The organism is Phenylobacterium sp. (assembly GCF_030679875.1).
Taxonomy (GTDB): domain Bacteria; phylum Pseudomonadota; class Alphaproteobacteria; order Caulobacterales; family Caulobacteraceae; genus Phenylobacterium.
In genome coordinates this window covers 1-53,386 of the sequence record NZ_JAUXSP010000011.1, presented here as the reverse complement: position 1 = coordinate 53,386, position 53,386 = coordinate 1, and the positions used below count along the sequence as shown (strand labels likewise).

The window sequence follows — 53,386 nt, the reverse complement described above, 5'->3', positions numbered from 1 at the left end:
TGTTCATCGCCACCCCGTAGGCGCCGAGCATGCCGATCTCGACATAGTCGCCCTCGCGCACATCCTCGGGCAGCCAGAAGGGGCCCGGCATGTGGTCCAGGGAATCGCAGGTCGGGCCATAGAAGCGATAGGGCTTCAGCGGCCCCTCGACCTCACGGGCCACCCCGTCCTCGCACCGGATCAGCTTCACCGGGAAGGGCCACTTGGTGTGGGTGGCGTCGAACAGGCTGCCATAGGAGCCGTCGTTCAGATAAAGGGCGTCGCCCTTGCGCAGCTCGACGGCGGTCAGCACCGAGGAGGCTTCCGCCACCAGGGCCCGGCCCGGCTCACACCACAGCTCGGTGGTTTCGTGGACCATCATCTCGGCGAAGCCGCGGTCGATGGAGTCCATGTAGTCGGCGAGCGCCGGAGGAACCATGCCGGGATAGACCGACGGGAAACCGCCGCCGACATCCACCACATCAGCGAAGACACCGGCCCGGACCAGCGCCCGGGAGGCCTGGCTCATGGCCGCCTGATAGGCGGTCGGCCGCATGCACTGGCTGCCCACATGGAAGGAGACGCCCATCAGCTCCTGGGTCGCCCGGCGGGCGGCCAGCAGAAGTTCGGGGGCCTCGTACATGTCGACGCCGAACTTGCCCGACAGGGAATAGGCCGCGCCCTCGGCGGCGACGCCCAGGCGAACCATCAGGTTCAGGTCCTTCGCGCCGCCCGTGGCGTCGAGAATCTTGGCCAGTTCCTCGTGCGTATCCAGCGCGAAGGTCCGCACCCCATGGTCGAAATAGGCCGTCGAAATGGAGCGTCGGCTCTTGACCGGGTGCATGAAGGCCATGCGCGCGCCAGGGGCGTGCTTGGCCACCAGCTCGATTTCCGGAACCGACGCCACGTCGAACGCCCGCACGCCATTCGCCGCAAGGGTTTCAAGCACCCACGGCGAAGGGTTGGCCTTCACAGCGTAGAAGACGTCGCCTTTAAAATTGTCCTGGAACCAGCGCGCCGCTAGGGCCACGGCGTCCGGTCGCGCAAAGGCGACAGGACGTTCCGGTGACCGCTCACGGACCAGGTCCAGGGGCGTATGGTACTTATGCACCTCACGCAACCCCCAACAGATTGTTGAACCCAATCCGGCGTTAGCAACGCTATAGGACAACGGGGTCCGCCGGAGCGGTGGGAAATAGGGGCATATGGCGCCGATGTAAAGGGCAGGGTCCAAGAACCTTGCCGGGCCTGGCCTTTCGCCCCGCCTGCGACCCCGCTTCGCAGGCGGGTTTGCTGGACCGGGTCCGGCGCCCATGTCATGACACCGTCGTGGGGCTCGGCGATCACACGCCGGTTATGAGTCCGGCCGCCAAACGCCCAAGGGATATTCGCCATTCATGTCTGACGCAGCCGTTCTATCGGTGCGCCAAGTGTCGAAGAGCTTCGGGTCCCGCCGTGCGCTGGACACCGTCTCCCTCGACGTGGCCCGGGGCGAGATGATCGCCCTGATCGGCCCCTCGGGGTCGGGCAAGTCCACCCTTCTGCGAGCCATCAACGGCCTGGCCCCCATCGACAAGGGACAGGGCCGCATCGACGCCTTTGGCGGCAGCGTCCAGGCCCAGGGGCGCGTGGACCGGGACGTGCGCCGGACCCGCATCCGCATCGGCATGATCTTTCAGCAGTTCAACCTGGTCGGCCGGCTGACCCTGTTCACCAATGTGGCCATGGGCTCCCTGGGGCGGATCGGCTTCCTGCGGGGGCTGCTGGGCTTCTGGCCCGAAGAAACCAAGGGCGCGGCCATGGCGGCCCTGGCCCGGGTGGGCGTGGCCGAATATGCCGGCCAGCGGGCGGGCACCCTGTCCGGCGGCCAGCAGCAGCGCGCCGCCATCGCCCGGGCCCTGGTTCAGAAGGCCAAGATCATCCTGGCCGATGAGCCGGTGGCCTCCCTCGACCCGGTGGCGGCCCGCAAGGTCATGGAGATCCTGCGCGAGCTGAACCGGACTGACGGACTGACCCTGATCGTCACCCTGCATCAGGTCGACTACGCCATGCGCTATTGCGACCGCGTCATCGCCCTCAAGGCCGGCAAGGTGGTCTATGATGGGCCTCCAAACGGCCTGACCCGCAAACAGCTTATCGACATCTACGGTCCGGAATTCGAAGACGTCTTCTGGGAAGGAGCTCCCCAATGATCCGCCGCAGCCTGATCGCCGCCGGCCTGATGGTCGCCCTCGCCCTGGGCGTCTCGGCCTGCTCCGAACGCAAGACCCAGGCTGGCGACCAGCCGGAGGTGTTGAACTTTTCCATCCTGGCGACCGAGAACTCCACCAGCCTCGACGCCTTCTGGCGGCCGATCCTGGCCGACATGGAGGCTGAGATCGGCATTCCGGTGAAACCCTTCTACGGCTCCAACTACACCGCCCTGATCGAGGCCCTGCGGTTTGGCCAGACCGATGTGGGCTGGTTCTCCAACCTGTCGGGTCTGGAAGCGGTCCGCCGCGCTGACGCCGAGATCTTCGCCCGCACCTTCGACCCTTCCGGCGAGGACGGCTATCGCTCTGTGCTGATCGCCAACGCCGCCAGCGGCGTGACCCTCGAGGACGTGCTGAAGTGCGACCGCACCCTGGATTTCGGCATCGGCGACGCCAAGTCCACCTCCGGCACCCTGGCGCCCATGACCTATCTGTTCGCCCCGGAGAACATCGAGCCGGAACGCTGCTTCAAGCAGGTGCGGGCGGCCAACCATCAGGCCAATCTGTTCGCCGTCTCCAATGGCGTGCTCGACGTGGCCACCAACAACTCCACCGCCATTCGCCTGCAAGCCGCGCGGGATGTGGAAAACCGCGCCAACGGCCAGCCCACGGTCACCGACAAGGTCAATGTGATCTGGGAGTCGCCCAAGCTGCCGGAGGACCCCATCGTCTGGCGCAAGAACCTCGACCCGGCGGTCAAGGAAAAGGTCCGGCAATTCTTCCTGACCTATGGCAAGGGCGAGGGTCCCGAGGCCGAACGCCAGCGCACGCTGCTGGCGGCCATCTCCATCGGCGGCTTCCTGCCGGCCGATTCCAGCCACCTGCTGCCGGTGCGCGAGATGGAGGCCACCGAGGCCCTGATCACCGCCCAGAACAGCCGCGACCCGGCGCGCATCACCACGGCCCAGGGTGCTCTCGACGCCATCCGCACCGAGCGGGAAGCCCTGGACGCCCGGGCCGGCGAGGCGCCCGCCACCGCGCCCGCGACCGCCGCCGCACCGGCGGCCGAGTAGTCTTGAGCGCGCCCCGAGTCTCTAGTCAGTGAGCCAGACGCCCGTGACCGCCACCGCGCCCAGCGCCGCCGCCCTGAAGCCGCCGGGGCGCCCGCTCGGCCAGTGGGTCTTTGACGTCCTCCTGTGGGGCGGGATCCTCGTCGTCCTGGCCATCAGCTTCGGCCCGGCCGAGATCGAGAAGGTCCCCCGGCTGTTCACCGGCTCGGACAATATGCGCGAGTTCGGCCGCGCCTTTATCAACCCGGACTTCGAACTCCTGCCCTTCTTCATCGCCCAGATGTGGCTGACCATTCAGATGGCCATGTGGGGCACCGCGCTGGCCGTCTTCCTGGCCGTGCCGCTCGGCCTGCTGGGGGCCCGCAACATCGCCCCGCCCGCCATCCAGTGGCCGGTGCGCCGGATCATGGACATCTTGCGCTCAGTGCCCGACCTGGTGATCGGCATGGTGTTCGTGGTCGCCGTCGGCCTGGGCCCCTTCGCCGGCGTCATGGCGCTGGCGCTCAACACCGGCGGGGTGCTGGGCAAGCTGTTCTCTGAGGCGGTGGAGTCCATCGACAAGGGCCCGGTCGAGGGCGTGCGCGCCACCGGCGCCCACAAGCTGCAGGAGATCGCCTGGGGCGTGGTCCCGCAGGTCGCCCCGCTCTGGACGTCATATGCCCTCTACCGGTTTGAATCCAACAGCCGCGCGGCCACCATCCTGGGCCTCATCGGCGCCGGCGGCATTGGCCAGATCCTGTTCGATAGCCTCAACAGCTTCAACTATTCCCGCGTCGCCGCCATCGCCCTGGTGATCGTCGTCGCCGTGACCCTCATCGACATCCTGTCCCAGGCGATCCGGTCCCGGTTGATCTAGAACAGCTTGGCCGGTTTGAGTCGGAAGCCAAACCTGCCAAGCTGGCCCGATGTTAAGCGCGCCCTTTGTTTCGAGCATCACCGTCCTGGCGTTGGCGGCCATGTCCCTGGCCCTGGCCCGGCGTGTCCCGGCCGGCGCGAAGCTGCCCATGCAGTGGGGCTTCAAAGGGCTGCCGAACTGGTCGGCCCCGCGCGAGATCGCCCTGTCCTTCACCCCCCTGCTGGCGGCCTTCACCCTCACACCCTTCACCCTGGCGAGCCTCTGGGTGGAGCCCGATGAGCGCCTGACCTTCAGGATCGTGCTGGCCCTGGTCTGCCTGGGCTTCATCGTCGCCCACGCCCTGCACCTGTATCTTCTGGCGCGGTGGCTAAGGGCGCAGGACGGACGCTAGGGACGGGCCCCCGCCTCACCCCACGGGCAGATCGAACATCAGCTGGCGCGAGACCCGGACGGGCGGCGAGCCGTAGCCCAGAAGAGTGTCGTGATAGGCCTTCATGTCGAACGCGGCGCCGGCCTTCGCCTCGGCTTCCCGGCGCAGGGACCAGTGTTCGCGCCAGCCGACGAAATAGGTGGGCAGCTGGGCTGAGGAGACCCGGGCCCGCGTCCACTTGCCGGCCGCCTCGCGCTCCTGCTGGAAGGCGTCGTGGGTCATCAGATGCATGGCCTTGGCCTCGTCCCAACCCTCCACATGGACGCCGATGTCGAGGATGGCGTTGGTGATCACCCGCAGCAGGAATTTGAGGTTGGCCAGCCGGTAGAGGGGATGGCCGTCCCGGTGGCCGGCCTCGACCATCACGTCCTGGGCGTAGCAGGCCCAGCCCTCGACAAAGCTCCCCGACCAGAGGACCGAGCGCAGCACCGAGGGATGGCGGTTGGAGATGGCCAGCTGGAGGTAATGACCCGGTGTGCCCTCATGGACGGTCAGGCCCTCGAGGGTCCAGTTGTTGTATTCCCGCAGGAAGGACTCGGCCTGTTCCGGGGTCCAGTCCTCGGGGATCGGCGAGAGCTTGTAGAAGGTGGGCAGCTCCCGATCGAGCGGGCCAGGGGGATCGCAATAGGCCACGGCCACGCCGCGCTGGAACTCAGGCGTCAGGACCAGCTCCACCGGCTCGGTCGGCGGGGTGACGATGGGGTTGGCCGCGACGAAGGCGATGGCGGCGTCCAGCTTGGCCTGGGCGACCGCGATCAGGGTCTCCGGCGTCGCCCGGTCGGCATAGACCAGCTCCAGGGCCGCGGCGATGGCCGCCTGCTCCTGGTCCGCGGTCGGTTTGGGCGGGGTCGGCGGGACGGCGGCGCCGGCCAGGACCTGACGGGCGATGTCGTACATCTCGGCCCGCACCTGGGCCAGGGCCTGCTCGGCGGCGGCCTTGATCTCGGTCCGGCTCAGGGGGCTGTCGAGGGCGAAGGCGAGCTTGGCGTCATAGAGGTCGGCGCCCAGGCGCCATTCACCGGCGGCCTGGGAGACCAGGACGGTGTCGATCCAGGCCTGATGCTCGGCGATGGCGGCCTTGGCGACGGCGGCGGCGGCGCGGAGGTCGGCCTGCGCCTCAGGGGCCAGCGCGCCGGCCTCGGCCAGCAGCAGATCCACCAGGCTCACCAGGCCGGCGTTCTGGCCCGCGACCGTCTCGGCGTGGATCTTTGGCGTGCGGGCCGGGTCGAGGCTGGCGCGGACCTGTCCCAGCAGGGCGGGAAAGCCGCTCATCCGCGCGGTGGCCGAGGCCAGTCGCGTGGGCAGGGGGGCGAAGTCCCGGGCGACGAGGCCATAGAGGGCCGAGCCCACCGACGACTGGTAGATCAGCGGATCCCACAGGTGCGCCTGCAGGGTGTCGTGGCTCCAGACCTCCCCGGCCAGGCTGTTGCGCAGGATGGCGGCGTCCACCTGCCGCTCGCGGCTCAGGTCGGCGGTGTTGAAAGCGCTCAACTGGGCGAGAAAGGCTGACGCGCTATCGCGCCGGGCCGCCCAACCCTGGGGGCTCAGATCATCCAGGCGGTCGTCATAGCGGTGATCCCCCCAGAGGGTGGCGGTGATCGGGCTGAGCCGCAGATTGGCCTCCAGCCAGGCCGCCGCCAGGGCGTCGAAGGCTGCGTCGGCCGGGCTCAGCGCCGGCGTCTGGGCGCGGGCGGCCGACAAGGGAGCCAGGAGCGGCAAGGCCGCAGCGGCCCCAAAGGCCATCAGCATGCGGCGGTCGAGCAGGAGAGGCATGACAGTCATCCCAGGTCGCGCCGAACCCTTGGGCGCAGGCCACTGTCGGCCAGGGTCGCATCACGGGCAAGCGCGAGCCTTTGTCTGGCTCGTCACACTCAGGTTTGACCCGACCATGACGGGAAAGTGGGGGAGGTTCAGACCGTCTTGGGTCGCCGCCGCACCCGGGCCAGGCGGCGGAGCCGGCGCCAGAATCTCGTCTTTTCCGGCTCAGGATAGGGCTGCAGGTTGCGCACGAAGTCCTCGGCGCAGGCCGTCCAGGAGAAGGTCTCCGCAAAGGCCCGCACGGCCTTCCGGTCCAGGCTCAGGGCCTCCATGCAGGCCTCCTTCAGGCCCTCGGTGGCCGAGGTCGCCAGCGCGCCGGCGCCGGAGTCCGGGATGATGTCGATGGGCCCAGGGGCCGGATAGGCCGCCACCGGGGTGCCTGAGGCCATGGCCTCCAGGATCACCAGGCCGAAGGTGTCGGTGAGCGAGGGGAAGACGAAGACGTCGGCGCAGGCGAAGTGGGCCGACAGCTCCTCGCCGAACTTGGATCCGGTGAACACCGCCGTCCGATAGCGTTCGGTCAGCTCGTCCTTCTGCGGGCCATCGCCGACCACCACCTTGGTGCCGGGCAGGTCGAGGCCGAGGAAGGCTTCAATGTTCTTCTCCACCGCCACCCGGCCCACATAAAGAAAGATCGGCTTGGGCAGGTGGGCGAAGATATCGGGCTCGTCCTCAGCGCGGGGACGGAACATCTCGGTGTCCACACCGCGCGACCAGGAGGAGATGTTGCGGAAACCATGCCTGGTCAGCTCGTCGCGCATGGTCGGCGTCGCCACCATCAGCCGCCCCGAAGGCCGGTGGAACCAGCGCATATAGGTGTAGCCCACCGACAGGGGCAGGGGCAGGCGGGCCGAGACATATTCCGGGAAGCGGGTGTGATAGCTGGTGGTGAAGGGCAGCTTCCATTCCACGCAGATGCGCCGGGCCGCGAGCCCGATCGGGCCTTCGGTGGCGATGTGGATGGCCTCGGGCTCGAAGGCCTTGAACCGCTCCTGCACCGGCTCATAGGCCCCGATGGCCACCTTGATCTCCGGATAGGTGGGCAGGGGCAGGGTCTTGAACTGGTCGGGGCTGATCACCTCGACCTCATGGCCCAGCTCGCGCAGCTCGCGCACCACTCGGGTCAGGGTGCGGACCACGCCGTTGACCTGCGGTTCCCAGGCGTCGGTGGCCAGCAGGATGCGCATGGGGCGCTGCACATCCTCCGCCGGGGCGGGGGGCTGCCACATGCGCTGGGCCGGTGAGCGGGCCGGGGGCGGCGGGGCCGCAGGCTCAGGGCGCGCCGGGCTCTCAGCCTGGGGCGGGGCCAGCGGCAGGGTGGCCTGGGCCTGGACCCAGGCGAAATAGGCGCCCAGCAGGGCTTCCCGGGTGGGGAAGTGGCGATAGACGGTGCGCTCGCCGACGCCGGCGTCCCTGGCGATGTCGGCGAAGGACAGTTCGTCGAGGGGGCCGGTCTCCAGCCTTGCGCCCACCACGCGCAGGATCTGGTCGCGGGTGGCGGCCTTCTGGCGGTCGCGGGCGTCGCCGGCGGTCTGGGAATCGTCACTCATGACAGCCTCACTGTCACGAGCCCAACCAGGTGTCAACGCAAGGGCCGCTGAGGCTCAGGCGGCGGCGGTGGCGGCTACGGGGGTGGCGACCGGGGCCGGCCGCGGTTCGGGCTGGCGGCCGGCGGCGGGCTCGAGCGGTTCGGGCAGGGCGTAGGCCTCGCGCACGGCCGACCAGCTGCGCAGCTTGGCCCACTCCAGGATCTCCATGCGTCCGTCCATATGCTCGACCAGGGCGGTGCAGCTCTCCACCCAATCGCCGTCGTTGATGTAGAGGATGTCCTCGATCTGACGCATCTCGGCCTTGTGAATGTGGCCGCAGATCACCCCGTCGACGCCGCGTCGCCGGGCCTCCTCGGCCACCGCGCCCTCAAAATCCTCGATGAAGTGCAGGGCGTTCTTCACCTTGGTCTTCAGATAGGCCGACAGGCTCCAATAGCCGAAACCCATGCGCCGCCGCACCCGGTTGAACAGGGTGTTGGCCGACAGCAGCGCCCGATAGGAATAGTCCCCCAGGAAGGCCAGCCACTTGGCGTGCTGCACCACCCCGTCGAACTCATCCCCATGGGTGACCAGGAACCGGCGGCCATCGGCGCCCTCGTGGATGGCGTCCCGGGCCACGACGACGCCGCCGAAATGAATGCCGCAGAAGTCGCGGATACGGTCGTCGTGGTTGCCGGGAATATAGACGACGTTCACGCCCTTTCGGGCCAGGCGCAGGATCTTCTGCACCACGTCGTTGTGGGACTGGGGCCAGTACCAGCCGCTCTTCATCTTCCAGCCGTCGACGATGTCTCCGACCAGATACAGGGTGTCGCACTCCATGTGCCGGATGAAGTCCAGCAGCATCTCGGCCTGGCAGCCGCGGGTGCCCAGATGGACATCGGAAACGAAGACGGTCCGATAACGTCGGATTCCCAGATCGGTCACGAACGCCTCCGAAGCGCCTCTATCTGACCGTCGGGTAGGCTGATTGCGTGTCGCTTTGATGAAACCGCACTGCAACACTGGCGCCGCAGCATAGCTCGCCATATGTCGGCCGCACTCTGATTGAAGCCTAGCCCGTGCAGATGGACGCTCGAACCTATCCCGCCAAGGAGACTCCCAAGTCTCGCCGGACCCGCGCCCGCATCCTGGACGCGGCCATGCGCCTGTTCGCCGAGATCGGCTATCACGCGGCCACCAACGCCCTGATCGCTGAGGCGGCCAACCTGACCCGTGGGGCCATGCTCTACCACTTCTCCAGCCGCGAAGAGCTGGTGGAGGCCGCCGTGGCCCATATCGAGGTCGAGCGGGCCCGCCTGTTCGAGCAGGCCGCCTCCAGCCCCGCCAGCCCCGGGGTGGACGCCGCCGAGCACGCCATCGACGCCTACTGGTCCCTGCTGCACGAGACGCCCTTCGTGGCCTTCGCCGAGCTTGAGGCCGCCGCCCGCACCGACCCCATGCTGCGCGCTCGCCTGGCCAACGCCCAGAGCGCCTTTGACCGCAACCAGGTCGGCGAACGCTTCCTGGCCCTGACCCAGGCCGGCAGCGATCCCCGCTTCCAGACCAGCCGCGACCTCGGCCGCTTCCTGCTGGAAGGCCTGGCGCGGGGCTCGCTCACCTATGACGAGATCGCCCGGCGCGAACGCCTGCTCGCCGTGGTCAAACGCGCCGTCCGCGCCCTCAACCGCAAGGGCGAGGCCCAGGACCTCTGGGTCGACTAGGGGTTAGTCCGCGAGTTCGGCGCCGGTCGCGATGCGGTCGGCCAGGCGGATCAGGTATTGACCGTATTCGCCCTTGGCCTGGGCGCGGCCGAGATCGGCCAGCTGGTGGCGGTCGATGAAGCCCTTGGAATAGGCCACTTCCTCGATACAGCCGATGCGCAGGCCCTGGCGCAGCTCCAGGGTGCGAATCAGTTCGCCGGCCTGGATCAGGCTGTCATGGGTGCCGGTGTCCAGCCAGGCGAAGCCCCGGCCGAGCAGCTCCACATTCAGTTCTCCGGCGTCCAGATAGACCTGGTTCAGCGCGGTGATCTCCAGCTCGCCCCGGTGGGAGGGTTTCAGCGTCTTGGCGTACTCGCTCGCCCTACCATCGTAGAAATAGAGGCCGGTGACCGCATAGTTGGACTTGGGCGCGGTGGGCTTTTCCTCGATGCCCAGCACCTTGCCGCCCTCGCCCAGCTCGACCACGCCGTAGCGTTCGGGGTCGTTGACCGGATAGCCGAAGACCGTGGCGCCTGTCATCCGCTCGTCGGCGGCCCGGAGCATCTGGCCGAAGTTCTGGCCAAAGAAGATGTTGTCGCCGAGCACCATGATGCTGGGCTCGCCGCCGACGAACTCTTCACCCAGCAGATAGGCCTGGGCCAGGCCCTCAGGCTTGGGCTGGACGATGAATTCGAACCGCACGCCGAGCTGAGAGCCGTCGCCGAGCAGGCGCTGAAAGCCGGCCTGGTCCTCCGGCGTGGTGATGATCAGGATCTCGCGGACCCCCGCCAGCAGCAGGACCGACAGGGGATAATAGATCATCGGCTTGTCGTAGATCGGCAGGAGCTGCTTGGAGACCGCCAGGGTCAGGGGATGCAGCCGGGTGCCGGAGCCCCCTGCCAGGATGATTCCGCGTCTCACGCCGTCTCCTTCTGGGCCATCAGCTCGCCCACCACGTCCTCCAGCGCCTCCTGCCAGGGCCGCAGCTGCAGGGAGAAGACCTCCTGCATGCGGCCCGTGTCCAGCACGGCGTTCAGGGCCCGGCGGGCCGGCGTCGGAAAGGCGCTGGTGGGGACGGCCTCCATGGCCGGCGGGTCATCGGGGCGCGTCTGGGCGAAGATCGCCCGGGCCATGTCATAGCGGCTGGCGGCGCCGGCGTTGACCACATGCAGCAGGCCCCATTCCCGGGCCCCGGCCGGCGCCTTGGCCAGGCGGTCCCCCTGGCTGAGGATGAAGGCGGCCAGATCGCCGCTGGCTGTGGGGCAGGCCCGCTGGTCGGCCACCACCTTGAGCACCGGCTGGGTCTGCGCCAGCCGCAGCATCATCTGCAGGAAGTTCTGGCCATAGGCCGAGAACAGCCAGGAGACCCGCATCACCAGGGCCCGGTCGCAGGCGTTCAGCACCGCCTGCTCGCCGGCCAGCTTGGAGGCGCCATAGACGTGCAGCGGGGCCGGCGCGTCGGTCTCGACATAGGCGCCGGCCTTGTCGCCGGAAAACACCATATCGGTGGAGATGTGCAGCAGGGGCAGGCCCCGCGCCTGGCAGGCCCGGGCCATGGCGGCCGGGGCCCAGGCGTTGACGCCGTAGGCCAGGTCCGGCTCGGATTCGGCCTTGTCGACAGCCGTATAGGCCGCCGCATTGAGCACCAGGTCGGTCTCGCCGGCCTCGCCGATGGCGCGGGCGATGGCCTCGGGATTCGTCAGATCAACCTCAGCCCGCGACAGGGCGGTGATCTCGACGCCTGGACCAGCACGGTCGAGCATCTCCCGGGCCAGTTGCCCGGTGGCGCCGAACTGCAGAATCTTCAGGCTCATGCCTTGGCCAGGCCCAGCCGCTCGGAGTGGAAGCCCTGGTCGCGGATCGCCTGCCACCAGTCGCGGTTTTCAACGTACCAGGACACGGTCTGGGCGAGGCCTTCGCTCAGGGGGGTGGCAGGCTCCCAGCCAAGCTCAGTCTTCAGCTTGGAGGCGTCGATGGAGTAGCGGAAATCGTGGCCCGGCCGGTCGGCGACAAAGGTGATCTTTTCGGCGTGGGGCGTATTGGCCGGCGCCAGCCGGTCGAGCTCGGCGCACAGCATCTGGATGACCTCCAGGTTGCGGTGGGTGGAGTCCCCGCCGATGCAATAGGTCTCGCCCAGACGCCCCTTCTGCAGCACCAGCAGCAGGGCCTGCGCATGGTCGTCCACATGCAGCCAGTCGCGGACCTGGCGGCCGTCCCCATAGACGGGGATGGTCTTGCCCTCCATGGCCCGGACCACGACCGTGGGGATCAGCTTCTCGGGAAACTGGAAGGGGCCGTAATTGTTGGCGCAGTTGGTGATCACCACCGGCAGACCATAGGTCCGCCCCCAGGCCCGCACCAGATGGTCGGCGCCGGCCTTGCTGGCCGAATAGGGGGAGTTGGGATCGTAGGGCGTCTCTTCGGTGAAGGCCCCGTCTTCGCCGAGCGCCCCGAACACCTCGTCGGTGGAGACGTGATGGAAGCGGAAGGCCGCCTTGGCCGCGCCGGCCAGGCTGTTCCAATAGGCCCGGGCGGCTTCCAGCAGCACCGCCGTGCCAGTGACATTGGCCCGCACGAAATCGAGCGGGCCGTCGATCGCCCGGTCATTGTGGCTCTCGGCCGCCAGGTGCATGACCGCGTCCGGTCGGTGGCGGGCGAAGATGTCAGCCATCCTGCCTGCGTCGCAGATGTCGGCTTCTTCAAAGGCGTAAAGGGGCGAGCTCGCCACGGACGCCACATTGGCCAGGTTGGCCGAATAGGTCAGTACGTCCAGATTGACGACCCCATGGCCCTGGGCGATCGCCCTGCGGACCACGGCCGACCCGATGAATCCGGCCCCGCCGGTGATCAGAATTTTCATGCCGAACTTTGTCTGCGGGGCCCTTGGGGGCGCGCCCGATCAAATGGTTAGCCCTGCCTCATACAGCGAAATGCGGCGGGCTCAAGACGAAGGGGCCTGCGCGGCCGGGTTGTGGGTGTTCACGCCCCCGCCTAGGATTGAGCCAGATACGCGTATGGACGCGGGCGGGAGCGTCTCTTGGAACCCTCTGACACTGCGCCCCCCGACCCCGCCCCAACGGGAAACGAGAAGAACCGCAGGCGCCCGCCGGACCTGACCACAGGGCCCATCCCCCGCGGTCTGCTGGTCTTCACCCTGCCCATGCTGGGGGCCAACCTCCTCCAGTCCCTCAATGGCACCGCCAACGCCGCCTGGGTCAGCCATATCCTGGGGCCGGCCGCCCTGACGGCGACGGCCAACGCCAACAACATCCTCTTTCTGCTGCTGGGGGCGGTGTTCGGCCTGGCCATGGCCGCCAACCTGCTGATCGCCCAGGCCGTCGGCGCCGGCGCCACCGCCGAGATCAAGCGGGTGGCCGGCGCCAGCACGCTGTTCTTCGCCCTTTTGTCCCTGGCCGTAGGCCTGGCGGGCCTGGCGCTCGCCCCGGCCATCCTGGCGGCCATGGGGACCCCGGACGACGCTCGCGCGGACGCCGTCATCTATCTGCGGGTGATCTTCGCCGCCCTGCCCTTCATGTACTTCTTCTCGTTCGTGATGATGGCCATGCGCGGGACCGGCGATTCCCGGACGCCCTTCTACTTCTCTCTGACCGCCGTCGCCCTCGACATCATCCTCAACCCGGTCCTGATCCTGGGCCTGGGGCCGGTCCCGACGCTGGGCATCGGCGGCTCGGCCGCCGCCACCCTGCTCAGCCAGACCATCGCGCTCACCGGCATGATCGTCTTCCTCTACCGGACCGGCAGCCCGCTCGTTCTGCGGCGGGGGGAATGGGGCCTGCTGCGGCCCGATCCCGCCATCCTCAAGACCCTGGTGTTCAAGGGTCTGCCCATGGCCATGCATATGCTGGTGGTCTCCGGCGCCGCTGTGGTCATGCTGGCCTTCGTCAACGCCTATGGCTCCCAGACCGCGGCGGCCTATGCGGCGGCCATGCAGGTCTGGACCTATGTCCAGATGCCGGCCATGGCGCTCGGGGCGGCGGTGTCATCCATGGCCGCCCAGAATGTGGGGGCTGGCCGGATGGACCGGGTGGAGCATGTGGCCCGCACAGGCGTCCTCTTCGCCCTGGTCATGACCGCCCTCCCCATCGGTCTGATCTATCTGGCCGAGCCGCTGATCCTGCGGATCTTCCTGCCCGAGGGCAGCGCGTCGATCCCCATCGCCCGCCACATCAATTCCATCGCGCTGTGGGGCTTCATTCCGTTCGGGGTGGCCTTCATCTTCGCCGGCGTCGTGCGGGCCACCGGGGCGGTGATCGCCCCCCTTCTGGCCATGGTGGTCTCGCTCTGGGTGGTGCGTATTCCCTTCGTCCAGCTGATGACCCCCGTGCTCGGGTCCGACGCCATCTGGTGGAGTTTCCCGCTGGGCAGCATCACCACCGTGATCCTGGCCGGGGGCTATTACATCTGGGGCGGCTGGCGGGGCTCGACCCTGGCCCCTCCGCCGCGGGGCGCGGTCGCCGACACCGGCCAGGCCACCCCAGCGATGGCGCCTTTGGCGCGCGGCGACTGAGGGATCTGCGGCGTATGGCGCAAGGGCGCCGTGGGTAGGATTAGGTCGGTTTCGGCTTTCGCTCCTCATAAAGTCGCAGAAAATCAATAGGTTATTCGATCTTGTCGCCCCCAGTTGCGTCGCGCCCCTGCTCGCCTGATAATGTCGGGAGGCGACCGCAGCCGGCCGCCATAATTCGAATATCTAGTATGTTCGGCGCCCCGAAACATACCGCATCTACGAATTGCCCGGTCAGTCGGGCGCCAAGGAGGACGACATGGCCTGGGACTTTGAAACCGATCCCGAATTCCAGAAGAAGCTCGACTGGATCGAGGACTTCATGCGCGAGGAGGTCGAACCTCTCAGCCACCTGGGCATGGCCGCCCATGGCCCGCTGGGCCGCGAGACGTTCATCAAGCCGCTGCAGCAGCAGGTGAAGGACCAGGGCCTGTGGGCCTGCCACCTCGGCCCCGAGCTCGGCGGCCAGGGCTATGGCCAGCTCAAGCTCGGCCTGATGAACGAAAAGCTGGGCCGCAATTCCCTGGCCCCCACCATCTTCGGCTGCCAGGCGCCCGACACCGGCAACGCCGAAATCATCGCCCACTACGGCACCGACGCCCAGAAGGAGCGCTGGCTGTGGCCGCTGCTGAACGGCGAGATTCGCTCGGCCTTCTCCATGTCCGAGCCCACCGGCGGCTCTGACCCGCTGACCTTCACCACCCGCGCGGTGCAGGACGGCAAGGACTGGATCATCAACGGGGAGAAGTGGTTCTCCACCAACGCCCGCTATTCCAAGCTGCTGGTGGTCTATGCGATCACCGATCCGGACGCCAAGGACCCCTACCGGCGCACCTCCATCTTCCTGGTGCCCACCGACACCCCTGGCGTCGAGATCATCCGTAATGTCGCGGTCGGCGGCGGCGGCGAGATCGGCGGCGGCACCGAGGGCTATATCCGCTACAATGACGTCCGCGTGGGGCCTGAGGCCCTGCTGGGCGATCGCGGCGCGGCCTTTGTCATCGCCCAGGTCCGCCTGGGCGGCGGTCGGGTCCACCACGCCATGCGCACGGTCGGCGCCTGCCGCCACGCCCTGGACCTGATGTGCCAGCGGGCGGTGTCGCGCACCACCCGGGACGGCCGCCTGTCGGACCTGCAGATGGTGCAGGAACAGATCGCCGACTCCTGGATCGCGGTCGAGCAGTTCCGCCTGCTGGTCCTGCGCACCGCCTGGCTGATCGACAAGCACAAGGACTACAACAAGGTCCGCAAGGACATCGCCGCCATCAAGGTGGCCATGCCCAAGGTCTATAACGACGTGGCCACCAAGGCCGCCCACCTGCACGGGGCGCTCGGCGTCTCCAACGAAATGCCCTTCATGCGGATGGTGACCAGCTCGCTGGTCATGGGCATCGCCGATGGTCCCACCGAGGTGCACAAGGTGACGCTCGCCAAGCAGATCCTGAAGGACTACCGGCCAGAGAACGACCTCTTCCCCAGCTATCACATCCCGCGCCTGCAGGAGGAAGCCAAGGAGAAGTACGCCAAGGAGCTGGGCGAGCTGAAGGAAGGCTACGCCAAGCTGAAGGCCGAACGGGAAAACGCCCCGGCCTGATGGGTCGCGCGTCGCTCCCAAATTTCGTCATGCTCGGCCGTGTGCCGAGCATCCCTCTCGGCGGCCGGCGCAAGCCTCGAGAGGGATCCTGGGCGCAAGGCCCAGGATGACGGTGGAGGGGGTAGGCTTGAGCCTTCCGGTTCGCTACGCGTCAGCAGCGCGGACTTGCCTCGCGCCCGCGGCTCGGCTTTCTGAGCGCAGAGGTCGCGACAAGACGGCCAAGCCCCCGAGGACACCAGGACCCCCATGACCGAGACCGCCGCCAAACCCTGGCCCGTCATGTCGATCGACGAGGCCCACGCCCGGCTGACGGCGCCCGGCGAACGCTTCGAGCTTTCCGAGGCGGTGATCGACGGGATTCCGACCAAGGTCTGGAAGAACGCCCCGCCCACCTTGCGCGACGTGCTGCTGAACGGCCGGGCCTTTGGCGATCGCGAGTTCCTGGTCCATGAGGACGAGCGCGCCACCTTCGAGGCCTTCACCCGGGCGGTCATCACCCTCGCACACCAGCTGCAGGCCGACGGGGTGAAGCCCGGCGACCGGGTGGCGCTGGTCATGCGTAACCTGCCTGAATGGCCGGTGGTGTTTTTCGCCGGCGCCCTTGTCGGGGCCATCGTCACCCCGCTGAACGCCTGGTGGACGGGCGCCGAGCTGGAGTTCGGCCTGGCCGATTCCGGCGCCAAGGTCGCCCTGGTGGATGACGAGCGGCTAGACCGCATCCTTGAACACCTGGACGCCTGTCCCGACCTGGCTCGCATCTATGTCACCCGGGCCGGGGCCCTGCCCGCCGATCCGCGCCTGGCCAGGCTGGAGGACGTGATCGGGCCGGTGAACAGCTGGGGGACCCTCGCCGACCGGCCGCTGCCGGAGGTGGCCCTGGGGCCCGACGACGCCGCGACGATCTTCTACACCTCCGGCACCACCGGAAAACCCAAGGGCGCCCTGGGGACCCATCGCAACCTGACGGCCAACATCCTGGCCAGCGCCTGCGCCGGCGCCCGGGGCTTCCTGCGCCGAGGCGAGCCGATCCCCGAGCAGGATCCGCACAAGCTGCCCCAGCGGGCCTATCTGCTGGTGGTCCCCCTGTTCCATGTCACCGGCTGCAACGCGACCCTGTCGCCAGCCATCAATTCGGGCTCCAAGCTCGTCCTGATGCGCAAGTGGGAGCCGGTGGAGGCCATGGGCCTGATCGAGCGCGAGCGCGTCACCAACACCGGCGGCGTTCCGACCATCGCCTGGCAGCTGATCGAGCATCCGGCCCGCAAGGACTTCGACCTGTCCTCGCTCACCACCGTGGCCTATGGCGGCGCGCCCTCGGCGCCGGACCTGGTGCGAAAGATCGTCGAGACCTTCCCAGGCTCGGCCCCATCCAATGGCTGGGGCATGACCGAAACCTCGGCCACCTGCACCACCAATATCGGCCGCGACTATGAGCACCGCCCCGACTCCTGCGGCGTGGCCCCGCCGCCCTGCGAGCTGAAGATCGTCGATCCCGCCGACGGGGTCACCGAGCTGCCTGTGGGCCGGGTGGGCGAGCTGTGGGCCAAGGGCCCCAACATCGTCAAAGGCTACTGGAACCGCCCCGAGGCGACCGCCGAGACCTTCGTGGACGGCTGGGTGCGCACCGGTGATCTGGCCCGCCTGGACGAGGAGGGATTCTGCTTCATCGTCGACCGGGCCAAGGACATGCTGATCCGCGGCGGCGAGAATATCTACTGCGTGGAGGTCGAGAATGTTCTCTACGACCATCCCGATGTGATGGACGCCGCGCTCATCGGCCTGCCCCACCGGACACTGGGCGAAGAGCCCGCCGCCGTGGTCCATCTGAAGCCCGGCGGCCAGGCCACCGAGGACGAGCTGCGCGCCTTTGTCCGAGCCCGCCTGGCCAGCTTCAAGGTCCCGGTGAAGGTCGCCTTCTGGCCCGAGACCTTGCCGCGCAACGCCAATGGCAAGATCCTCAAGCCCGAGCTGAAAGCCGCCTTTGCGGCCGAAGTCGAGGTCTGAACACCTTGGAGGGGGGCCCCAGGGCGCCTAAATGGCCAGCAGAGGCCCTGATCGGCCGACGAGAGCGCATATGACCACGACTCCGGACACCCAAGCCGCCGCCGCTGAGCGGGCGGTCAGCCCTATCGAGGAGATTATCGAGGAGGCCCGCAATGGCCGACCCTACATCCTCGTGGACGCCGAAGACCGGGAGAATGAGGGGGATGTGATCATCCCCGCCCAGTTCGCCACGCCGGCCCAGATCAACTTCATGGCCCGATACGCCCGGGGGCTGATCTGCCTGTCCATCACCGCCGAGCGGGCCCGGACCCTGCGCCTGCCGCCGATGACCGCCGACAACGGGTCTGGTCACGGCACGGCGTTCACGGTTTCGGTGGAGGCCCGGGAAGGGGTGACCACCGGCATCTCCGCCCATGACCGGGCCCACACCATCGCCGTGGCGGTGGACCCCACCAAGGGCCCTGACGACATCGTCTCGCCCGGCCACGTCTTTCCTCTGGTGGCCCGGCCCGGCGGCGTGCTGGTCCGCGCCGGCCACACCGAGGCCGCTGTCGACATCTCCCGCCTGGCGGGCCTCAACCCGGCCGGCGTCATCTGCGAGATCATGCGCGATGACGGGACCATGGCCCGCCTGCCCGACCTGATCGATTTCGCCCGCCTGCATGGGCTGAAGATCGGGACCATCGCCGACCTGATCGCCTACCGCCGCCGCACCGAGCGTCAGGTGGAGCGGGTGCTGGAGACCCCCTTCGAGAGCGCCTATGGCGCCTTCCGGATGGTGATCTATCGCAACATCCTCGACCACACCGAGCACGTGGCGCTCACCCGCGGCCGCGGCGCCCAGGACAAGCCGACCCTGGTGCGCATGCACAGGGTCGATTTCGCCGCCGACCTGCTGGGCGCCGCGGGGCCGCGGCGCGACCACGTCCCCCGGGCGCTGAAGGCCCTGGCGGAGCACGATGGCGCCGGCGTCGCGGTCTTCATCCGCGACTCCAATCCCGCCTGGCTTTCAGAACGCTATGGTCAGGATGGCGCCCTCGCCGCCCCGGCCAATATCCTGCGGGACTATGGGGTGGGCGCTCAGATCCTCCTGGACCTGGGCGTGCGCGACCTGGTGCTGCTCAGCAACGCCGACACCGTGCTGCCGGGCTCAGCCGGCTATGGCCTGAAGATCGTCGGCCGCCAGCCGCTGGGCTGACGGCCTGACCAGGGCGACCTGGCCTTAGGCGATCGGGGTGGCTGGGGGTTCGCCATAGACCAGCTTGGCGCCCTTGAAGGACCGGGTTTCCGGCGCGGGCAGGCCATTGGCCTTGATCATGGCCATCAGCTCGTCCTTGCGGGCCTGCATCCGCTCGGCCAGGTCCACCAGGTCGACATCGGTGCGCCGGCACTGGGCGAACATGCCCTCAGACGGGCGCTCCTCCTCCTTGACGTGGTGCTCGATCTCTTCGGACAGCACCGAAACCTTGGCGTCATAGAAGGGGTCGTCGGGGGAGCCGGCCATCAGTTCGGCGATCAGCACCTTGGCGCCGTCGTGCTCCACATATCCCTCGTCCAGGATGTCGTCTTCAATCTTGCCCCGGAAGGTGGGGTAGAAGATCTCTTCCTCTATCAGGCTGTGCACGGTCAGCTCGGTGCAGATCTTCGCGACGATCTTAGCCTTGCGGTCCTTGGCTGTGGCCTTTTCGAACTGTTCGAACAGGTCCTCCACCTCCCGGTGGTCGTCCTTCAGCAGCTTGATGGCGTCAATCTTGGCCATGGGTGTCTCCCGTTGTCTGGCGTGTTCGCCGTCAAACGCCGCCACTGGGGATTTGGATGCGCCGCCGCCTCCGGCGCAGCTGTGAATTGCCAAGGCCCCCGGTTTTCCGCCAATCTAGGCCCCACCGGCGCGGATTTTCACGCTGGCCAGACCAACCCGCTCACGCGACGGCGCCGCCGTCCGACCGTTGATTTCAAGCTGTTCCATTTCCCGAGTGCACCCCATGACCCAGATCGTCGTTCCGCGGCAGTTCCGCGGCCCCCCCGTCACCGCCAATGGCGGCTATATCTGCGGCCTGCTGGCCAAGGCCGTCGGCGGCAAGGGCAGCGCCATGCTGCGGGCCGGCGTGCCCCTCGACACCCCGGTGGAGCTGGTCACGGGTGAGGATGGCGCGGTCTCGGCCCTCGGCGCCGAGGGTCAGGTCCTGGGCGTGGCCAAGCCGGCCCGCGACGATCAGATTCCGCCCCCGCCCCCCTCGCCCGGCGTTGGAGTGGCCCGGGCGGCGGCGGCGGCCTCGCCCTTCGCCACCCGCTCCCTGCACCGGGGCTGCTTTTCCTGCTGCATCGAGCGCGAGGCCGGCGAAGGCCTGGGGGTTCATGTCGGTCAGGTTCCCGGCGCCGAAGCGGGCGTCTGCGCTGGCCTGTGGGTTCCGCACGCCAATTTCGCCGCGGCCGACGGGACCATGCCCGACGAAATCACCTGGGGCGCCCTCGACTGCTCGGGCTCCATGGCCTGGTGGATCAAGACCGGATCGCCCGTCGGCCTCCTGGGCACGATGTCCGGAGAGGTGCTCAAGGCGCCCAAGGCCGGAGAGACCTATGTGATTGTCGCCTCGGCAGGAGAGTCTGAAGGCCGGAAGTTCTTCGCCGGCGTCGCCCTCTATGACGCCGACGGAGACGTCGTCGCCAGGAGCGGCCAGATCTGGATCGGCCGTCCCGTCGGCGCCCCGGCCCCCGCCCCGCTGGCGCCCGCAGCCAGCGCCTGAGGACGTCTGGGTCATCACGCTCTCGGGAAAGGCCCCGGGCGGGCATTTGCTTTCCCGTGGAACGGGCCTATACGGAATATTGACAACCGCCCGGCCGAAAGGCCGGGCGCCGTCGTTTCTGGAGTACGGCCATGACCGACATTTTGATGCCCAAGGCGACCGCCGTCTGGCTGGTCGACAACACCTCTCTGACCTTTGACCAGATCGCGGACTTCTGCGGCCTGCACCCCCTTGAGGTGCGCGGCATCGCCGATGGCGAAGTGGCGCGCGACATTCGCGGCGCCGACCCGATCGGCAACGGCCAGCTGTCCCGCGAAGAGCTGGACGCCGCCCAGGCCAACGGGGCCTATCGGATGAAGGCTCAGAAGAGCCGCCACGCCGAGCTGCTCAAGCCGACCAAGAAGGCGCCGCGCTACACCCCGGTGTCCCGTCGGCAGGACCGCCCCGACGCCATCGCCTGGTTCCTGCGAAACCACCCCGAGGTGCCGGACGCGCAAATCTCCCGCATCCTGGGCACCACCAAGGCGACCATCGACCAGATCCGTAATCGCACCCACTGGAACTCGGCCAATATCAAGCCTGTGGACCCGGTGACGCTCGGCCTGTCGACTCAGATGGAGCTGGACGCCGTGGTGCGCAAAGCCGCCGACAAGAAGGCCAAGGACGACGCCAAGGCCGGCATCGTTGATCCCGACGGCCCCTCCCTTCGTCCGGCCTCAGAGACCGGCGCGGTCCCTGAAGAGGTTGAGCGGGACTGATTTCGGTCCGCCCGACCCTCGAAAATGCAAAAGGCCCGCGCAATGCGCGGGCCTTTTTCCGTTCTGGAGGATCAATGGGCCTTGCGCTGCAAGGTCTGCATCTCTTCCTTCAGCTTGAGCTTTCGTCGCTTGAGTTCCTGTAGGCGAAGGTCGTCTCCCGCGGGGCTTCGCACTTCATCCTGGATCGCCTTGTCCAGGGTTTGATGGCGAGATCCAAGCTCACGGATGCGGGCTTCAACGGCCATAGGTACGCCTCCTTCAAGGTTTTTCGACACGGCATCTGATCACCCCTTCGCGGGGGTGTCAGATCAAATATGATTGCGCAGGGTTGAGTTCGGATTAGGGCCGGCTTTTTTGGCGCAGGGTGAGACGGTATGTCGCAAATCGGTCCAACCGCCGTTCAGGGCGCCCGGTCTCGCCTGGCCGTGGGGATCGCCGGGGCCAGCGGCGTGGCCTATGGCTTGCGCGCCCTGGCCGCCTGTCGCGACCTGGGCGTGGAGAGTCATCTGATCATGAGCCGGGCCGCGGCCCTGACCCTGGCCCAGGAGACCGAGCTGTCCCTGACCGAGGTCCAGGCCATGGCCGATGTGGCCTACCGGCCCGGCGACGTGGGCGCGGCCATCGCCTCCGGCTCCTATCCGATGCTTGGCATGCTGATCGCGCCCTGTTCGGTGCGGACGATGAGCGAAATCGCCACCGGGGTGACCTCCTCCCTGATGACCCGGGCCGCCGACGTCGCCCTGAAGGAGCGCCGCCCCCTGGTGCTGATGGTGCGGGAGACCCCCCTGCACCTGGGCCACCTGCGGACCATGGTGAAGCTGGCCGAGATGGGCGCAGTGATCGCCCCGCCCCTGCCGGCCTTCTACGCCAAGCCCGTCAGCCTGGAGGAAATGGTCGACCAGTCGGTAGGCCGGGCGCTGGATCTGTTCGGCCTGTCCTGGTCGAGGGTGAAGCGCTGGGGCCAGGACATGGCCATGCCGCCCCTGGCGGATGGCTGAATCGTGGACCTCTGGTCCTGGGCTGTGGCGGCCTATGGGCGTCCAGGCGTCGCCGAGGCGGCTCTGGCCCTGCAGGATGACCATGGGCAATGCGTGCCCCTGCTGCTGTGGGCGGCCTTCGCACGGCCCCTCGAGCCTGGGGTAATCGCAGAGGCCGCTGATCTGGCCAGGGCCTGGGAGGCCAGCGCCATCCTGCCCCTGCGTTCGGCCCGCCGGGGCCTGAAGACAGACCTGCCCGGCGTCGAGGCCGGCGCGCGGGAAGCCTTGCGGGTCCAGGTGAAGACGGCAGAACTTGAGTCGGAACGGCTGCTTCTGGTGGCTCTGTCGGCCTGCGGCGGGCCAGGAGGCGCCGGTCTTGACGCGGCGCTCACCGCCGCCGTGGCCGCCTGGGGCAGGCCGGCGGACGTCACAGCCCTCACCAAATTGTCCGCAGCCCTAAGCGGGTCTTTACCCGATCCTGGCAAACCAGGATGATGATGAGGCGAAGACACAACGCCATGGCGGGGGGGGCATGAACGATCTGGGGCCCGATCCGGAGGCGCAGCTGCGCGAGCGACTGGCTGCGGCCCGGCAGGAACACGCCGATCTGGACGTCGCCGTCCACGCGATCAGCGCCATGCCGACCCCGAGCCTTGGGGTTCTTGGGCGTTTCAAGCGCCGAAAGCTGGTCCTGAAGGACGAGATCGCCGCCCTGGAAGATCAGATCACCCCGGACATCATCGCCTGAGATCATCCCCTGGGACGCCTTGAGGCGTCAGTCGATGACTTTGAAGCGCCCCTTGTCGAAAAACCTGAGCACCTGTTCCAGCTCGTGGCCCCGGCGCAGGACCATGCCCCCGTGGCCGATCACCGCCCAGGCGCCCTGGCGCCGCGCCAGGGACGGCCGCTTCTCGATCCGGTAGAGGGGCGCCTCTGCGGCGCGGCGGAAGACCGAAAAGGCGCAGGCCTCGGTCCCTGGCTCGATGGAATAGTCCCGCCACTCGCCAGCCGCGACCATCCGGCCATAGAGGTTCAGCAGCCGCTGGAATTCCTGGCGATGAAAGAAGACCGGACCAGCCCTGCGGCCGCTGGCGGCGGAATCATTGGCGGACGGATCAGTAGCCATTGCAGCCGAGGGTGACTCAATATCGGGCTAAAATCGAGCCGCCATCGCACGGCGGGCGAAAAGCCTCACGCCGTGAAAAGACCTTATTTCGGTCCCGACCCCGCCTGTTTGGTCGACAATAAATGCATTGTCGGTTGATCGGGACACCTCGCGGTTCCGGACCCTGAACAGCCCCCCCAGCCCCCCTGGGACCCGGGAGCTCGATCAGCCGGCGTCTATCCCCTTCCCCTAAGAAGGCCCGTGCGGAGTAGCCCCCCTCCCCCGCACGGGCTTTTTTGCGCCTGGGCGCCAGCCAGCCGGCCGGCCCAGGCGCGATCTATCGCTGTGCGGAAGATCTAGCGCGATGCGGTCTGAGGCTTGGCGAGCTGCGTCGTCTTGGGTTTGGCCGCCAGGATGCGCCCACCTTCCGGAGTCTGGACGATCAGCAGGGTCTCAAGGCCCTCTTCCTTGGCTTCGGGCGCTGCATAGGCGGTGGGGCGACCCCGCCATTGGCCCAGGCGAACGATCTCCCGGACAACATTGCGTTGCTCCAGGGTCTGGCCGCGGTTTTCCCCCCTGCGCACCACCACTTCCTGCGGCTTCGGATCATAGCGGATCAGCCAGACCTCGGCCCCGCCCCTGGGGACAGGTCCAGAGCCGACGTCCACCCGGCGCGGGCCGATGAACTGGATGTCCGGCGCCGGCGCCTGGCTGCGGGCGGCGGCGTCCAGCAGGGTCTCGACCTTTTCAGGCTCGACGGCGGAGACTTCGCTGGCCCCATTGATCACCAGCTGAGGGGTGTAGGGCTCGCGCAGGGACAGGGGCGCCAGATAGGCCTTCTGCCGCTCGGCGAACTCCGGCAGGGCGAAGGTGTCTTCCCAGCCCAGATAGTCCCAGTAATCGACGGCGAAGGTCAGGGCCACGACCCCTGGCCGGTCGGCCAGGCCGTTGACGAAGGTGTTCGCCTCCGCGCAGGCCGCACAGCCCTGGGCGGTATAGAACTCCACCACCACGGGGGGCTTGGCCGCGGCGGCGACAGCGGGAACCGCCAGGAGACACAGGCTAGCGAGCAGGGCTCTGATCATGGGCGGGCAATAAAGCCGAGTTGTCGCGCCAGCGCGTTTCAACAAGGTGTGAGCAGAGGTCGACATTGGGTTCGACGTCTCAAAAAAGCAGTCCCTCATAAAACGGCGAAGGGGGCCGCGGCGACCCGCGACCCCCTCCTCTTGCCGTCCGTGCGATCAGTCTCAGGCGTCTTGCGAGGCCAGGTTCCGTAGCACGTAGTTCAGGACGCCGCCGTTCTTGAAATACTCAAGCTCGGTAGGCGTATCGATCCGGCAGCGAACCGGGAAGCGGGCCACGCGGCCGTCGCCGGCGCGGTAGAGCTCGACGGTCAGCTGCTTGCGGGGCGACAGGTCCTGCAGGCCACGGATCGAGACGATCTCCTCGCCGGTCAGGGCGAGCTTCTGCCAGCCTTCCTGGGTGAACTGCAGGGGCAGAACGCCCATGCCCACCAGGTTGGAGCGGTGGATCCGCTCGAAGCTTTCGGCGATCACCGCGCGCACGCCCAGGAGCTTGGTGCCCTTGGCCGCCCAGTCGCGGGAGGAGCCGGTGCCGTATTCCTTGCCGGCGAAGACCACCAGCGGGCGGCCCTCGGCCTGGTAGCGCATGGCCGCGTCATAGATCGACATCACGTCGCCGGTGGGGAAGTGCTTGGTCACCCCGCCTTCGATCTCCGGGGTCAGCTTGTTGCGGATCCGGATGTTGGCGAAGGTGCCGCGCATCATGACCTCATGGTTCCCGCGGCGGGCGCCGTAGGAGTTGAAGTCGGTCTGCGGCACCTGGCGCTCGCGCAGGTATTCGCCGGCCGGGGAGGTCAGCTTGATCGAACCGGCGGGGCTGATGTGGTCGGTGGTGATCGAGTCGCCGAACACGCCGAGGACACGGGCCTCGATGATGTCGGTGATCGCCTCGGGCTCCATGCTCATCCCCTCGAAATAGGGCGGGTTCTGAACATAGGTGGAGCTGATGTCCCAGGCGTAGGTCTGGCCGCCGGCCACCTTGATGCCCTGCCAGGCCTTGTCGCCCTTGAAGACGTCGGCGTAGCGGGTGGCGAACATCTTGTCGGTGACATGCTTGCGCTGAAGGACGGCGATCTCTTCGTTGGTCGGCCAGATGTCCTTCAGATAGACCGGCTGGCCGTCCTTGCCTTCACCGAGCGGCTCGGTGGTCAGGTCGATCTGCATCGAGCCGGCCAGGGCGTAGGCGACCACCAGGGGCGGCGAGGCCAGATAGTTGGCTCGCACGTCGGGGTTCACCCGGCCTTCGAAGTTGCGGTTGCCCGACAGCACCGAGCAGGCCACCAGGTCGCCCTGCTGGACGGCCTCGGAGATGGCCTCCGGCAGTGGGCCGGAATTGCCGATGCAGGTGGTGCAGCCATAGCCCACCAGGTTGAAGCCGAGCGCGTCCAGGGACTTGGTCAGGCCCGCGCTCTTCAGATAGTCGGTGACCACCTGCGAGCCGGGCGCCAGCGAAGTCTTCACCCACGGCTTGACCTTCAGGCCCTTTTCGATGGCCTTCTTGGCCACCAGGCCCGCGGCGATCAGCACGCTGGGGTTGGAGGTGTTGGTGCACGAGGTGATGGCGGCGATGACCACGTCGCCGTGGCCCACGTCGAACTTCTCACCGGCCACCGGGACCCGCTGGGAGATGGAGTCGGCCTTACCGAAATCCTTGGCCAGGGCTTCCTTGAAGTCGGACGCCGCGCTGGTCAGCAGCACCCGGTCCTGGGGACGCTTGGGGCCGGCCAGGGACGGCACGACGCTGGAGAGGTCGAGCTCGAGGGTGTCGGTGAACACCGGATCGGCCTCATCGCCCTCGCGCCACATGCCCTGCACCTTGGCGTAGGCTTCCACCAGGGCGACGCGGTCTGCGTCGCGGCCGGTGGCGGCCAGGTAGTCGATGGTCGCCCGGGTGATCGGGAAGAAGCCGCAGGTGGCGCCGTACTCCGGGGCCATGTTGGCGATGGTCGCCTGGTCTTCCAGGGTCATCTTGGCCAGGCCAGGGCCGAAGAACTCGACGAACTTGCCGACGACGCCCTTCTTGCGGAGCATCTGGGTGACGGTCAGCACCAGGTCGGTGGCGGTCGCGCCCTCGGGCATGGCGCCGGTCAGCTTGAAGCCGATGACCTCGGGGATCAGCATCGGGATCGGCTGGCCGAGCATGGCGGCCTCGGCCTCGATGCCGCCCACGCCCCAGCCGAGAACCGACAGGCCGTTGATCATGGTGGTGTGGGAGTCGGTGCCGACGACGGTGTCGGGATAGGCCAGCGTTCCGCCGTCCACATCATTGGTCCAGACGGTCTGGGCCAGATATTCCAGGTTCACCTGGTGGCAGATGCCGGTGCCGGGGGGCACCACGCGGAAGTTGTTGAAGGCCGACGAGCCCCAGCGCAGGAAGCGGTAGCGCTCGATATTGCGCTCATATTCCCGCTCGACATTCTCGCCGAAGGCCTTGGCGTTGCCGAAATAGTCGACCATCACCGAGTGGTCGATGACCAGGTCCACCGGGTTCAGCGGATTGATCTTCTCGGGATTGGCGCCGAGCTTGGTCATGGCGTCGCGCATGGCGGCCAGGTCGACCACGGCGGGCACGCCGGTGAAGTCCTGCATCAGCACCCGGGCCGGGCGGAAGCTGATCTCGTGCTCCTTGGCGCCGCGGTTTTCGATCCAGGCGGCGACGGCCTTCAGGTCAGCCTCGCCCACCGAAACCCCGTCCTCGTTACGCAGGAGGTTCTCGAGCAGAACCTTCATCGAAACGGGCAGGCTGGAAATTCCGTTCAGGCCAGCGTCTTCCGCAGCGGCCAGGCTGTAGTAGACGTAAGTCTTGTCGCCCACCGTCAATTCGCGGCGGGTCTTCAGGGTGTCGATCGACGCCATCCTAAAGGATCCTCTCTCTGTTCAAGGCCGTTCATCTACCGCCCCCGGGATCGCGCGCTCAAAGAGACGGACACACAGCGTCCGACCCCGCGCCGCGTACGCCCCCTCGGGTGGCGACGGCCGCGGCTGTCATAGACCCGGCCGCGGGACTCGTCCATGCGAGGCGTGAGGACAATTTGGGTCCTGATCTAGTGTTTTTGGCGCCCCGCCCGTGATCTCAGAGGTTTCAATCCAGTCGCTGGCCCTGTCCCGGGGGGGCCGTCAGTTGTTTTCGCGACTTATTCTCAGGTTGGGAGCGGGGGAGGCGGTCGCTCTCACGGGTCGCAACGGCGCGGGAAAGACCAGTCTTTTGAGGGCCATAGCGGGCCTGATCGCCCCCGATGAGGGGGTGATCGCCTTTGGCGACATTGACCCCACCGAGGCTCGCGAAGCCATGCATCTGCTCGGTCATCTGGACGGGCTGAAGTCTTCGCGCACGGCCCGCGACGAACTGTCCTTCTGGACCGGTTTCGCCGGCGGGGCCGACAGCGCGGTCGAGGCTGCGGCCGCCCGCCTGGAGCTCCTGCCCCTGCTGGAGCTTGAGGTGCGACGGCTTTCGGCCGGCCAGCGTCGGCGCCTGGCCCTGGCCCGCCTGCTGGCCGCGCCCCGGCCCCTGTGGCTGCTGGACGAGCCCCTCAGCCCGCTCGACGCTGAATGGCGGACGAGGTTCGGAGAGATCATGGGGGAGCATCTGGCCACTGGCGGCATGATCCTGGCGGCGGTTCACGATCCCCTGCCCCTGGCCGCCCGCACGGTGGAGATCGGCCGATGAGCGCGGTTTCAGTCCTGCTGGCCCGGGAGACGGCGCTCGCCTGGGGCAAGGGCGGCGGGCCCATGGTGGCCGTGGGTTTCTATGCCGGGGTCGCCACCCTGCTCCCCCTGGCGGTGGGCTCGGAGCCCGAACGGCTGGCGGCGATCGCGCCCGGCGCAGCCTGGGTGGCCCTGGCCCTGGCCGCGCTCCTGTCCCTCGATCGCCTGTTCGAGCGGGACTATGAGGACGGGGCGCTGGACCTCCTGACCCTGTCGCCCGTTCCCCTGGAGATCATCTGCGCGGTCAAATGCCTGGCCCAATGGCTGGCCACCGGTCTGCCCCTGGCCTGTGCGGCCCCGGTGGCGGCCATCGCGCTCGGCGCCTCGCCACAGCTCAGCGGGCTGGTGATCGCCTGCGCGCTCTTAGGGGGCCTGGCCTTTTCCTTCATGGGCGGGATCGGCGCGGCCCTCAGCCTGGGCGCCCGGCGCGGCGGGCTGCTGACCGCCGTGATCGTCCTGCCGCTGTTTGTACCGCCGGTGATCTTTGGCGGCGGCGCCCTGGCCAGCCTTGAGGCTGGCCTGCCGTGGAAGGCCGGGTTCGCCCTGCTGGGCGCCTATGGCGCCGCCGCCGTGGCGCTCGGCCCCATCGCCATGGCCGCGGCCTGCCGCAACGCCCTGTCCTGAGCGCCGCCCCAGTTCTGAGCGCCGCAAAGAATCTGCGACGGAACAGCGGTCGACCTGCGTGGAAGTCTTCAGAGGGGCACGACTGGAGACCATGAAATGAAGACCTTCAAGACCATCGCCATCGGCGGCGCCCTGGCCAGCCTGGCCTTCGCCACCACCAGCTTCGCTCAACAGCCGCCCGCGCCCGGCCAGGGTCAGCGCCCCGGTATGGAAGCCCGCGAGCGCCCGAGCCCGGAACAGATGCGCACCCACATGGCCGAGCGCCTGCGCACCACCCTGCAGCTGACCAGCCAGCAGGAGGCCGCGCTCAACACCTATGTCAGCGCCATCGGGCCCAAGGCCGGTGAGCGTCCCGACCGTCGCGGCGATCGTGGCGCCATGCGCGACATGACCACCCCCCAGCGCCTGGACGCCATGGCCGCCCATATGGCGGAGCGCCAGCGGGCCTTCGCCACCCGGGCTGAGGCCACCAAGCGCTTCTACGCCCAGCTGACGCCGGCCCAGCAAAAGGCCTTCGACGCCCTGCGTCCGGCCGGCCGGGGCATGGGCGGCAAGTCCATGGGCGGCCATCGCGGCATGGGCCACGGGGGCATGAGCCACGGCGGTCCCGGCGGCCGCTAAGCCAGGGCCAGCCCTCTCCAACGTCACCCTAGGCCCTGCGCCCAGGGTGACGGCGGCCTGGGTCCAGCCGAAACGTCGCAGCGCCTTGCGGGGCGCGGGCTCAAAGGGCTAATTGCGCGGGCATGATCCCCGCCCCGGCCTTCCTGTCCAATCCCGAACGGTTCATGGCGTTTTCGCGCTGGGCCGCGCCGATGTTCGGCGCGCTGGCCGTCGGCCTGGCCCTGGCCGGCCTCTGGCTCGGCTTCGCCGCGCCCGAGGACTACCAGCAGGGCGACACGGTGCGGATCATGTTCATCCATGTGCCGGCCGCATGGATGAGCATGTTCGTCTATGCCTGCCTGGGCGTCGCCAGCTTCCTGTCTCTGGTCTTCCGCCACGCCCTGGCCGACGCCGCAGCCCAGGCCGCAGCCCCGCTGGGCGCGGCCTTCACCGCGCTGGCCCTGATCACCGGATCCCTCTGGGGCCGGCCCATGTGGGGCGCCTGGTGGGTGTGGGACGCGCGCATGACCTCGGTGCTGGTGCTGTTCCTGTTCTACGTCGCCTATATGGCCCTGCGTGCGGCCCTGGATGACGAGGCCAAGGCCGCAAGGGCCGGGGCGATTCTGGCCCTGGTGGGCGTGGTCAACCTGCCCATCGTCAAGTTCTCGGTCGACTGGTGGAACAGCCTGCACCAGGGCGCCTCGGTGTTCCGGGCCGATGGCCCCACCGTGGCCGACGTCTTCCTCTACCCCCTGCTGCTGATGGCCCTGGCCTATATGTCGGCCTTCGGATCCCTGTGGCTGGTGCGCATCCGCGGCGAGGTGTGGCGCCGCCGGGCCGAGGCGCTCGCCCTGCGCGCGGCGAGGGCCTGACCATGTTCGCCATGCTCGATTTCGACGCCAGCCCCTATGGCGCCTATGTGTGGCCAGCCTTCGCCATCACGGCGCTCGTCTTCATCGGCATGATCGCCGGCGCCCTGGCCCATGCCCGTCACTGGCGGGCCCGCACCGAGACCCTGCGGAAGACGGCTGAAGGCGCCGAGGCCGCCCGCCGCCCGCCCGCCCAGGATCTTGGCAAGGACATCGCCCCATGAACCGCTGGCTGGCGCTCGCCCCCCTGGCGGTGCTCATCGCGCTCGCCCTGCTGTTTGGCCTCTTCTCCCTGAACCGCGACCCCCAGGTCCAGCCCCAGGCCATGGTCGGCAAGCCGGTCCCGGCCCTCAGCCTGCCCAATCTGGAGGACGGCCGCCCCGTGGCGCTGGCGGAGGCGCTGAACGGCCAGCCGGCCCTGGTCAACTTCTTCGCCTCCTGGTGCCCGCCTTGCGAGGTGGAGCATCCGGTGCTGGTGGATCTGGCCGCCGCGGGCGTGCCGATCATCGGCGTCGCCTACAAGGACGCCCCGCCCAACACCGAGGCCTTCCTCGCCCGCCTCGGCGACCCCTTCTCGATCCACCTCGTGGACCGCGACGGCCGCGCCGGCGTCGAGTTCGGCGTCACCGGCGTGCCCGAGACCTACCTGGTCGGCGCCGATGGAACGATCCTCGCCAAGCACGCCGGACCGTTGAGCGCGGAGGATGCGGCGGCGTTGTGGGGGAAGCGGGAGTAGCGCTTCTGAACTCTAGACCTCGGCTCAATAGACCGCGAGGCTGTGAGGCCATCAAAAGTTGACGAGCTATATGGTCGTTTTCCTAGTCTAGGATTGGCGATTATATACTTTGCAAACTCTCGACTCTCGGAGCCTCGCTGATATGCTGAGGTTATGGGGTTTTGGGGCTTTCTCCGCGCGCACTTGGTCTCGTCCATTGTGATGGCCATTGGCGGGCTCGTCGTAATCCACGGCTACGTCAGCCAAGCTTATGAGGTTTGGACGGCGGGACTTGACGCTTGGCAGGTTCAGGCGGCCGGGGCGGCGACATTCTTTTTCGGCGTATTCCTGATGCTCTACCGATTTCACCAACATGCCGAAGCGCGTGCCGCCGTTGGATCGGCCTCGACGATGGATTTTAGTGAGGCGGCTGTCGTTCACAACGGCACCGGCCCGAGGACTTCTTCGGAATCCCAGATTAGCGGCCCGGCCCCGGTGGAAACATCCCCGGAAGGAGAGCGCATTTTTCTTCCGGAGGGCTTTAAGCCTGAGGGGCTAAGCGAATTCTATCGAGGCAGAACGACGGCTCAAGCAAAGGCGATAATTACGCCTTACCTCGGCAAGTGGGTAAGGCGGGTCGGTAGGTTTGCAGACATGAGTGAAAGGCCAGGAGGTGGGGTTACCGTCTACATTTTTCATGACGGCAAGTTTTCGGAGACAATAAATTCAAGTCTTCCGCTTGTCTTCTCTGACGACTGGCACCGCCGGCTCGACCACTTGCAGGTTGGGGATTCTATCGACTTTATTGGTCAGATAGCAGATATCAACATGCTTTGGGCGAGGCTTGAGCGGTGCGAGCTCAGCCCCAGCTAATCGCTAGGCTCAGGCTTGAGCGGCTTCCTCGCCACCTTCCTCACCGTCTCTTCGATGCGGCACCGCCCTCGTCGCATTCCAGTTCCAGGGCGAGGTTTTTAAACTTGTCGGATTGCGATTGTCTTGGTCAGAATCGCGCACCCAAGCTTCACCGTTGATTGGCATCATCTCCGCATGATACCAAAACACCATGTATATAATGTACGTAGACGAAAGCGGCGACAGTGGGCTTGAGAACTCACCCACAACGCATTTTGCTCTGTCCGGCATCACCGTCCATGAAAGCCGGTGGCGGGATTTGCTCAATCATTTGGTCGCATTCCGGAAGACGCTGAAGAACGTCTATGGCCTTCCGCTGCGGACCGAGATCCATTCGTCAGAGTACATCCGGAGCCCACCTGTCGAGGGCATAAAGAAAAACCAACGGCTCGCAATCCTACGCAACCAGCTCGATGAGCTTGCGAAGCTTGATTACATCTCGATCACTAATGTTGTCGTGCGGAAGGCTGGGAAGCCCGCCAATTATGACGTGTTCGAGAACGCATGGAAGACGTTGTTCCAGCGCTTCGAAAACACTATTGGGTACGGGAACTTCCCCGGCGGCCACCAAAATGACCGCGGGCTTGTGGTGGTGGACAACACCGAGGGCGAGAAGCTTCGTCGCCTCGTTCGGCGGATCGGTGTATACAATCCTGTTCCCAACCAACTGCATGCTGGGCCAGGTTACCGAAACCTGCCGATGGTCAGGCTGGTTGAAGATGCTTACGCGAAGGATTCGCGCGACAGCTACATGATCCAGGCGTGCGACGTCTGCGCCTACTTTCTCTACCAGAAGTATGCGCCGTGTAGCTTCATTAAGCGCCAGGGAGCCACCCACTACCTAAACAGGCTTGATCCCGTTTTGAACAAAAGGGCGAGTCAAACCAACGGCTTCGGGATTGTGCTTCTGTAAATGAAGGGGGGAGGAGCGCTAGCCCCTCCCCGGTGCGGTCCTACTTCTAGGATGTGCCCAGTTTCAGACTACAGCAGCATCATACGGAATCCATCAACAGAGTCAATTGTTTAGGGTTTGTTCTGCATTGGCGTTTGTTGCTTCTCCCGACCGAAGGCCGCCCTGCTGTAAGGTTGACCTTACAGCGCCCCCGTGTCAGGCTGACCTGACATTCACGGAGGCCTGAGCCCATGTCCGCCACCCCTGCCGGCCGGCGCTATATCCGGCGCACCGCGGCCTTCATGAGCGGCTATGTCGCCATCAACCTCGCCGCCATCACCGGGGCGTTTGACGATATCGGGAGGGCGGCGGCCTGGGTTCTGGCCCTGGCGGCGGCCGCCCCGGTGGCCGGGCAGGTCTGGGCGGTGCTGGCCTGGATGAAGGGCAGCGACGAGTTCGTCCGGGCCCTGGCGGCCAAGCGGTTCATCATCGCCGCCGGCGCGGCCATCGCGATCTTTTCAGCCTGGGGCTTTTCGGAATCCTATGCCGGCGCGCCGCTCGCGCCCGGCTGGCTGATCTATCCCCTGTTCTGGGCCGCCTACGGCCTGGTCAGCCCCCTGGTGCGGACCAGCCGCGTTTGAGCGGGCGGCTGCGCGACCTGCGCCAGCAGCGGGGCTGGACGCAGGCTGAGCTGGGCCAGCGGCTTGGCGTGTCGCGCCAGGCGGTCAACGCCCTGGAGACCGGCAAGCACGACCCCTCCCTGGATCTCGCTTTCCGCATCGCCGCCCTGTTCGATCTGGCCGTCGAGGCGGTGTTCGAAAACCCCCACCGGGGGTGAGGGCGATCCCAGAGGGGACACGAAGGGGCGCGAAGAGCACAAAGATGGGGCCGCTTCACCCTTCGTGGGCGTGGCTGGCCTCGCGTCCTTTGTGTCCGCTCTCTTCGCCCGCCAAGGCCCCTCGGCTGAACCCCTGGCCTTCAGAGACCGTTAACCATAAATTCAGTGGAGAGCGGCCATTTTGGCCCTGATTTCCTGCTCCAGACCCCGGTTTTCGCCCTGACCGCGATTCGACCCCCCTTTCCGAACGCCCTGCCGACGGCTCCGCAAGGGGTCGCCCCGCAGCAGCGCAACGCCGCCCAGAAGGCGTTTTTCGAGGCCGCCCTGGGCCGGGCGGCGCCGGACGCCGCCTCTGTTCCGCCGCGGGTCCCGACCAGGGCCGCCGCCCCGGCCGCTGAAGTCCAGGTCCGCGCCACGCCGGTCCGCGAGGTTCCCCTGCAGGTCCGCGCCACCGATGAGCCGCCGAAGAAGATCCTGCGCCCAGGCTCTCTGCTGGATATTCGGGTCTAGAACCGGCCCGTCCGGGCCTTCCAGATGGCGGTTTCCAGGGCCTTGGCGAAGTCGGCCTGTTCGCCAGGCGACAGGGCCGCGGCCACCTGAGCGAATTTTCCCGAGAGCCTCAGCCGGACCCCGACGGTCCGGTCGTCCTCGACCTCCACATCGACCCGGGTAAAGGCCGTGGGCGAGGTCCAGACCAGGGCCTGGGCCTGAGGGGTCTGGCGCAGGACGCGGACCTCATGGGCGGTGACCTGCACCCGCTCCACCTGGCGGGCGGCCTGGAAGCTGACCAGGAAGGCGAGCGCAATGGCGCCGACGTCCAGGGCCAGGAAGATCGGCACCAGGGTCGCTCCCATGGACATGAAGACCAGGGCCGAGACGCAGTTCAGCGCTGTGATGCAGGAAATAAGGATCACGAACCCTCGCTGGGACAGCGAGCGGTTGGGGGAGATGACCGCGTCCATGTAATAGGGGCCGTCCATCGTGACCGGATATTAGCGTCACCGGCGGACTTGGCGAGGGGCTTTGCGCAGGGCATCAAGCCCCATGGCCCCGCCTCCCCGCTCCCCCGCCGCCAAACCCCGCAAGACCGCTGGCAAGGCGCCCGCCCGCCGGCGCCTGCCCCCGGCCGAGCAGGCGCGCATCGCCACCCTGTTCGAACGGTTCGAGGACGCGGAGTCCGACCCCCGCACCGAGCTCAACTATGACAGCCCCTATACCCTGGTGACCGCCGTGGCCCTGTCGGCCCAGGCCACCGATGTCTCGGTCAACAAGGCCACCACCCGCCTGTTTGCGGTGGCTGACACGCCGGAGAAGATGCTGGCGCTGGGGGAAGAGGGGCTGATCGGCTTCATCGCCTCCATCGGCCTGTTCCGCACCAAGGCCAGGAACGTCATCGCCGCGGCCCGCATCCTGATCGAGCAGCACGGGGGCGAGGTGCCCCTGGAGCGCGAGGCCCTGCAGGCCCTGCCCGGCGTCGGGCGCAAGACCGCCAGCGTGGTGCTGAACGAACTGCGGGTCGAGCCGGCCATCGCCGTGGACACCCATGTCTTCCGCGTCGCCCACCGGCTGAAGCTCGCCTTCGGCAAGACCCCGGACCAGGTGGAGGCCGAACTGATGGGGGTGATCCCACAGCCCTATCTGGTGCGCGCCCACCACTGGCTGATCCTGCACGGCCGCTATGTGTGCGTGGCCCGCAAGCCCAAGTGCGATGAATGCCCGGTCTCAGACCTCTGCCCCTCGCGCGGACTGTTTGCGGGGTAGGGGCCTCAGCTCCATCCCGTCACCCTGGGCCTTGCGCCCAGGGTTCCTCGCGCCGCTTGCGCCCGCCCTCGACAGGGACCCTCGGGACAAGCCCGAGGGTGACGAGCCGGGCGGTGGCGAGGCGTCGTCAGGTTAGGCCCGGATAGAGATCGTCCCAATGTGGGTTCGTCGCCTCGATCAGGTTGATTTTCCATTGTCGCGGCCAGTGCTTGAGGGACTTTTCCCGCTGGATCGCCACGCCCATGTCGTCTTGGGGCTCGTACCAGACCAGGCGTTTGAGCCCATATCGGCGGGTGAAGCCGGGCTCGACGCCCTCTCGATGCTCCCAGATCCGGCGGGCGATTTGGCTTGTCACCCCGATATAGATCGTCCCGCGGGGCCGGTCGCTCATCATGTAGACTGCGATGTAGGCGTCGCGCCCAACCATGGGTCTCGCCCTCCCGTTAGCCGCCACATACTAACCGTCACCCTGGGCCTTGTGCCCAGGGTCCCTCTCGACGCTTGCGCCTGCCCCGACGAGGGACCCTCGGGACAAGCCCGAGGGTGACGGGATGAGAGGTGGCTCAGCGCACCGGGATCTCCACGTCGCAGACGGTGAAGTCGGCGCCCTTCTGTGCGCGCAGGGCGGCGATGCGGGCCTGGAGGAGACCGCCCGCAGGATCAGCCACCTCAAGCCTCGGGCGTTCGGCCTGCGGCAGGTCGGCGGCGAGCGCCACGCGGACCATGCGGTCGGGGCTCTCCGGCGGCTCGCCCACCGCCAGGGCCTGGGCCACGTCCATCCCGGCGATCACCCGGCCGAACGGGGTGTAGTCCCGGTCCAGGCGCCGGGCGGCGTCGAGCATGACGAAGATCTCGCTGTTGGCGGTGCCGGGATCAGCCTGGCGGCCCATGCCGAACACCCCCGGGCAATAGGCGCCCCAGGCCAGGACCCGGCCGTTGCGGGCCCGGGCCTGTTCGCCAGCCGAGACCGCCGCGATCGGCATGGCGCCCAGAAAGCCCGTCCGCCCGTCGCTGGCCTGGGTGACCAAGGCGACTTCGGCTGACACCGTCGGGGTCAGGCGAAAGGTGAATTCCGGGGCGAGATCAGGATGGTCGGAGGTCCCCCCGTCGCGATCGCCCGGATTGCCGGTCTGGGCGACGAAGCCCGCAATCACCCGGTGGAACTGGAGGCCGTCATAGACGCCTTCCTTGGCCAACAGCTTGACCCGGGCGACGGCCGCCGGCGCGACCAGGGGCGCCAGCTCCACGACGATGCGGCCCTTGGTGGTGTCGATCACCAGGGTCTCGGCGGGGTCGGGCGTGCGCCAGTCCGCGGCGCTGGCGGCGAAGGGCAGGAGCGCGGCCGCAAGGCCGGCGAGCAGGATTGTCTTCATGTCCAGTCCTTGGCGTGGCGCAGGCGGATGCCGCTGGCGTGCAGGGTGGTGTCCCAGACCGGCCGCAGATGGGTCAGGGTCTCGGTGAGCCGAAGCTCGACGCCGGCTTCGCGCAGGGCCGCGGGCAGGTCGCTCAGCGCCTCGCAGCCGGTGGGCGTCACCGTTTCGCGCGCCACCCACATGCCCGCGTCGTCCAGGCTCTTGAAGGCCTCGGCCGGCAAGGCGTAGCGATAGAGGGTGGCGGCGCGCAGCCGCTCCAGCCAGGCCCATTCGACATAGGCGATGGCGGCCGCCGGGCTGGCCCCGAACCAGGCCGCATGATCGGCGGCGCTCGTCGTCTCTGTCGGCCACAGCAGGATGCGTGGGCAGTCCCGGGGAAACAGGTACATGGCCTGGCGGGCCGCTTCGATGGCCCAGACCAGGGGACCGTTCAGCCATTCACGTCCCGGGCCCCGCTCTGAGGGCGCGCGGACAGGGCGGGGCTCGAAAACCGCGATGCCCGGATCGTCGCTGAAGTGGTAGAGCTGCATAGCGCTCGATAGCGCCCGATCATGACGGTCTCCGCAAGGCTGGCCATTTCAAGCCCGTCGTCCCGGGTACGTTGTCGAAGGCCGCGGCGCCGCCATGTTTGGCCCGGTCGCGGCCTTGCTTCACATTGCCCCGACTGTGCTTTCCCTGTAATCGGCGCCCGTTCCCTGATCACCGCCTGATCACCGGCGCCCAATGAGAAGAGAAAACCTCCCGCAATGACCGAGCTCTACGACGTCACCGCCATCGGCAACGCCATCGTCGACGTGATCGCCCCGGCGCCGGAAGCCTTCCTGGAGTCCGAAGGCCTGTCCAAGGGCGCGATGATGCTGATCGACGAGGCGCGCGGGGTTGATCTCTACAGCCGCATGGCGCCGGGCGTGGAGACCTCCGGCGGCTCGGCCGGCAATACGGTGGCCGGGGTCGCCAGCTTCGGCGGCAAGGCGGCCTATCTCGGCAAGGTGGCCAAGGACCAGCTGGGCGACGTCTTCATCCATGACCTGCGCGCCCAAGGGGTGCGCTTTGACGTCACGCCCCTGGGGGCCGGCCCCGCCACGGCCCGTTGCCTGATCAATGTGACGCCCGACGGCCAGCGCACCATGTGCACCTATCTGGGTGCCTCCACCGAGCTGACCGCCGACGATATCGACCCGGCCATCGTCGAGGCCTCGAAGATCGTCTATCTGGAAGGCTATCTGTTCGACCCCTTCGAGGCCCGCCGGGCCTTCGCCAAGGCCGCCGGCCTGGCCAGGGCCAATGGCCGCCAGATCGCCCTGACCCTGTCGGACGCCTTTGTGGTCGAGCGCCATCGCGACGCCCTGATGGGATTCATCGAGACCCAGGTGGACATCGTCTTCGCCAATGAGGCCGAGGTCTGCGCCCTGTTCGAGACCACCAACTTCTACGCCGCCGTCGACGCCCTGGCGTCGCGCACAGCCATGGCTGCGGTGACCCGCAGCGAACAGGGCTCGGTGATCGCCGCTGGCGAGGCCCGCCACGAAATCTGGGCCGCGGCGGTGGACAAGGTGGTCGACACCACCGGCGCCGGCGACCAGTACGCCGCCGGCTTCCTATATGGACTGGCGAATGATCGTTCGCTTCCGGTCTGCGGCCAGCTGGGCGCCCTGGCGGCGGCCGAGGTGATTTCCCACTATGGCCCCCGGCCGCAGGCCTCGCTGAAGGCCCTGGCCGCTTCGAGAGGACTTTAGAGCCCATGGCGCGCACGGCCGAGGTGGTCCGCAACACCAAGGAAACCCAGATCACCGTCAGCGTTGATCTGGATGGAACCGGTGTGTCCGACGTCGAGACCGGCGTCGGCTTCTTCGACCACATGCTTGACGCCTTCGCCCGCCATGGGGGCATCGACCTGAAGGTCCGCACCAAGGGCGACCTGCACATCGATTTCCACCACACGGTGGAGGACACAGGCATCGTTCTGGGCCAGGCGATCCACAAGGCCCTGGACGGGTTCAAGGGCATCCGCCGGTTCGGCGACGCCTATATCCCCATGGACGAGACCCTGACCCGCTGCGCCCTGGACCTGTCCAACCGGCCCTATCTGATCTGGAAGGTGGCCTTCCGCACGCCGAAGATCGGCGAGATGGACACCGAGCTGTTCAAGGAATTCCACCACGCCTTCGCCATGAACTGCGGCGCCTGCGTGCATCTGGAGACCCTGTACGGGGAGAACAGCCACCATATCGCCGAAAGCGGATTCAAGGCCTTGGCGAGGGCCCTGCGCACGGCCATTGAGATCGACCCCAAGACGGGCGGCCAGGCCCCCTCCACAAAGGGCGTGCTCTAGGGCGCCCCTAGGGTCTAAGGAACCGCTATGCAGACCGTCGCCCTGATCGACTATGGGTCGGGCAATCTCCGTTCGGCGCAGAACGCCCTTGTGAAAGCCGCCGGCGCCGCGCCTGGGGGCGCGGAGATTTGCGTCACCTCTGACCCGGAGACGGTGGCCGCCGCCGACCGCATCGTGCTGCCCGGCGTCGGCGCCTTCGCCGCCTGCCGCGAAGCGCTGACGGCCCGGTCAGGCCTCGTCGAGGCGATCACCCAGGCGGTGCAGGGTCGTGGCGTCCCGTTCCTGGGGGTTTGCGTCGGCATGCAGCTCCTGGCCAGCCGCGGCCTGGAGTTCGGCGAGACCCCGGGTCTCGACTGGATTCCCGGCGAGGTCCGTCGCCTGACGCCCGCCAGCCCGACCTGCAAGGTGCCGCACATGGGCTGGAACAGCCTCGACGACATCAGCCCGGCGGGACAGGCCCTCGGCCTCGCCCCCGACGGCGCCATGTATTTCACCCACTCCTTCGCCTTCCACGCGGCCGACCCGGCCGACGTGGCCGCCTTCACCGATCACGGGGGCCGGTTCGCCGCCGCCGTGGCGCGGGGCAATGTGGCGGGGGTTCAATTCCACCCGGAGAAGTCGCAGTCTGCCGGGCTTTCTCTCCTCGCGCGCTTTCTGGAGTGGCGACCTTGATCCTCTACCCGGCCATTGATCTGAAGGACGGCCAGTGCGTGCGCGTGCTGCACGGCGTCCTCGACACCGCCACGGTGTTCAACACCTCCCCCGCCGATCAGGCCCGGCAATGGGCCAATGCCGGCTTCCCCTGGATCCATGTGGTGGATCTGAACGGGGCGGTGGAAGGCAAGGCGGTCAACGCCTCGGCCGTGGAGGCCATTCTGGAGGCCGTGTCGGTGCCGGTGCAGCTGGGCGGCGGCATCCGCAGCCTGGCCGACATCGAGGGCTGGATCGAGGCCGGGGTCAGCCGCGTGATCCTCGGCACCCTGGCCGTGCGCGAGCCTCATGTGGTGGTCGAGGCCGCCCGCCTGTGGCCCGAGCAGATCGCCGTCAGCGTCGATGTCCGCGGCGGCAAGGTCGCCGTCCAGGGCTGGACCGAGGATTCCGACCTCGACGCCGTGACCGTGGCCAAGCGGTTCGAGGACGCGGGCGTCAGCGCCCTGATCATCACCGACATCGACCGCGACGGCGCCCTGACGGGCTTCAATGTCGACGTGTTCGGGGCCATGGCTGACGCGGTGGATATTCCTGTGATCGCCGCGGGGGGCCTGGCCAGCGTCGAGGACATTCACCGCCTGCGGGCCCGCAAGGGCCGGCCGATCGCCGGCGCGGTCCTGGGCCGGGCGCTCTATACCGGGGCCATCAAGGCGGCCGAAGCCATCAAGGCTGCGGCCTGATGCTGAACCTGCGCGTCATTCCCTGCCTGGACGTCAAGGACGGCCGCGTGGTCAAGGGCGTGCAGTTCCTCTCCCTGCGCGACGCCGGCGATCCGGTGGAGCAGGCCAGCGCCTATGACGCCGCCGGCGCCGATGAGCTGATGTTCCTGGACATCACCGCCAGCCACGAGGGCCGCGGGGCCATCCTCGACGTCATCGCCCGCACCGCCGATGTCTGTTTCATGCCGCTCAGCGTCGGCGGCGGTATCCGCGCGGTGGAGGACGCCCGCCGTCTGCTGCTGGCCGGGGCCGACAAGATTTCGGTCAACACCGCGGCGGTGGAGAATCCCGACCTGATCAGCGCCTGCGCCGACGCCTTCGGCTCCCAGGCCGTGGTCTGCGCCATCGACGCCAAGCACGGCGCCGCCGTCTCAGGGCAGGGCGGACGCAATGACGGCTGGCGCGTGTTCACCTATGGTGGGCGCAAGGATACCGGCCTGGACGTGATCGACTATGCCCGCCTGGCGGTGGAGAAGGGGGCCGGCGAGATCCTGCTGACCTCCATGGACCGCGACGGCGCCAAGACCGGCTATGACATCGCCCTGCTGCGGGCGATCACCTCGGCGGTCAGCGTGCCGGTGATCGCCTCGGGGGGCGCGGGCTCGGCGGCCCACATGGTCGAGGCCGCCACCCAGGGGGGCGCTGATGCGGTGCTGGCCGCCTCCATCTTCCATTTCGGCGAGGTGTCCATCGGCGAGGTCAAGCAGGCCATGGTCGCCGCTGGCCTGCCCGCCCGCCTGACCGGGGCCGAGATGCGCCGCGACGCGGCAGAGGCCTTCTCGTGAGCCGGCTCGCCGAAATTCTGACCCGGTTGTCGGCCGTGATCGAAAGTCGCAAGGGCGGCGACGCCACCGCCTCCTATACCGCTCGCCTGCTGGCCGATCCTGCCCTGGCGGCCAAGAAGCTCGGGGAAGAAGCGGTCGAGACGGTGATCGCCGCCGTGCAAAGCGACCGGGACGCCCTGGCTAGCGAGAGCGCCGACCTCCTCTATCACTGGCTGGTGGTCATGGCCGCCGCGGGCGTTTCCCTGGACGAGGTGGCCGCCAGGCTGGAGGCCCGGGAGGGCGTTTCCGGCCATGACGAGAAGGCCGGCCGCAAGGGCTGAGTTCACCCCTTCGGCGGTGGCGTCGGCTTGCTCTCCAGCAGCAGCTGGCCCTGTTTCTCGACCTTGCCCCGGATCTTGCCGGCCATCATGGCCAGCACATTGGGCAGGTTGATCTCCATCCGCACCGCGTCGGGCAGGACATCCAGATGGCCGCTGATGGTCTGGCCGATCACCGTGGCCGAGAAACCCATCTGGTCGCCGCTCCACTGGCGGGTCAGCTTGGCGCTCTCGCCGAACTGGCTGAGGATCTTTTCGAACCCTTCCTCAAGACGCTTGCGGGCCTCGGCTGCGCCCAGGGTGTGGGGGATATCGATGGTGACGGGCTTCATCGGCGACCTCTTTCAACTTCAGTCAGTCTAGCGCGAAAACCCGGCGCAGGCTCACCCCCGGGGTTTGCGCTTCAGGGCCACATAGAGGGCGCCCCCGCCCCCGTGCCGGCGGTGCGCCTCCGACACCCCGGCCACGATGGGGCGCAGATGGGCCGCGGCCAGCCATTCCGGGGCGGCCCGGCGCAGGGTCCCGTCACCGCTCCCGCGGGAACCCTTGCCGGTGATCACCAGCACCGCCCGATGGCCCTCGTGCCAGGCCTGGAGCAGGAAGGCGTCCAGCCGCGCCCGCGCGGCGTCATAGGTCAGGCCGTGCAGGTCCAGCCGGGCGGCGATGGGGTCGCGCTCGCGCACGATCCGGTGATGGCGATTGGGCTCAATGAACTCCGGCCCGGGCCAGGGAGCCGGCGGCAGGGCCCGGGGCGGGGCGGGGGCGGGACCCTTGGGCGCGGCCTTTGGCCGTTTGCCCGGGGGCGGTTTGACCTGCGGGTGTTGGCCCGGGTGGGGGGGCCCCGCGGGCGGGCCAGGATCGGGCTCACTCGGCGCTGTCGGCGTATGGCGTCCCGGCAGGGGATGGAGCGTGGCCGCCACGACCGACCAGAGCTTGTGCTCCTCAGGCCGAAGCGGGCGTTTCATCGGCTGGGGTCTGGCCCGACCCTGGGCGCGAGACGGATCATGCGCAGGGTATGGCGGACGCGGCCCGCCTCCACCCCGGCCTCGGGGCCGGAGCCCAGATAGAGGTCAGCCCGCACCTGGCCCTTGATGGCGCCACCGGTGTCCAGGGCCATGGCGAGCCGGCGATAGGTGGGAAAGGCGCCGGTGAGGATGGGCGCCACCGCATCGATCCAGAACAGCTCGCCGACCCGGTGTTGCGACAGATCCACGGCGATGGCGTGGTCCGGGGGCAGGGGGATGCCTGCCGCGCCGACCGGGTGAAGCCCGTCATCGGGCTCCAGGCGGAACCAGACATAGCGGCGATTGAGCCGCATGATGGCGTCAGCCTCTGGCCCCCGCCTCGCCGCCAGCCAGGCGCGGATCGCCTCGCCAGAGGTGTTGTTGGCCGCCAGCAGCCCGCGGTCGCGCATGGGATTGGCGATGCCGGAGAAGGGCAGGTCATTGTGAGCGGCGAAGAGCACCTTGACCCGTTCGCCATCTGGAAAGGTCAGGACGCCGGAGCCCTGTATCTGCAGGAAGAACAGCTCCTCTGGACGCATCCAGGCCAGGACCTCGGTAGGCGGCGTCGCCTCGATGGCCGCCCGGTCGGCGCGGCCAGACAGGGCGGCGTGATTGGCCGGCTTGGGCCGCACCGGAGCGCTGTATTCGGCGTCCGGCGCTCTTCGGCCTGTGTACTCCGGGGCGTAATAGGCGGTCAGCACCCCTTCCCCAGGCACCGTCTCCAGGCGGAAATTGTCTTCGAAGAAGGCGCGGGCCTCGGGGGACTCCAGGCGCGTGTGAGCGCGGGCCCGGCGGCAGATCTCGGCCTCGGCCGGCGCCTTGGCCACGCCGCAGGTGGCGCGATAGGCCGCGAAGGCCTCGGCGTGATCGGCCTCGGCCCAGCCGGTCAGGCTGCTGAAGTTGGCGGGCGCGGCTGGAGCGCCCGGCTGGGCGGGCCCCGGAGGGGCCGGTGCGGGAGTTGGAGCCTCATCAGGCCCGCGCGCTGTGGCGCAGGCGCTCAGGAGGAGGGCGCCGCCGAGGACGCCGACCAGACGCTGACGCACGGACCTAGGCCTCCGCGGCGTCGACGTGAACCAGGGTCCAGTTTGGGTCGCGGCTCTTGAGATTGCGCTCGAAGGTCCAGAGTTCGGCTGTCCGGCGATCATCCACCGCCTCGCCGCTGGCGTCCTTGGTGCGGCTGCGCAGTTCGGCCAGGAACCGGACGGTGACCCGGGCGGCGTCTTCAACCATTTCAGCCTTTTCCATATCCGCCCGGGGGGGATGCAGGAATTCGACGGTCTCGGTGCGGCCCTCGGCCTCGCGCGCCGAGATCGCCGACTCGAACGCCGAATAGACCTCGTCCGACAAAAGGTTGCGCAGGGCGTCGCGGTCTCCGCCGGCGAAGGCGTTCACGATCATCTGATAGGCCGACTTGGCGCCCTGAAGGAAATGGCTGAGGTCGAAAGCCGGGTCCCGGGCGCGGATGGCGGCGAGCCCAGACAGGGCGACGCCCTCGGCCTCCTCGGAGGCCTCGAGCACGCGCTCAGGCTGGCGCACCGGGCTTGGGACGCCCTCGGCCGCGGGCTTGTCCTCCGGTTGCCGTCCGACACGCCGCCCCAGCACCGCATAGAGTTGGTAGAGGACAACGGCCGCCAGGGCGGCGAAGATGATCAGCTCCAGTAGGGGCAAGCGGGTCTCTCGTGAGCTTCAGTGGGCGAGCGGGCCAGAAACGCGGCCCTTGCGGGGTTTTATAGTCGGTCGGTCTTATATAGTCCCTCGAAACGCCGGCGTCAGGACCGACGTTGCATCAGGCAGGGGCCCATGTTAGCAGCCCGCGCCAGGAAAGGGCGGGTTTTCCCGCCACATTGCGGCCGGCTCTGTCGCCGGCCTGGCCTCCCAGAACGGACAGACGTGCATGACCGACACCGACGCCGCCGCCCCCGGCGGCCTGCCGAACGGCGCTGAGGCCTTTGTCCCAGGCGTGCGCATCCTGGCCCAGTTCATCCGGGATCTGTCCTTTGAAAACCCCCGCGCGCCCGACGCTCTGCGGGGAACCGGCGCCCAGCCGCAGATCGATCTTGGGGTCGAGATGAACGCCCGGGGCCGCGAGGATGGTCTGTTCGAGGTGGATCTGAAGCTTTCGGCCCGGGCCGCGCGGGAAGACGGCCCGGTGTTCCATGTGGAGCTGCTCTATGGCGGCGTGTTCGGGATCAATGGCGTCGCGCCAGAGGATCTGGAGCAGGTGCTGCTGGTGGACTGCCCGCGCTTCCTCTTCCCCTTCGCCCGCCGGGTGATCGCCGATGTGACCTCCGATGGGGGCTTCCCGCCCTTCCTGCTGGATCCCATCGACTTCGCCGGGGTCTATGCGGCCCGCAAGGCTCAGGGGGATCTGTCCCAGATGGGCGAGATCGGCCACGCCTGATCGCCAGGCCGGCGGACTGACGTCAGCGGCGCCCTTGGGGCGCCGTTTTCGTATCTAGATCCCGTGCTTCTTCCAGAGCAGGTCCGACTTGACCACGTCGCGGACAAAGGCCGCGTGGCGTTCGCGTTCCATGTCACTGGCCCGCACGGCGAGCGGCCTGGGCCGAGCGCCGTAGCTCGCCTGGCGGGCCGCGCCGACCGCCTGGGCGACCATGGCCGGGGCCAGTTCAAGCCGACGTTCGCGCCCGCCCTTCAGCTCCAGATAGACGTCGGCCAGCAGCCGGGCGTCGATCAGCGCCCCGTGCTTTTCCCGGTCGGTCAGGGAAATCTTGAAGCGTCGGCACAGGGCGTCCAGGGAATTGGCCATGCCGGGAAAGCGGGCCCGGGCCAGCACCAGGGTGTCCACCCAGCGGTGCTCGATGATCTCGATACGCCCGCAGAGGCCGAGCTCGAAGTTCACAAAGGTCCGGTCGAAGGCCGCATTGTGGGCCACGATCGGGGCGTCCCCGACGAAATCGAGGAAGGCCTCGACCACCTCTGGCGCCTGGAACTTAGGCTTGCCGCGCAGAAAGTCCGCCGACAGGCCGTGCACCTTTTCGGCCTCCGGCGGCATGTCCCGCTCGGGGTCGATATAGCAGTGGAAGGTCTTGCCGGTGGGGACGAAGTCCTCGATCTCCAGACAGGCCAGCTCCACCAGGCGGTGGCCCTCGCGGGGCTCAAAGCCGGTGGTTTCCGTGTCGAGGACGATTTCGCGGGCCATGCGGCTTCAATGGCCCGGTTTGGTTTGAGCTTCAACCGGGGGAGGTGCGCTCGACCCGGCGGTGCGGGCGCGCAGGGCGTTCACGATTTCCGTGACCTGGCGCCTGGCGTGATCGAGACCGCGGCCGGTGTCGACAATGTAGTGGGCCCGGGCGCGCTTTTCGGCGTCCGCCATCTGCTGGGCCAGGATCGCGTCGAACCGGTCCGGCGTCATGCCAGGCCTGGCCAGGACCCGCTCGCGCTGCATGGAGGCCGGGGCGCTGACCACCACGACGGCGTCCATCCGGGCGTCACCGCCGGTTTCGTAGAGCAGGGGTATGTCCAGGACCACCATGTCGGCGCCCTTGGCCTGGGCCTCGGCGAAGAAGGCCTGGCGATCGAGACCGACCAGGGGATGGACGATGGCGTTCAGCCGCTTCAGCGCTTCGGGGTCCCCGAGCACCTGCTGGCGAAGCAGTTCACGGTCCACCGCGCCGCCCTGGACCACGCCGGGGAAGGCCTCGCCAACCGGCCCCACTGCGGCGCCGCCGACGTCATAGAGGTCATGCACCGCGGCGTCGGCGTCATAGACCGGCGTCCCATGCTCGCGGAACATGGCCGCGGTGGTGGACTTGCCCATGCCGATGGAGCCGGTCAGACCAATAAGCAGCATCTCGACTCAGCTCCTCTCTTTGAGCCCCAAAGTCTCAAGGGCCAGGGCCCGAACGTCCACCCCCGGAGGGGGCAAAACCCCGAAGAAGGCGGTGAAGGACGGGACCGCCTGGCCGATCAGCATGGCCAGGCCATCGACGGTGCGGCGGCCCTCGGCCTGCGCCTGGGCCAGGAAGGGCGTGTTGAGCGGCTTATAGACCATGTCCATGACCACGCAGTCTGTCGGGGCGGACTTGATCGGAACATCAAGGCCGCCCTGGCCCGACAGCCCCGCCGAGGTGGCGTTGATCACCGCCCCGGCGTCCGCAAAGGCGCCGGTCGCCTGGTCGAGGCCCAGCGCCGTGACGTGATCGCCGAGGCTGTCGGCCAGGCTCTGAGCCCTGGCCAGGGTGCGGTTGAGGATCCGCACCTCCGGGGCGCCGGCCGCCACAAAGGCCGCGGCCGCGCCGCGGGCGGCGCCGCCGGCCCCCAGGATGACCACCGGCGCGGCGCGCGGGTCAAACCCCGGCGCCTGTTCGGCGAAGGCGGCCAGCAGGCCCGTCCCATCGGTATTGTCGGCGCGAATGGTCCCATCGGACGCAAAGAGCAGCAGATTGGCTGCGCCCGCGGCTTCGGCCGCCGCACTTCGGGCGTCGGCCAGAGCCAGGGCCTGCTCCTTGAAGGGCAGGGTGACATTGAGGCCGACGATCGCGCCGCCGCGCAGGCCTTCGATCAGAGCCGCAAAGCCGGACTCAGGCGGGCTGAACGGGACATAGGCGGCGTCCAGACCGGCCGCCGAGATCCAGGCGTTGTGGATCAGCGGGCTCAGGGAATGGCGGACGGGCGCGCCCACCACGCCGGCGACCCGGGCGGCGCCCGTCAGCGACCGGCTCATGGGGTCAAGGCCCCGCGCTGACGCAGTTGGTCGAGGACGCCCAGCAGAGGCAGGCCAAGTATGGCGAAGTAGTCCCCCTCGATATCAGCAAACAGCTGGGCGCCTGGACCTTCGAGCCGGTAGCAGCCCACCGAACCCAACAGGCCCTCGCCCTCCATTTCCAGGTAGGCGTCGAGGAAGGGCTCGGAGAAGTCCCGCATGGTCAGGGTGGCGCTGGCCGTCTCAGACCAGAGCACCTCCCCATCCTGGGCCAGGGTCACGGCCGAGTGGAGATGATGGGGCTTGCCGCGCAGGGCCAGCAGGCGCGCCCGGGCCGCCTCCAGGCTGGGGGCCTTGTCATAGAGGACGCCTTCGAACTCCAGGGTCTGGTCGGCCCCGATGACCAGACCGGGCTGGTGGTGGGAGACCGTCACCGCCTTGACGTCGGCCAGGGCCTGGGCGACCGCCCGCGGGCTGCCGCCCTCGCCCTGGATGCGGGCCTTGATCAGGTCCTCGTCGACCCCGGACACGATCTTGTCGAACATCACGCCGGCCCCGGCGAGAAGCTGGCTGCGGGCGAGGCTCTGTGAGGCGAGAATGATCCGGGTCATCCGAGTATGTCCACCTGGCGGCCGGAGGTGAGCAGGTTCATCACCGCCGCGGCCGTCTCCTCCACCGAGCGGCGGGTGACGTCGATCACTGGCCAGCCCTGGCGTTCATAGAGCCGGCGGGCCTGGACGATCTCCTCGCGGACATTGTCGACGTCAATATAGGCCGAGGTGCGGTTTTCCTTGAGGCTGAGCAGGCGGTTGCGGCGGATCTGGATCAGCCGGTCCGGCGAGATGGTCAGCCCTACCACCAGGGTGTTCTTGAGCTGCAGCAGCTTGTCGGGGATCGCCTGGGTGGGGACCAGGGGCACATTGGCCGCCCGCACCCCGCGATGGGCCAGATAAATGCAGGTGGGTGTCTTGGACGTCCGCGACACCCCGACCAGGACCACATCGGCCTGCTCCAGGTCCTGGCCGCCCTGGCCGTCATCGTGGCCGATGGCGTAGTTCAGGGCGTCCATGCGGTTGAAATACTCGTGATCCAGAGCGTGCTGGGCGCCCACACGGGTCGAGGTGGCCAGGCCGAGATAGCGCGACACCGCTGAGACCAGGGGATCGAGGGCCGCGATACAGGCGATCTCCAGCCGGCGGCATCCGTCCTCCAGGGCCGCGCGCAGCTCTGCATCGACAATGGTGTGAATGACCAGGCCCGGCGCGGACTCGATGTCGGCCAGGGCCCGGTCCAGCTGCCGTTGCGATCGCACGAGGGCATAGATGTGCTCGATGGGCAGGACGTCGTCGAACCGGGCGCACACCGCGCGCGCCATGGCGTTCAGGGTCTCGCCGGTGGAGTCGGAGACCAGGTGCAGGTGAAAATAGGTGGCGATGCGCGGAAGGGTCATACCGGTGCGGCGGCCTGCGACAAAATGCTCTTGGGGACGAGAGAGTCGATAAGTCTCTTAGCCGAGGCGCACGAGCTTGGGGATAGGCGCAGACTTATACCCTCCAGGTCGGCGCCTAAGACCAAGCGTGGGACAAGCCCGTCGCCGGGCGCGTGTTCACGCACAGGATCACCCGCCGGGGAAAACCTTAACGAAAGGTAAACACAGGGGCGAGCTCGCAGACAGGGTCGTCCTCAGCCTGGGCCCGGATGCGCCTTAAGGTTTTGTTAAGGATTGTGGCGAGGCTGGAGGCTTATGCCCATGACTCACAGGATCGGTCGCGAGGCTGGGACAGAGGGTGGGCGAACTGTGGGCGGGGTCGGTATGGCGAGGCCTCATTGGGCTTATCCCCGGGTCTGACCGGCCCTACCACCTCATCTTCCCAAACAATCTCTTTCTATCAGGAAGAAGGGCGGGGACTTGGGACAAGCCGCCGCGACCCACGACCAGAAGGCTTGAGCCTGGCCATCAGAGCGGCTTTAAGGCTTGGCATGAGCGACACCGCAAAGCCCCGCCTCCTGCGCGCCCTGGCCGGCGAAACCCTCGATCGTCCCCCCGTCTGGTTCATGCGCCAGGCTGGACGGTCTCTGCCCGAGTATCGTGAGCTCCGCACCCGGGCGCCGGACTTCATCGCCTTCTGCCACAACCCGCAGATGGCCGCCGAGGCGACCCTGCAGCCCATGCGGCGCTTTCCCTTTGATGCGGCCATCGTCTTCGCCGACATCCTGCTCTTGCCCAAGGCGCTCGGCCAAAAGGTCTGGTTCGAGACGGGGGAAGGCCCGAGGCTGGGCGAGCTGCCTGAGCTTTCGGCCATGGAGGCCCAGATTGAAGCCTCGACCGGCAGGCTTTCCGAGATTGGCGAAACCCTGACCCGGGTGCGGGCTGAACTGGAGCCGGAGCGCGCCCTGATCGGGTTCGCCGGCGCGCCCTGGACGGTGGCCACCTATATGATCGAGGGCCGGGGCTCTGACCGGTCTGGGGCCCGGACCTACGCCTATCAGAACCCTGAGGCTCTGGACCGCCTGCTGGACATCCTGGTGGAGTCCACCGCCCGCTACCTGGTCATGCAGGCCAAGGCCGGCGCCCAGGCCCTGAAGCTGTTCGAGAGCTGGGCCGAGGGCCTGGCCGAGGACGTCTTCGAGCGGATCGTCATCCGTCCGCATGTGGCGATTATCGAGAAGGTCCGCGCCGCCGGCGTTGACACCCCCTTCATCGGCTTTCCCCGGGGGGCCGGGGCCCTGGTGGACAACTACGCCGCCCGGGTCCCTGTGCAGGCGGTCGCGTTGGACACCCAGGCCAGCGCCGCCCAGGGCCAGAAGATCCAGGCCGGCGGCAAGGCGATCCAGGGGGCCTTGGACAATCTTCTGCTGCGGGCCGGCGGCCCGGCCATGGACGCCCGCATCGACGCGCTGATCGAACAGTGGGGCAAGGGTCCCTATATCTTCAACCTCGGCCATGGGGTTTTGCCAGACACCCCGGTGGAACATATCGAGCGCGCCGTTCGCCGCGTGACGGGGACCTAGATGAAGAAGAAGCTTGCGGTCGTCCTGTTCAATCTGGGCGGCCCTGATGGCCCGGAGTCCGTCCAGCCCTTCCTCTTCAACCTGTTCCGTGACCCGGCCATTATCGGGCTGCCGGCCCCGGCCCGCTACGCCCTGGCGGCCCTGATCTCCACCACCCGCAAGAAGAGCGCCCAGGCCAACTACGCGATCATGGGGGGCGGCTCGCCCCTGTTGCCGGAGACCCAAGCCCAGGCCCGCGCCCTGGAAACCGCCCTGTCGGTCGCTGCGCCGGAGCTGGAGACCCGGATCTTCATCGCCATGCGCTATTGGAACCCCAGGGCCAAGGCGACAGCAGCCGAGGTGGCGGAGTACGCCCCGGACGAAATCGTGCTGCTGCCGCTCTATCCGCAGTTTTCCACCACCACCACGGCCTCGTCCCTGAAGGACTGGGCCAAGATCTATCGCGGTCCAGGCGTTTCGCGGGCCGTGTGCTGCTATCCCACCGAGGCCAGGCTGGTCGCCGCCCATGCGGCCAAGATCGCCGAGACCTGGGAGGCCGCCGGCCGGCCCGCCAATGTACGCCTTTTGTTCTCCGCACATGGCCTGCCGGAAAAGGTGATCAAGGACGGCGATCCCTACCAGGCGCAGGTGGAGGCCACCGCCGGCGCCGTGGCGGCCCTGCTGCCTGACCTGCCCGACTGGCAGGTCTGCTACCAGAGCAAGGTCGGGCCCCTGGCCTGGATCGGGCCGTCCACCGAGGACGCCATTCGCCAGGCCAAGGCCGATGATCGTGGGGTGCTGCTGACCCCCATCGCCTTCGTCTCCGAACATGTGGAGACCCTGGTGGAGCTGGACCACGAATATGCCGAAATCGCTGAGGCCATCGGGTGTTCGCCCTATCTGCGGGTTCCAGCGCTCGGCGTGACGCCGGACTTCATCGGCGGACTGAAGGCCATGGTGCTGGACGCCCTGGACAGCGGGGCCGCCGTGGCGCCGGCCGGCGGCTGGACCTGTCCCGCGGCCTATGGAAAATGCGCCTGCAAGACGGGGAGGGCGGCATGAACTGGTATGATCTGCTTCGGGGCCTGCACATCATCGCGGTGATCGCCTGGATGGCGGGGATGATGTACCTGCCCAGGCTCTACGCCTATCACACCGAGACCGCGCCGCCCGGCAGCGAGTTCGACGCCCACTTCAAGGTGTGGGAGGCCAAGCTGCTGCGGATCATCATCAACCCCTCGATGGTGATCACCTGGATCTTCGGCCTCAGCCTGATCCTCTACCATGTGCACGCCATGGGTCAGGGCTGGAGCTTCCTGCTGCAGCCCTGGATGATGCTCAAGCTCGCCCTGGTGACCTTCCTCTCGGGCTGGCACGGCATGCTGGCTGGGGCGCGGAAGAAGATCGCGGCGGGCGAACGTCCCCGCTCGGCGAAGTTCTGGCGGGCGACCAACGAGATCCCCTTCCTGATCGCCGTCGTCGCGGTGCTGGCCGTGACCCTGGAATTTGGGGGCCGCTGAGCCCACATGATCTAGAGACGGCTATTGACCGCAGGCCCTCGCCTGTGGTTTTGGCTAGGGACGCGGGAGCCATCCCGCGCCCCGCCTTTTCCCGGCGCCGCGCGTTTACCGCCGACGGCCCGGTCCTCGAGACAACATAGCCGGCGCCGCTCTTGACGACGCCCCACCTCAAGTCCCCGCCCGCCCGGACTCCCTCCGGCCGGCCCGCGGACCAATAATCTCCATCAGAGCCTACAAAGACCATGAGCGAAGACACCGAAACCCAAGTCCTCGAGAGCCAGACTGACGAGGACGGCGGGGGCGATAACGACCTGGACGAGCCGTCCCTGGCCTCCCAGGCGATCGCCGCCATGGGCCTGACCAAGATGTCGCTCCAGGAGTTGAAGGAGAAATCCTCCTCCGACCTGCTCACCTTCGCCGAGCAGATGGACATCGAGAACGCCAACTCGATGCGCAAGCAGGACATGATGTTCGGCATCCTGAAGACCCTCGCCGAAGAAGGCGTGGAGATCTCAGGGTCGGGCACCATGGAGGTTTTGCCGGACGGATTCGGCTTCCTGCGCAGCCCCGAGGCCAACTACCTGCCCGGCCCCGACGACATCTATGTCAGCCCCTCCCAGATCCGGAAGTTTGGCCTGCGCACCGGCGACTCCGTGGTCGGCGCCATCCGCGCCCCTCGGGAGGGCGAACGCTATTTCGCCCTGGTCAAGGTCGACCAGATCAACTTCGAAGACCCGGAGAACGTCCGCCACAAGGTCCACTTCGACAACCTGACCCCGCTCTATCCCGAAGAGCGCCTGCGGATGGAGATCGATGACCCGACCCTGAAGGACCGTTCGGGCCGGGTGATCGACATCGTCGCCCCCCTGGGCAAGGGCCAGCGCTGTCTGATCGTCGCCCCGCCGCGGGTCGGCAAGACGGTGATGCTCCAGAACATCGCCAAGTCCATCGAGGCCAACCACCCCGAGGTCTATCTGATCGTCCTGCTGATCGATGAGCGCCCGGAAGAAGTGACCGACATGCAGCGCACCGTGCGCGGCGAGGTCATTGCGTCCACCTTCGACGAACCGGCCACCCGCCACGTGCAGGTCGCCGAGATGGTGATCGAAAAGGCCAAGCGCCTGGTCGAGCACAAGAACGACGTCGTCATCCTTCTAGACTCCATCACCCGCCTGGGCCGCGCCTACAACGCCACCGTCCCCTCGTCGGGCAAGGTCCTGACCGGCGGCGTCGACGCCAACGCCCTGCAGCGGCCGAAACGCTTCTTTGGTGCGGCGCGGAATGTGGAGCAGGGCGGATCGCTGACCATCATCGCCACCGCCCTGATCGATACGGGCTCGCGGATGGACGAGGTGATCTTCGAAGAGTTCAAGGGCACGGGTAACTCGGAAATCGTGCTGGACCGCAAGGTTGCCGACAAACGCATCTTCCCGGCCATCGACGTGCTCAAGTCGGGCACCCGCAAGGAAGAGCTCACCACGCCCAAGGATCAACTGGCCAAGACCTATGTCCTGCGCCGGATTCTCAACCCGATGGGTCCGCAGGACGCGATCGAGTTCCTGATCGACAAGCTGCGCCAGTCGAAGAACAATGCGGACTTCTTCCAGTCGATGAACACCTGACTTTCCGCGTACGGAAGGTCGTGTTTCACGTGAAACATGGAGCGGCGGCGTGAAGGTCAATGTCGAG

Annotated in this window: 62 protein-coding genes and 1 pseudogene (1 of these 63 cut by a window edge); 37 read left to right on the top strand and 26 right to left on the bottom strand. The window is 67.9% G+C overall.

The features are described from left to right. On the bottom strand, positions 1-1,090 hold the 5' portion of the coding sequence (locus Q8K84_RS06815; RefSeq protein ID WP_305281860.1) for a type III PLP-dependent enzyme. 164 nt of this gene lie to the left of the window's left edge; only the first 1,090 of its 1,254 coding nucleotides appear in the window; the start codon lies at positions 1,088-1,090; its stop codon lies beyond the left edge, outside the window. A 286-nt stretch (positions 1,091-1,376) separates the two neighbouring features. On the opposite strand from Q8K84_RS06815, the gene phnC reads away from it, so the two are divergent. Genes phnC through Q8K84_RS06795 form a run of 4 tightly spaced genes read left to right on the top strand, consistent with a single transcriptional unit; the run spans position 1,377 to position 4,488 of the window. After that, positions 1,377-2,171: a phosphonate ABC transporter ATP-binding protein gene (gene phnC, locus Q8K84_RS06810; protein WP_305281859.1), complete on the top strand. Its 795-nt coding sequence runs from the start codon at positions 1,377-1,379 to the stop codon at positions 2,169-2,171. Then, positions 2,168-3,244: a phosphate/phosphite/phosphonate ABC transporter substrate-binding protein gene (gene phnD, locus Q8K84_RS06805; RefSeq protein ID WP_305281858.1), complete on the top strand. Its 1,077-nt coding sequence runs from the start codon at positions 2,168-2,170 to the stop codon at positions 3,242-3,244. Before phnC ends, phnD begins: the two co-directional genes overlap by 4 nt. A 28-nt stretch (positions 3,245-3,272) precedes the next feature. Beyond that, positions 3,273-4,097 (top strand): phosphonate ABC transporter, permease protein PhnE, encoded by an 825-nt coding sequence (gene phnE / locus Q8K84_RS06800; protein WP_370867847.1) that lies wholly within the window; start codon positions 3,273-3,275, stop codon positions 4,095-4,097. A gap of 49 nt (positions 4,098-4,146) precedes the next feature. Beyond that, positions 4,147-4,488: a hypothetical protein gene (locus tag Q8K84_RS06795; protein ID WP_305281857.1), complete on the top strand. Its 342-nt coding sequence runs from the start codon at positions 4,147-4,149 to the stop codon at positions 4,486-4,488. Between the two features lie 15 nt (positions 4,489-4,503). Here the strand turns inward: Q8K84_RS06795 and Q8K84_RS06790 are convergent, their stop codons facing one another. The 4 genes and pseudogenes from Q8K84_RS06790 to Q8K84_RS06775 form a co-directional block, all read right to left on the bottom strand. Beyond that, entirely contained in the window at positions 4,504-6,300 is a 1,797-nt protein-coding gene (locus Q8K84_RS06790) for a DUF885 domain-containing protein (protein WP_305281856.1), read from the bottom strand. 137 nt (positions 6,301-6,437) lie between these two features. Then, positions 6,438-7,532, bottom strand: a complete 1,095-nt coding sequence (locus tag Q8K84_RS06785) for a glycosyltransferase family 1 protein (RefSeq protein WP_305281888.1) — start codon at positions 7,530-7,532, stop codon at positions 6,438-6,440. Positions 7,533-7,703: 171 nt separating this feature from the next. Continuing rightward, positions 7,704-7,895, bottom strand: a pseudogene (locus Q8K84_RS06780) (TetR/AcrR family transcriptional regulator); the annotation flags it as partial. Positions 7,896-7,949: 54 nt separating this feature from the next. After that, positions 7,950-8,822, bottom strand: coding sequence for a UDP-2,3-diacylglucosamine diphosphatase (locus Q8K84_RS06775; RefSeq protein WP_305281855.1), 873 nt, complete (start codon positions 8,820-8,822; stop codon positions 7,950-7,952). A gap of 140 nt (positions 8,823-8,962) precedes the next feature. Between Q8K84_RS06775 and Q8K84_RS06770 the strand changes: the two genes are divergently transcribed. Further along, positions 8,963-9,598: a TetR/AcrR family transcriptional regulator gene (locus Q8K84_RS06770; protein ID WP_305281854.1), complete on the top strand. Its 636-nt coding sequence runs from the start codon at positions 8,963-8,965 to the stop codon at positions 9,596-9,598. A 3-nt stretch (positions 9,599-9,601) separates the two neighbouring features. Here Q8K84_RS06770 and rfbA read toward each other — a convergent pair whose 3' ends face one another. From rfbA to rfbB, 3 genes are read right to left on the bottom strand one after another with little or no spacing between them, the layout of a single operon-like run. Beyond that, on the bottom strand, positions 9,602-10,498 hold the full coding sequence (gene rfbA, locus Q8K84_RS06765; RefSeq protein WP_305281853.1) for a glucose-1-phosphate thymidylyltransferase RfbA: 897 nt from the start codon (positions 10,496-10,498) through the stop codon (positions 9,602-9,604). Then, positions 10,495-11,391, bottom strand: coding sequence for a dTDP-4-dehydrorhamnose reductase (rfbD, locus tag Q8K84_RS06760; protein ID WP_305281852.1), 897 nt, complete (start codon positions 11,389-11,391; stop codon positions 10,495-10,497). The genes rfbA and rfbD overlap by 4 nt, the downstream gene beginning before the upstream one ends. Further along, the gene (rfbB, locus tag Q8K84_RS06755) at positions 11,388-12,437 is read right to left on the bottom strand and encodes a dTDP-glucose 4,6-dehydratase (protein ID WP_305281851.1); all 1,050 of its coding nucleotides are present in this window, start codon (positions 12,435-12,437) and stop codon (positions 11,388-11,390) included. The genes rfbD and rfbB overlap by 4 nt, the downstream gene beginning before the upstream one ends. A gap of 177 nt (positions 12,438-12,614) precedes the next feature. On the opposite strand from rfbB, the gene Q8K84_RS06750 reads away from it, so the two are divergent. The 4 genes from Q8K84_RS06750 to ribB all read left to right on the top strand — a co-directional run bounded on the left by Q8K84_RS06750 (position 12,615) and on the right by ribB (position 18,898). Next, complete coding sequence (locus tag Q8K84_RS06750) at positions 12,615-14,105, top strand: MATE family efflux transporter (protein ID WP_305281850.1); 1,491 nt, start codon at positions 12,615-12,617, stop codon at positions 14,103-14,105. 256 nt (positions 14,106-14,361) lie between these two features. Then, complete coding sequence (locus tag Q8K84_RS06745; RefSeq protein WP_305281849.1) at positions 14,362-15,696, top strand: acyl-CoA dehydrogenase family protein; 1,335 nt, start codon at positions 14,362-14,364, stop codon at positions 15,694-15,696. Between the two features lie 246 nt (positions 15,697-15,942). Then, positions 15,943-17,700, top strand: a complete 1,758-nt coding sequence (locus Q8K84_RS06740; protein ID WP_305281848.1) for a class I adenylate-forming enzyme family protein — start codon at positions 15,943-15,945, stop codon at positions 17,698-17,700. A gap of 70 nt (positions 17,701-17,770) precedes the next feature. Continuing rightward, positions 17,771-18,898, top strand: a complete 1,128-nt coding sequence (gene ribB / locus Q8K84_RS06735) for a 3,4-dihydroxy-2-butanone-4-phosphate synthase (RefSeq protein ID WP_305281847.1) — start codon at positions 17,771-17,773, stop codon at positions 18,896-18,898. A 24-nt stretch (positions 18,899-18,922) separates the two neighbouring features. Here ribB and Q8K84_RS06730 read toward each other — a convergent pair whose 3' ends face one another. Further along, positions 18,923-19,459, bottom strand: a complete 537-nt coding sequence (locus Q8K84_RS06730; RefSeq protein ID WP_305281846.1) for a hemerythrin domain-containing protein — start codon at positions 19,457-19,459, stop codon at positions 18,923-18,925. Positions 19,460-19,682: 223 nt separating this feature from the next. Between Q8K84_RS06730 and Q8K84_RS06725 the strand changes: the two genes are divergently transcribed. Both Q8K84_RS06725 and Q8K84_RS06720 read left to right on the top strand, forming a co-directional pair. Next, positions 19,683-20,444: a hypothetical protein gene (locus Q8K84_RS06725; RefSeq protein WP_305281845.1), complete on the top strand. Its 762-nt coding sequence runs from the start codon at positions 19,683-19,685 to the stop codon at positions 20,442-20,444. Between the two features lie 131 nt (positions 20,445-20,575). After that, positions 20,576-21,202 (top strand): DUF1013 domain-containing protein, encoded by a 627-nt coding sequence (locus tag Q8K84_RS06720; protein WP_305281844.1) that lies wholly within the window; start codon positions 20,576-20,578, stop codon positions 21,200-21,202. Positions 21,203-21,273: 71 nt separating this feature from the next. Here the strand turns inward: Q8K84_RS06720 and Q8K84_RS06715 are convergent, their stop codons facing one another. Then, a complete protein-coding gene (locus Q8K84_RS06715; RefSeq protein WP_304756507.1) occupies positions 21,274-21,447 on the bottom strand; it encodes a YdcH family protein in 174 nt (57 codons plus the stop codon). A 129-nt stretch (positions 21,448-21,576) separates the two neighbouring features. Between Q8K84_RS06715 and Q8K84_RS06710 the strand changes: the two genes are divergently transcribed. From Q8K84_RS06710 to Q8K84_RS06700, 3 genes are read left to right on the top strand one after another with little or no spacing between them, the layout of a single operon-like run. Then, the gene (locus tag Q8K84_RS06710) at positions 21,577-22,200 is read left to right on the top strand and encodes a UbiX family flavin prenyltransferase (RefSeq protein WP_305281843.1); all 624 of its coding nucleotides are present in this window, start codon (positions 21,577-21,579) and stop codon (positions 22,198-22,200) included. 3 nt (positions 22,201-22,203) lie between these two features. Further along, a complete protein-coding gene (locus Q8K84_RS06705; RefSeq protein WP_305281842.1) occupies positions 22,204-22,674 on the top strand; it encodes a TIGR02444 family protein in 471 nt (156 codons plus the stop codon). A 37-nt stretch (positions 22,675-22,711) separates the two neighbouring features. Continuing rightward, positions 22,712-22,927: a YdcH family protein gene (locus Q8K84_RS06700; protein ID WP_305281841.1), complete on the top strand. Its 216-nt coding sequence runs from the start codon at positions 22,712-22,714 to the stop codon at positions 22,925-22,927. 27 nt (positions 22,928-22,954) lie between these two features. Here the strand turns inward: Q8K84_RS06700 and Q8K84_RS06695 are convergent, their stop codons facing one another. The 3 genes from Q8K84_RS06695 to acnA all read right to left on the bottom strand — a co-directional run bounded on the left by Q8K84_RS06695 (position 22,955) and on the right by acnA (position 27,222). Further along, positions 22,955-23,305, bottom strand: a complete 351-nt coding sequence (locus Q8K84_RS06695) for a DUF2794 domain-containing protein (protein WP_305281840.1) — start codon at positions 23,303-23,305, stop codon at positions 22,955-22,957. Positions 23,306-23,640: 335 nt separating this feature from the next. Then, the gene (locus Q8K84_RS06690; protein ID WP_305281839.1) at positions 23,641-24,369 is read right to left on the bottom strand and encodes a thioredoxin family protein; all 729 of its coding nucleotides are present in this window, start codon (positions 24,367-24,369) and stop codon (positions 23,641-23,643) included. Between the two features lie 162 nt (positions 24,370-24,531). Beyond that, positions 24,532-27,222: an aconitate hydratase AcnA gene (gene acnA / locus Q8K84_RS06685; protein WP_305281838.1), complete on the bottom strand. Its 2,691-nt coding sequence runs from the start codon at positions 27,220-27,222 to the stop codon at positions 24,532-24,534. 211 nt (positions 27,223-27,433) lie between these two features. Between acnA and ccmA the strand changes: the two genes are divergently transcribed. The 11 genes from ccmA (at position 27,434) to Q8K84_RS06630 (ending at position 34,031) form a co-directional block, all read left to right on the top strand. Next, complete coding sequence (ccmA, locus tag Q8K84_RS06680; RefSeq protein WP_305281837.1) at positions 27,434-28,033, top strand: heme ABC exporter ATP-binding protein CcmA; 600 nt, start codon at positions 27,434-27,436, stop codon at positions 28,031-28,033. Then, positions 28,030-28,695 (top strand): heme exporter protein CcmB, encoded by a 666-nt coding sequence (gene ccmB / locus Q8K84_RS06675; RefSeq protein WP_305281836.1) that lies wholly within the window; start codon positions 28,030-28,032, stop codon positions 28,693-28,695. Before ccmA ends, ccmB begins: the two co-directional genes overlap by 4 nt. 96 nt (positions 28,696-28,791) lie before the next feature. Further along, positions 28,792-29,316: a Spy/CpxP family protein refolding chaperone gene (locus Q8K84_RS06670; protein WP_305281835.1), complete on the top strand. Its 525-nt coding sequence runs from the start codon at positions 28,792-28,794 to the stop codon at positions 29,314-29,316. A 122-nt stretch (positions 29,317-29,438) separates the two neighbouring features. Beyond that, positions 29,439-30,167, top strand: coding sequence for a heme ABC transporter permease CcmC (ccmC, locus tag Q8K84_RS06665; protein ID WP_305281834.1), 729 nt, complete (start codon positions 29,439-29,441; stop codon positions 30,165-30,167). Positions 30,168-30,169: 2 nt separating this feature from the next. Continuing rightward, a complete protein-coding gene (gene ccmD, locus Q8K84_RS06660; protein ID WP_370867846.1) occupies positions 30,170-30,388 on the top strand; it encodes a heme exporter protein CcmD in 219 nt (72 codons plus the stop codon). After that, entirely contained in the window at positions 30,385-30,900 is a 516-nt protein-coding gene (locus tag Q8K84_RS06655; RefSeq protein WP_305281833.1) for a DsbE family thiol:disulfide interchange protein, read from the top strand. Before ccmD ends, Q8K84_RS06655 begins: the two co-directional genes overlap by 4 nt. Before the next feature lie 153 nt (positions 30,901-31,053). After that, a complete protein-coding gene (locus tag Q8K84_RS06650; protein ID WP_305281832.1) occupies positions 31,054-31,752 on the top strand; it encodes a hypothetical protein in 699 nt (232 codons plus the stop codon). Positions 31,753-31,951: 199 nt separating this feature from the next. Beyond that, positions 31,952-32,704: a DUF3800 domain-containing protein gene (locus tag Q8K84_RS06645; protein WP_305281831.1), complete on the top strand. Its 753-nt coding sequence runs from the start codon at positions 31,952-31,954 to the stop codon at positions 32,702-32,704. Between the two features lie 230 nt (positions 32,705-32,934). Continuing rightward, a complete protein-coding gene (locus Q8K84_RS06640) occupies positions 32,935-33,324 on the top strand; it encodes a hypothetical protein (RefSeq protein WP_305281830.1) in 390 nt (129 codons plus the stop codon). After that, positions 33,321-33,521, top strand: coding sequence for a helix-turn-helix transcriptional regulator (locus Q8K84_RS06635; RefSeq protein ID WP_305281829.1), 201 nt, complete (start codon positions 33,321-33,323; stop codon positions 33,519-33,521). The genes Q8K84_RS06640 and Q8K84_RS06635 overlap by 4 nt, the downstream gene beginning before the upstream one ends. Positions 33,522-33,686: 165 nt before the next feature. Continuing rightward, the gene (locus Q8K84_RS06630) at positions 33,687-34,031 is read left to right on the top strand and encodes a hypothetical protein (protein WP_305281828.1); all 345 of its coding nucleotides are present in this window, start codon (positions 33,687-33,689) and stop codon (positions 34,029-34,031) included. Here the strand turns inward: Q8K84_RS06630 and Q8K84_RS06625 are convergent. Further along, complete coding sequence (locus tag Q8K84_RS06625) at positions 34,028-34,501, bottom strand: DUF2244 domain-containing protein (RefSeq protein ID WP_305281827.1); 474 nt, start codon at positions 34,499-34,501, stop codon at positions 34,028-34,030. The genes Q8K84_RS06630 and Q8K84_RS06625 overlap by 4 nt on opposite strands. A gap of 64 nt (positions 34,502-34,565) precedes the next feature. Between Q8K84_RS06625 and nth the strand changes: the two genes are divergently transcribed. Further along, positions 34,566-35,282, top strand: a complete 717-nt coding sequence (nth, locus tag Q8K84_RS06620) for an endonuclease III (RefSeq protein ID WP_305281826.1) — start codon at positions 34,566-34,568, stop codon at positions 35,280-35,282. A 127-nt stretch (positions 35,283-35,409) separates the two neighbouring features. Here the strand turns inward: nth and Q8K84_RS06615 are convergent, their stop codons facing one another. From Q8K84_RS06615 to Q8K84_RS06605, 3 genes are all read right to left on the bottom strand, one after another. Then, positions 35,410-35,709 carry a GIY-YIG nuclease family protein gene (locus tag Q8K84_RS06615; RefSeq protein WP_305281825.1) on the bottom strand — a complete coding sequence of 100 codons (300 nt, stop codon included), beginning with the start codon at positions 35,707-35,709 and terminating at the stop codon, positions 35,410-35,412. 136 nt (positions 35,710-35,845) lie between these two features. Continuing rightward, complete coding sequence (locus Q8K84_RS06610; RefSeq protein ID WP_305281824.1) at positions 35,846-36,655, bottom strand: peptidylprolyl isomerase; 810 nt, start codon at positions 36,653-36,655, stop codon at positions 35,846-35,848. Beyond that, a complete protein-coding gene (locus tag Q8K84_RS06605) occupies positions 36,652-37,185 on the bottom strand; it encodes a DUF6886 family protein (protein WP_305281823.1) in 534 nt (177 codons plus the stop codon). Before Q8K84_RS06605 ends, Q8K84_RS06610 begins: the two co-directional genes overlap by 4 nt. A 216-nt stretch (positions 37,186-37,401) precedes the next feature. Here Q8K84_RS06605 and Q8K84_RS06600 point away from each other — a divergent pair, with 216 nt between their 5' ends. Genes Q8K84_RS06600 through Q8K84_RS06575 form a run of 6 tightly spaced genes read left to right on the top strand, consistent with a single transcriptional unit; the run spans position 37,402 to position 41,522 of the window. Continuing rightward, positions 37,402-38,391, top strand: coding sequence for an adenosine kinase (locus tag Q8K84_RS06600; protein WP_305281822.1), 990 nt, complete (start codon positions 37,402-37,404; stop codon positions 38,389-38,391). A 5-nt stretch (positions 38,392-38,396) separates the two neighbouring features. Beyond that, positions 38,397-38,987, top strand: a complete 591-nt coding sequence (hisB, locus tag Q8K84_RS06595) for an imidazoleglycerol-phosphate dehydratase HisB (protein WP_305281821.1) — start codon at positions 38,397-38,399, stop codon at positions 38,985-38,987. 27 nt (positions 38,988-39,014) lie between these two features. Beyond that, positions 39,015-39,659 carry an imidazole glycerol phosphate synthase subunit HisH gene (gene hisH / locus Q8K84_RS06590; RefSeq protein ID WP_305281820.1) on the top strand — a complete coding sequence of 215 codons (645 nt, stop codon included), beginning with the start codon at positions 39,015-39,017 and terminating at the stop codon, positions 39,657-39,659. Beyond that, the gene (gene hisA / locus Q8K84_RS06585) at positions 39,656-40,378 is read left to right on the top strand and encodes a 1-(5-phosphoribosyl)-5-[(5-phosphoribosylamino)methylideneamino]imidazole-4-carboxamide isomerase (protein WP_305281819.1); all 723 of its coding nucleotides are present in this window, start codon (positions 39,656-39,658) and stop codon (positions 40,376-40,378) included. Before hisH ends, hisA begins: the two co-directional genes overlap by 4 nt. Continuing rightward, complete coding sequence (hisF, locus tag Q8K84_RS06580; RefSeq protein WP_305281818.1) at positions 40,378-41,202, top strand: imidazole glycerol phosphate synthase subunit HisF; 825 nt, start codon at positions 40,378-40,380, stop codon at positions 41,200-41,202. Before hisA ends, hisF begins: the two co-directional genes overlap by 1 nt. Beyond that, positions 41,199-41,522, top strand: a complete 324-nt coding sequence (locus Q8K84_RS06575; protein ID WP_305281817.1) for a phosphoribosyl-ATP diphosphatase — start codon at positions 41,199-41,201, stop codon at positions 41,520-41,522. Before hisF ends, Q8K84_RS06575 begins: the two co-directional genes overlap by 4 nt. A 2-nt stretch (positions 41,523-41,524) precedes the next feature. On the opposite strand, the gene Q8K84_RS06570 is transcribed toward Q8K84_RS06575, so the two are convergent. The 4 genes from Q8K84_RS06570 to timA are packed head-to-tail and all read right to left on the bottom strand — an operon-like array spanning position 41,525 to position 44,191. Continuing rightward, the gene (locus Q8K84_RS06570) at positions 41,525-41,851 is read right to left on the bottom strand and encodes a polyhydroxyalkanoic acid system family protein (protein ID WP_305281816.1); all 327 of its coding nucleotides are present in this window, start codon (positions 41,849-41,851) and stop codon (positions 41,525-41,527) included. A 51-nt stretch (positions 41,852-41,902) separates the two neighbouring features. Further along, complete coding sequence (locus Q8K84_RS06565; protein ID WP_305281815.1) at positions 41,903-42,484, bottom strand: Smr/MutS family protein; 582 nt, start codon at positions 42,482-42,484, stop codon at positions 41,903-41,905. Continuing rightward, a complete protein-coding gene (locus Q8K84_RS06560) occupies positions 42,481-43,566 on the bottom strand; it encodes an MltA domain-containing protein (RefSeq protein WP_305281814.1) in 1,086 nt (361 codons plus the stop codon). Before Q8K84_RS06560 ends, Q8K84_RS06565 begins: the two co-directional genes overlap by 4 nt. Before the next feature lie 4 nt (positions 43,567-43,570). Further along, a complete protein-coding gene (gene timA, locus Q8K84_RS06555) occupies positions 43,571-44,191 on the bottom strand; it encodes a TIM44-related membrane protein TimA (RefSeq protein WP_305281813.1) in 621 nt (206 codons plus the stop codon). Between the two features lie 226 nt (positions 44,192-44,417). On the opposite strand from timA, the gene secB reads away from it, so the two are divergent. Continuing rightward, the gene (gene secB / locus Q8K84_RS06550) at positions 44,418-44,924 is read left to right on the top strand and encodes a protein-export chaperone SecB (RefSeq protein WP_305281812.1); all 507 of its coding nucleotides are present in this window, start codon (positions 44,418-44,420) and stop codon (positions 44,922-44,924) included. Positions 44,925-44,978: 54 nt separating this feature from the next. Here the strand turns inward: secB and dnaQ are convergent, their stop codons facing one another. From dnaQ to Q8K84_RS06525, 5 genes are read right to left on the bottom strand one after another with little or no spacing between them, the layout of a single operon-like run. After that, positions 44,979-45,683, bottom strand: coding sequence for a DNA polymerase III subunit epsilon (gene dnaQ, locus Q8K84_RS06545; RefSeq protein WP_305281811.1), 705 nt, complete (start codon positions 45,681-45,683; stop codon positions 44,979-44,981). Positions 45,684-45,689: 6 nt separating this feature from the next. Further along, entirely contained in the window at positions 45,690-46,334 is a 645-nt protein-coding gene (gene coaE, locus Q8K84_RS06540) for a dephospho-CoA kinase (RefSeq protein ID WP_305281810.1), read from the bottom strand. Positions 46,335-46,340: 6 nt separating this feature from the next. Beyond that, positions 46,341-47,207, bottom strand: coding sequence for a shikimate dehydrogenase (gene aroE / locus Q8K84_RS06535; RefSeq protein WP_305281809.1), 867 nt, complete (start codon positions 47,205-47,207; stop codon positions 46,341-46,343). Next, positions 47,204-47,797, bottom strand: a complete 594-nt coding sequence (locus Q8K84_RS06530; RefSeq protein ID WP_305281808.1) for a Maf family protein — start codon at positions 47,795-47,797, stop codon at positions 47,204-47,206. The genes aroE and Q8K84_RS06530 overlap by 4 nt, the downstream gene beginning before the upstream one ends. After that, positions 47,794-48,636, bottom strand: coding sequence for a pyruvate, water dikinase regulatory protein (locus Q8K84_RS06525; RefSeq protein ID WP_305281807.1), 843 nt, complete (start codon positions 48,634-48,636; stop codon positions 47,794-47,796). The genes Q8K84_RS06530 and Q8K84_RS06525 overlap by 4 nt, the downstream gene beginning before the upstream one ends. Positions 48,637-49,166: 530 nt before the next feature. Here Q8K84_RS06525 and hemE point away from each other — a divergent pair. From hemE to rho, 4 genes are all read left to right on the top strand, one after another. After that, on the top strand, positions 49,167-50,198 hold the full coding sequence (gene hemE / locus Q8K84_RS06520; protein WP_305281806.1) for a uroporphyrinogen decarboxylase: 1,032 nt from the start codon (positions 49,167-49,169) through the stop codon (positions 50,196-50,198). After that, positions 50,199-51,239: a ferrochelatase gene (hemH, locus tag Q8K84_RS06515; RefSeq protein WP_305281805.1), complete on the top strand. Its 1,041-nt coding sequence runs from the start codon at positions 50,199-50,201 to the stop codon at positions 51,237-51,239. Then, positions 51,236-51,697 carry a CopD family protein gene (locus Q8K84_RS06510; protein ID WP_305281804.1) on the top strand — a complete coding sequence of 154 codons (462 nt, stop codon included), beginning with the start codon at positions 51,236-51,238 and terminating at the stop codon, positions 51,695-51,697. The genes hemH and Q8K84_RS06510 overlap by 4 nt, the downstream gene beginning before the upstream one ends. 242 nt (positions 51,698-51,939) lie before the next feature. Next, a complete protein-coding gene (gene rho / locus Q8K84_RS06505; RefSeq protein ID WP_370867845.1) occupies positions 51,940-53,319 on the top strand; it encodes a transcription termination factor Rho in 1,380 nt (459 codons plus the stop codon). Positions 53,320-53,386 lie beyond the last annotated feature (67 nt).

Excerpts from the sequence above, each read along its gene's own strand:
- phnC (WP_305281859.1), top strand. The coding sequence starts at position 1,377 with ATGTCTGACGCAGCCGTTCTATCGGTGCGCCAAGTGTCGAAGAGCTTC.
- phnD (WP_305281858.1), top strand. The coding sequence starts at position 2,168 with ATGATCCGCCGCAGCCTGATCGCCGCCGGCCTGATGGTCGCCCTCGCC.
- Q8K84_RS06795 (WP_305281857.1), top strand. The coding sequence starts at position 4,147 with ATGTTAAGCGCGCCCTTTGTTTCGAGCATCACCGTCCTGGCGTTGGCG.
- Q8K84_RS06790 (WP_305281856.1), bottom strand. The coding sequence starts at position 6,300 with ATGCCTCTCCTGCTCGACCGCCGCATGCTGATGGCCTTTGGGGCCGCT.
- Q8K84_RS06785 (WP_305281888.1), bottom strand. The coding sequence starts at position 7,532 with ATGCGCATCCTGCTGGCCACCGACGCCTGGGAACCGCAGGTCAACGGC.
- Q8K84_RS06770 (WP_305281854.1), top strand. The coding sequence starts at position 8,963 with ATGGACGCTCGAACCTATCCCGCCAAGGAGACTCCCAAGTCTCGCCGG.
- rfbD (WP_305281852.1), bottom strand. The coding sequence starts at position 11,391 with ATGAGCCTGAAGATTCTGCAGTTCGGCGCCACCGGGCAACTGGCCCGG.
- rfbB (WP_305281851.1), bottom strand. The coding sequence starts at position 12,437 with ATGAAAATTCTGATCACCGGCGGGGCCGGATTCATCGGGTCGGCCGTG.
- Q8K84_RS06745 (WP_305281849.1), top strand. The coding sequence starts at position 14,362 with ATGGCCTGGGACTTTGAAACCGATCCCGAATTCCAGAAGAAGCTCGAC.
- Q8K84_RS06740 (WP_305281848.1), top strand. The coding sequence starts at position 15,943 with ATGACCGAGACCGCCGCCAAACCCTGGCCCGTCATGTCGATCGACGAG.
- ribB (WP_305281847.1), top strand. The coding sequence starts at position 17,771 with ATGACCACGACTCCGGACACCCAAGCCGCCGCCGCTGAGCGGGCGGTC.
- Q8K84_RS06730 (WP_305281846.1), bottom strand. The coding sequence starts at position 19,459 with ATGGCCAAGATTGACGCCATCAAGCTGCTGAAGGACGACCACCGGGAG.
- Q8K84_RS06725 (WP_305281845.1), top strand. The coding sequence starts at position 19,683 with ATGACCCAGATCGTCGTTCCGCGGCAGTTCCGCGGCCCCCCCGTCACC.
- Q8K84_RS06720 (WP_305281844.1), top strand. The coding sequence starts at position 20,576 with ATGACCGACATTTTGATGCCCAAGGCGACCGCCGTCTGGCTGGTCGAC.
- Q8K84_RS06715 (WP_304756507.1), bottom strand. The coding sequence starts at position 21,447 with ATGGCCGTTGAAGCCCGCATCCGTGAGCTTGGATCTCGCCATCAAACC.
- Q8K84_RS06710 (WP_305281843.1), top strand. The coding sequence starts at position 21,577 with ATGTCGCAAATCGGTCCAACCGCCGTTCAGGGCGCCCGGTCTCGCCTG.
- Q8K84_RS06700 (WP_305281841.1), top strand. The coding sequence starts at position 22,712 with ATGAACGATCTGGGGCCCGATCCGGAGGCGCAGCTGCGCGAGCGACTG.
- Q8K84_RS06695 (WP_305281840.1), bottom strand. The coding sequence starts at position 23,305 with ATGGCTACTGATCCGTCCGCCAATGATTCCGCCGCCAGCGGCCGCAGG.
- Q8K84_RS06690 (WP_305281839.1), bottom strand. The coding sequence starts at position 24,369 with ATGATCAGAGCCCTGCTCGCTAGCCTGTGTCTCCTGGCGGTTCCCGCT.
- acnA (WP_305281838.1), bottom strand. The coding sequence starts at position 27,222 with ATGGCGTCGATCGACACCCTGAAGACCCGCCGCGAATTGACGGTGGGC.
- ccmB (WP_305281836.1), top strand. The coding sequence starts at position 28,030 with ATGAGCGCGGTTTCAGTCCTGCTGGCCCGGGAGACGGCGCTCGCCTGG.
- Q8K84_RS06670 (WP_305281835.1), top strand. The coding sequence starts at position 28,792 with ATGAAGACCTTCAAGACCATCGCCATCGGCGGCGCCCTGGCCAGCCTG.
- ccmC (WP_305281834.1), top strand. The coding sequence starts at position 29,439 with ATGATCCCCGCCCCGGCCTTCCTGTCCAATCCCGAACGGTTCATGGCG.
- ccmD (WP_370867846.1), top strand. The coding sequence starts at position 30,170 with ATGTTCGCCATGCTCGATTTCGACGCCAGCCCCTATGGCGCCTATGTG.
- Q8K84_RS06655 (WP_305281833.1), top strand. The coding sequence starts at position 30,385 with ATGAACCGCTGGCTGGCGCTCGCCCCCCTGGCGGTGCTCATCGCGCTC.
- Q8K84_RS06650 (WP_305281832.1), top strand. The coding sequence starts at position 31,054 with ATGGGGTTTTGGGGCTTTCTCCGCGCGCACTTGGTCTCGTCCATTGTG.
- Q8K84_RS06645 (WP_305281831.1), top strand. The coding sequence starts at position 31,952 with ATGTACGTAGACGAAAGCGGCGACAGTGGGCTTGAGAACTCACCCACA.
- Q8K84_RS06640 (WP_305281830.1), top strand. The coding sequence starts at position 32,935 with ATGTCCGCCACCCCTGCCGGCCGGCGCTATATCCGGCGCACCGCGGCC.
- Q8K84_RS06625 (WP_305281827.1), bottom strand. The coding sequence starts at position 34,501 with ATGGACGGCCCCTATTACATGGACGCGGTCATCTCCCCCAACCGCTCG.
- nth (WP_305281826.1), top strand. The coding sequence starts at position 34,566 with ATGGCCCCGCCTCCCCGCTCCCCCGCCGCCAAACCCCGCAAGACCGCT.
- Q8K84_RS06615 (WP_305281825.1), bottom strand. The coding sequence starts at position 35,709 with ATGGTTGGGCGCGACGCCTACATCGCAGTCTACATGATGAGCGACCGG.
- Q8K84_RS06610 (WP_305281824.1), bottom strand. The coding sequence starts at position 36,655 with ATGAAGACAATCCTGCTCGCCGGCCTTGCGGCCGCGCTCCTGCCCTTC.
- Q8K84_RS06605 (WP_305281823.1), bottom strand. The coding sequence starts at position 37,185 with ATGCAGCTCTACCACTTCAGCGACGATCCGGGCATCGCGGTTTTCGAG.
- Q8K84_RS06600 (WP_305281822.1), top strand. The coding sequence starts at position 37,402 with ATGACCGAGCTCTACGACGTCACCGCCATCGGCAACGCCATCGTCGAC.
- hisB (WP_305281821.1), top strand. The coding sequence starts at position 38,397 with ATGGCGCGCACGGCCGAGGTGGTCCGCAACACCAAGGAAACCCAGATC.
- hisH (WP_305281820.1), top strand. The coding sequence starts at position 39,015 with ATGCAGACCGTCGCCCTGATCGACTATGGGTCGGGCAATCTCCGTTCG.
- hisF (WP_305281818.1), top strand. The coding sequence starts at position 40,378 with ATGCTGAACCTGCGCGTCATTCCCTGCCTGGACGTCAAGGACGGCCGC.
- Q8K84_RS06570 (WP_305281816.1), bottom strand. The coding sequence starts at position 41,851 with ATGAAGCCCGTCACCATCGATATCCCCCACACCCTGGGCGCAGCCGAG.
- Q8K84_RS06565 (WP_305281815.1), bottom strand. The coding sequence starts at position 42,484 with ATGAAACGCCCGCTTCGGCCTGAGGAGCACAAGCTCTGGTCGGTCGTG.
- secB (WP_305281812.1), top strand. The coding sequence starts at position 44,418 with ATGACCGACACCGACGCCGCCGCCCCCGGCGGCCTGCCGAACGGCGCT.
- dnaQ (WP_305281811.1), bottom strand. The coding sequence starts at position 45,683 with ATGGCCCGCGAAATCGTCCTCGACACGGAAACCACCGGCTTTGAGCCC.
- coaE (WP_305281810.1), bottom strand. The coding sequence starts at position 46,334 with ATGCTGCTTATTGGTCTGACCGGCTCCATCGGCATGGGCAAGTCCACC.
- aroE (WP_305281809.1), bottom strand. The coding sequence starts at position 47,207 with ATGAGCCGGTCGCTGACGGGCGCCGCCCGGGTCGCCGGCGTGGTGGGC.
- Q8K84_RS06530 (WP_305281808.1), bottom strand. The coding sequence starts at position 47,797 with ATGACCCGGATCATTCTCGCCTCACAGAGCCTCGCCCGCAGCCAGCTT.
- Q8K84_RS06525 (WP_305281807.1), bottom strand. The coding sequence starts at position 48,636 with ATGACCCTTCCGCGCATCGCCACCTATTTTCACCTGCACCTGGTCTCC.
- hemE (WP_305281806.1), top strand. The coding sequence starts at position 49,167 with ATGAGCGACACCGCAAAGCCCCGCCTCCTGCGCGCCCTGGCCGGCGAA.
- hemH (WP_305281805.1), top strand. The coding sequence starts at position 50,199 with ATGAAGAAGAAGCTTGCGGTCGTCCTGTTCAATCTGGGCGGCCCTGAT.
- Q8K84_RS06510 (WP_305281804.1), top strand. The coding sequence starts at position 51,236 with ATGAACTGGTATGATCTGCTTCGGGGCCTGCACATCATCGCGGTGATC.
- rho (WP_370867845.1), top strand. The coding sequence starts at position 51,940 with ATGAGCGAAGACACCGAAACCCAAGTCCTCGAGAGCCAGACTGACGAG.